The sequence below is a fragment of the Citrobacter sp. Ce129 genome (assembly GCF_030334545.1).
In the GTDB taxonomy this organism is placed as follows: domain Bacteria; phylum Pseudomonadota; class Gammaproteobacteria; order Enterobacterales; family Enterobacteriaceae; genus Citrobacter; species Citrobacter europaeus.
The window spans coordinates 1-57,509 of record NZ_JAOWDS010000069.1 but is presented as its reverse complement, the minus strand read 5'-3'; the positions used below and the strand labels follow the sequence as shown (position 1 = coordinate 57,509).

53 protein-coding genes, 1 tRNA gene, 4 pseudogenes and 1 riboswitch are annotated in these 57,509 nt (G+C 50.0%); of the genes and pseudogenes, 21 read left to right on the top strand and 37 right to left on the bottom strand.

What is annotated here, in order from left to right; genetic code table 11:
• The first annotated feature begins 77 nt into the window (after window positions 1-77).
• A complete protein-coding gene (gene matP, locus OGV77_RS17965) occupies window positions 78-530 on the top strand; it encodes a macrodomain Ter protein MatP (protein ID WP_043015789.1) in 453 nt (150 codons plus the stop codon).
• A gap of 95 nt (window positions 531-625) precedes the next feature.
• Here the strand turns inward: matP and ompA are convergent, their stop codons facing one another.
• Entirely contained in the window at window positions 626-1,684 is a 1,059-nt protein-coding gene (gene ompA, locus OGV77_RS17960) for a porin OmpA (protein WP_016156137.1), read from the bottom strand.
• 357 nt (window positions 1,685-2,041) lie between these two features.
• On the bottom strand, window positions 2,042-2,551 hold the full coding sequence (gene sulA / locus OGV77_RS17955; RefSeq protein ID WP_043015790.1) for an SOS-induced cell division inhibitor SulA: 510 nt from the start codon (window positions 2,549-2,551) through the stop codon (window positions 2,042-2,044).
• Between the two features lie 216 nt (window positions 2,552-2,767).
• Between sulA and OGV77_RS17950 the strand changes: the two genes are divergently transcribed.
• The gene (locus OGV77_RS17950) at window positions 2,768-3,382 is read left to right on the top strand and encodes a TfoX/Sxy family DNA transformation protein (protein WP_087050454.1); all 615 of its coding nucleotides are present in this window, start codon (window positions 2,768-2,770) and stop codon (window positions 3,380-3,382) included.
• Here the strand turns inward: OGV77_RS17950 and yccS are convergent.
• The gene (gene yccS / locus OGV77_RS17945; RefSeq protein WP_043017873.1) at window positions 3,360-5,513 is read right to left on the bottom strand and encodes a YccS family putative transporter; all 2,154 of its coding nucleotides are present in this window, start codon (window positions 5,511-5,513) and stop codon (window positions 3,360-3,362) included. The two genes, OGV77_RS17950 and yccS, sit on opposite strands and share 23 nt — an antisense overlap.
• An 18-nt stretch (window positions 5,514-5,531) precedes the next feature.
• Window positions 5,532-5,978 (bottom strand): YccF domain-containing protein, encoded by a 447-nt coding sequence (locus tag OGV77_RS17940; protein WP_016152485.1) that lies wholly within the window; start codon window positions 5,976-5,978, stop codon window positions 5,532-5,534.
• Window positions 5,979-6,103: 125 nt separating this feature from the next.
• Here OGV77_RS17940 and helD point away from each other — a divergent pair, with 125 nt between their 5' ends.
• A complete protein-coding gene (gene helD, locus OGV77_RS17935) occupies window positions 6,104-8,158 on the top strand; it encodes a DNA helicase IV (protein WP_047412274.1) in 2,055 nt (684 codons plus the stop codon).
• A gap of 32 nt (window positions 8,159-8,190) precedes the next feature.
• Here helD and mgsA read toward each other — a convergent pair whose 3' ends face one another.
• Window positions 8,191-8,649 carry a methylglyoxal synthase gene (mgsA, locus tag OGV77_RS17930; protein WP_016152487.1) on the bottom strand — a complete coding sequence of 153 codons (459 nt, stop codon included), beginning with the start codon at window positions 8,647-8,649 and terminating at the stop codon, window positions 8,191-8,193.
• 93 nt (window positions 8,650-8,742) lie between these two features.
• Window positions 8,743-9,405, bottom strand: a complete 663-nt coding sequence (csgI, locus tag OGV77_RS17925) for a curli synthesis inhibitor (protein WP_043015793.1) — start codon at window positions 9,403-9,405, stop codon at window positions 8,743-8,745.
• 171 nt (window positions 9,406-9,576) lie between these two features.
• Between csgI and OGV77_RS17920 the strand changes: the two genes are divergently transcribed.
• A complete protein-coding gene (locus tag OGV77_RS17920; protein WP_006685217.1) occupies window positions 9,577-9,990 on the top strand; it encodes a CoA-binding protein in 414 nt (137 codons plus the stop codon).
• A gap of 67 nt (window positions 9,991-10,057) precedes the next feature.
• Here the strand turns inward: OGV77_RS17920 and hspQ are convergent, their stop codons facing one another.
• Together hspQ and rlmI are read right to left on the bottom strand one after the other, a co-directional pair.
• On the bottom strand, window positions 10,058-10,375 hold the full coding sequence (gene hspQ / locus OGV77_RS17915) for a heat shock protein HspQ (RefSeq protein WP_043015794.1): 318 nt from the start codon (window positions 10,373-10,375) through the stop codon (window positions 10,058-10,060).
• Window positions 10,376-10,432: 57 nt separating this feature from the next.
• Window positions 10,433-11,644, bottom strand: coding sequence for a 23S rRNA (cytosine(1962)-C(5))-methyltransferase RlmI (gene rlmI / locus OGV77_RS17910; protein WP_075144916.1), 1,212 nt, complete (start codon window positions 11,642-11,644; stop codon window positions 10,433-10,435).
• A gap of 214 nt (window positions 11,645-11,858) precedes the next feature.
• On the opposite strand from rlmI, the gene OGV77_RS17905 reads away from it, so the two are divergent.
• The 3 genes from OGV77_RS17905 to yccX are packed head-to-tail and all read left to right on the top strand — an operon-like array spanning window position 11,859 to window position 13,540.
• Window positions 11,859-12,410 carry a YbhB/YbcL family Raf kinase inhibitor-like protein gene (locus OGV77_RS17905; RefSeq protein ID WP_087050455.1) on the top strand — a complete coding sequence of 184 codons (552 nt, stop codon included), beginning with the start codon at window positions 11,859-11,861 and terminating at the stop codon, window positions 12,408-12,410.
• 13 nt (window positions 12,411-12,423) lie between these two features.
• Window positions 12,424-13,212, top strand: a complete 789-nt coding sequence (locus OGV77_RS17900) for an AraC family transcriptional regulator (RefSeq protein WP_043015797.1) — start codon at window positions 12,424-12,426, stop codon at window positions 13,210-13,212.
• Between the two features lie 46 nt (window positions 13,213-13,258).
• Complete coding sequence (gene yccX / locus OGV77_RS17895) at window positions 13,259-13,540, top strand: acylphosphatase (protein ID WP_020996508.1); 282 nt, start codon at window positions 13,259-13,261, stop codon at window positions 13,538-13,540.
• On the opposite strand, the gene tusE is transcribed toward yccX, so the two are convergent.
• The 6 genes from tusE to OGV77_RS17865 all read right to left on the bottom strand — a co-directional run bounded on the left by tusE (window position 13,537) and on the right by OGV77_RS17865 (window position 19,772).
• A complete protein-coding gene (gene tusE / locus OGV77_RS17890; protein ID WP_043015798.1) occupies window positions 13,537-13,866 on the bottom strand; it encodes a sulfurtransferase TusE in 330 nt (109 codons plus the stop codon). The genes yccX and tusE overlap by 4 nt on opposite strands.
• A gap of 69 nt (window positions 13,867-13,935) precedes the next feature.
• A complete protein-coding gene (locus OGV77_RS17885; protein ID WP_087050456.1) occupies window positions 13,936-14,487 on the bottom strand; it encodes a LuxR C-terminal-related transcriptional regulator in 552 nt (183 codons plus the stop codon).
• A gap of 10 nt (window positions 14,488-14,497) precedes the next feature.
• Window positions 14,498-15,655 (bottom strand): CblD like pilus biogenesis initiator family protein, encoded by a 1,158-nt coding sequence (locus OGV77_RS17880; protein WP_170927995.1) that lies wholly within the window; start codon window positions 15,653-15,655, stop codon window positions 14,498-14,500.
• Between the two features lies 1 nt (window position 15,656).
• Window positions 15,657-18,374 (bottom strand): TcfC E-set like domain-containing protein, encoded by a 2,718-nt coding sequence (locus tag OGV77_RS17875; protein WP_087050457.1) that lies wholly within the window; start codon window positions 18,372-18,374, stop codon window positions 15,657-15,659.
• 72 nt (window positions 18,375-18,446) lie between these two features.
• Window positions 18,447-18,953 carry a CS1 type fimbrial major subunit gene (locus OGV77_RS17870; protein ID WP_043015802.1) on the bottom strand — a complete coding sequence of 169 codons (507 nt, stop codon included), beginning with the start codon at window positions 18,951-18,953 and terminating at the stop codon, window positions 18,447-18,449.
• A 75-nt stretch (window positions 18,954-19,028) separates the two neighbouring features.
• A complete protein-coding gene (locus OGV77_RS17865) occupies window positions 19,029-19,772 on the bottom strand; it encodes a fimbrial protein (RefSeq protein WP_170927996.1) in 744 nt (247 codons plus the stop codon).
• 308 nt (window positions 19,773-20,080) lie between these two features.
• Here OGV77_RS17865 and OGV77_RS17860 point away from each other — a divergent pair, with 308 nt between their 5' ends.
• Both OGV77_RS17860 and OGV77_RS17855 read left to right on the top strand, forming a co-directional pair.
• A complete protein-coding gene (locus OGV77_RS17860; protein WP_087050459.1) occupies window positions 20,081-20,836 on the top strand; it encodes a winged helix-turn-helix domain-containing protein in 756 nt (251 codons plus the stop codon).
• Window positions 20,833-21,309, top strand: coding sequence for a hypothetical protein (locus OGV77_RS17855; protein WP_043015805.1), 477 nt, complete (start codon window positions 20,833-20,835; stop codon window positions 21,307-21,309). The genes OGV77_RS17860 and OGV77_RS17855 overlap by 4 nt, the downstream gene beginning before the upstream one ends.
• A 57-nt stretch (window positions 21,310-21,366) precedes the next feature.
• Here OGV77_RS17855 and yccA read toward each other — a convergent pair whose 3' ends face one another.
• Entirely contained in the window at window positions 21,367-22,026 is a 660-nt protein-coding gene (yccA, locus tag OGV77_RS17850) for an FtsH protease modulator YccA (protein ID WP_043015806.1), read from the bottom strand.
• Window positions 22,027-22,296: 270 nt separating this feature from the next.
• On the opposite strand from yccA, the gene OGV77_RS17845 reads away from it, so the two are divergent.
• Window positions 22,297-23,925, top strand: coding sequence for an ABC transporter substrate-binding protein (locus OGV77_RS17845; RefSeq protein ID WP_087050460.1), 1,629 nt, complete (start codon window positions 22,297-22,299; stop codon window positions 23,923-23,925).
• 143 nt (window positions 23,926-24,068) lie between these two features.
• Window positions 24,069-24,156 (top strand) — tRNA-Ser (locus OGV77_RS17840).
• A gap of 95 nt (window positions 24,157-24,251) precedes the next feature.
• On the opposite strand, the pseudogene OGV77_RS17835 reads toward OGV77_RS17840, so the two are convergent.
• The 3 genes and pseudogenes from OGV77_RS17835 to ybtA all read right to left on the bottom strand — a co-directional run.
• Window positions 24,252-24,526, bottom strand: a pseudogene (locus OGV77_RS17835) (DUF4942 domain-containing protein); the annotation flags it as partial.
• A 101-nt stretch (window positions 24,527-24,627) separates the two neighbouring features.
• Complete coding sequence (fyuA, locus tag OGV77_RS17830; protein ID WP_087050461.1) at window positions 24,628-26,649, bottom strand: siderophore yersiniabactin receptor FyuA; 2,022 nt, start codon at window positions 26,647-26,649, stop codon at window positions 24,628-24,630.
• A gap of 201 nt (window positions 26,650-26,850) precedes the next feature.
• Window positions 26,851-27,810 carry a yersiniabactin transcriptional regulator YbtA gene (ybtA, locus tag OGV77_RS17825; protein ID WP_047412253.1) on the bottom strand — a complete coding sequence of 320 codons (960 nt, stop codon included), beginning with the start codon at window positions 27,808-27,810 and terminating at the stop codon, window positions 26,851-26,853.
• A gap of 256 nt (window positions 27,811-28,066) precedes the next feature.
• Here ybtA and ybtP point away from each other — a divergent pair, with 256 nt between their 5' ends.
• The 4 genes and pseudogenes from ybtP to OGV77_RS17805 form a co-directional block, all read left to right on the top strand.
• Window positions 28,067-29,779 carry a yersiniabactin ABC transporter ATP-binding/permease protein YbtP gene (ybtP, locus tag OGV77_RS17820; RefSeq protein WP_286502939.1) on the top strand — a complete coding sequence of 571 codons (1,713 nt, stop codon included), beginning with the start codon at window positions 28,067-28,069 and terminating at the stop codon, window positions 29,777-29,779.
• The gene (gene ybtQ, locus OGV77_RS17815) at window positions 29,766-31,568 is read left to right on the top strand and encodes a yersiniabactin ABC transporter ATP-binding/permease protein YbtQ (RefSeq protein WP_087050463.1); all 1,803 of its coding nucleotides are present in this window, start codon (window positions 29,766-29,768) and stop codon (window positions 31,566-31,568) included. The genes ybtP and ybtQ overlap by 14 nt, the downstream gene beginning before the upstream one ends.
• Window positions 31,561-32,841 carry a yersiniabactin-associated zinc MFS transporter YbtX gene (gene ybtX / locus OGV77_RS17810; protein ID WP_087050464.1) on the top strand — a complete coding sequence of 427 codons (1,281 nt, stop codon included), beginning with the start codon at window positions 31,561-31,563 and terminating at the stop codon, window positions 32,839-32,841. The genes ybtQ and ybtX overlap by 8 nt, the downstream gene beginning before the upstream one ends.
• Window positions 32,842-32,874: 33 nt before the next feature.
• Window positions 32,875-33,055, top strand: a pseudogene (locus tag OGV77_RS17805) (salicylate synthetase); the annotation flags it as partial.
• Here OGV77_RS17805 and OGV77_RS17800 read toward each other — a convergent pair.
• The 6 genes and pseudogenes from OGV77_RS17800 to OGV77_RS17780 form a co-directional block, all read right to left on the bottom strand.
• Window positions 33,050-33,223 (bottom strand): annotated as a pseudogene (locus tag OGV77_RS17800) (IS66 family transposase); the annotation flags it as partial. The pseudogenes OGV77_RS17805 and OGV77_RS17800 overlap by 6 nt on opposite strands.
• A gap of 48 nt (window positions 33,224-33,271) precedes the next feature.
• On the bottom strand, window positions 33,272-34,204 hold the full coding sequence (locus OGV77_RS17795) for a VirK/YbjX family protein (protein ID WP_075144880.1): 933 nt from the start codon (window positions 34,202-34,204) through the stop codon (window positions 33,272-33,274).
• Window positions 34,205-34,910: 706 nt separating this feature from the next.
• Window positions 34,911-35,153 carry a DUF2442 domain-containing protein gene (locus OGV77_RS24755; protein WP_043015815.1) on the bottom strand — a complete coding sequence of 81 codons (243 nt, stop codon included), beginning with the start codon at window positions 35,151-35,153 and terminating at the stop codon, window positions 34,911-34,913.
• 64 nt (window positions 35,154-35,217) lie between these two features.
• Window positions 35,218-35,517, bottom strand: a complete 300-nt coding sequence (locus OGV77_RS17790; protein WP_087050465.1) for a hypothetical protein — start codon at window positions 35,515-35,517, stop codon at window positions 35,218-35,220.
• Between the two features lie 223 nt (window positions 35,518-35,740).
• The gene (cfa, locus tag OGV77_RS17785) at window positions 35,741-36,901 is read right to left on the bottom strand and encodes a cyclopropane fatty acyl phospholipid synthase (protein ID WP_080625433.1); all 1,161 of its coding nucleotides are present in this window, start codon (window positions 36,899-36,901) and stop codon (window positions 35,741-35,743) included.
• Window positions 36,902-36,904: 3 nt separating this feature from the next.
• A complete protein-coding gene (locus tag OGV77_RS17780; protein WP_043015817.1) occupies window positions 36,905-37,243 on the bottom strand; it encodes a hypothetical protein in 339 nt (112 codons plus the stop codon).
• Window positions 37,244-37,731: 488 nt separating this feature from the next.
• Here OGV77_RS17780 and OGV77_RS17775 point away from each other — a divergent pair, with 488 nt between their 5' ends.
• The gene (locus OGV77_RS17775) at window positions 37,732-38,139 is read left to right on the top strand and encodes a hypothetical protein (RefSeq protein WP_047412240.1); all 408 of its coding nucleotides are present in this window, start codon (window positions 37,732-37,734) and stop codon (window positions 38,137-38,139) included.
• Between the two features lie 114 nt (window positions 38,140-38,253).
• On the opposite strand, the gene OGV77_RS17770 is transcribed toward OGV77_RS17775, so the two are convergent.
• Window positions 38,254-38,481 (bottom strand): cation diffusion facilitator family transporter, encoded by a 228-nt coding sequence (locus OGV77_RS17770; protein ID WP_231130593.1) that lies wholly within the window; start codon window positions 38,479-38,481, stop codon window positions 38,254-38,256.
• Window positions 38,482-38,602: 121 nt separating this feature from the next.
• On the opposite strand from OGV77_RS17770, the gene OGV77_RS17765 reads away from it, so the two are divergent.
• Complete coding sequence (locus OGV77_RS17765; protein ID WP_231130592.1) at window positions 38,603-38,887, top strand: hypothetical protein; 285 nt, start codon at window positions 38,603-38,605, stop codon at window positions 38,885-38,887.
• Window positions 38,888-39,108: 221 nt separating this feature from the next.
• Here OGV77_RS17765 and OGV77_RS17760 read toward each other — a convergent pair whose 3' ends face one another.
• The 3 genes from OGV77_RS17760 to OGV77_RS17750 form a co-directional block, all read right to left on the bottom strand.
• Complete coding sequence (locus tag OGV77_RS17760; protein ID WP_043015819.1) at window positions 39,109-39,891, bottom strand: ABC transporter ATP-binding protein; 783 nt, start codon at window positions 39,889-39,891, stop codon at window positions 39,109-39,111.
• Window positions 39,892-39,920: 29 nt separating this feature from the next.
• Window positions 39,921-41,639, bottom strand: coding sequence for an ABC transporter permease subunit (locus tag OGV77_RS17755; protein ID WP_043015820.1), 1,719 nt, complete (start codon window positions 41,637-41,639; stop codon window positions 39,921-39,923).
• A gap of 141 nt (window positions 41,640-41,780) precedes the next feature.
• Entirely contained in the window at window positions 41,781-42,002 is a 222-nt protein-coding gene (locus tag OGV77_RS17750; protein ID WP_043015821.1) for a hypothetical protein, read from the bottom strand.
• Between the two features lie 1,253 nt (window positions 42,003-43,255).
• Here OGV77_RS17750 and OGV77_RS17745 point away from each other — a divergent pair.
• Window positions 43,256-43,681, top strand: a complete 426-nt coding sequence (locus OGV77_RS17745; RefSeq protein ID WP_087050466.1) for a YuaE family lipoprotein — start codon at window positions 43,256-43,258, stop codon at window positions 43,679-43,681.
• Window positions 43,682-43,953: 272 nt separating this feature from the next.
• Window positions 43,954-47,370 carry an inverse autotransporter beta domain-containing protein gene (locus OGV77_RS17740; RefSeq protein ID WP_286502937.1) on the top strand — a complete coding sequence of 1,139 codons (3,417 nt, stop codon included), beginning with the start codon at window positions 43,954-43,956 and terminating at the stop codon, window positions 47,368-47,370.
• A 298-nt stretch (window positions 47,371-47,668) separates the two neighbouring features.
• On the opposite strand, the gene OGV77_RS17735 is transcribed toward OGV77_RS17740, so the two are convergent.
• The 9 genes from OGV77_RS17735 to OGV77_RS17695 form a co-directional block, all read right to left on the bottom strand.
• Window positions 47,669-48,472 (bottom strand): cytochrome c1, encoded by an 804-nt coding sequence (locus OGV77_RS17735; RefSeq protein ID WP_075144873.1) that lies wholly within the window; start codon window positions 48,470-48,472, stop codon window positions 47,669-47,671.
• 2 nt (window positions 48,473-48,474) lie between these two features.
• Complete coding sequence (locus OGV77_RS17730; protein WP_080625427.1) at window positions 48,475-49,635, bottom strand: cytochrome b; 1,161 nt, start codon at window positions 49,633-49,635, stop codon at window positions 48,475-48,477.
• Window position 49,636: 1 nt separating this feature from the next.
• On the bottom strand, window positions 49,637-50,188 hold the full coding sequence (gene petA / locus OGV77_RS17725; protein ID WP_051642642.1) for a ubiquinol-cytochrome c reductase iron-sulfur subunit: 552 nt from the start codon (window positions 50,186-50,188) through the stop codon (window positions 49,637-49,639).
• 27 nt (window positions 50,189-50,215) lie between these two features.
• A complete protein-coding gene (locus OGV77_RS17720; RefSeq protein WP_043015827.1) occupies window positions 50,216-50,656 on the bottom strand; it encodes a pseudoazurin in 441 nt (146 codons plus the stop codon).
• Between the two features lie 10 nt (window positions 50,657-50,666).
• Window positions 50,667-51,482 (bottom strand): ABC transporter ATP-binding protein, encoded by an 816-nt coding sequence (locus OGV77_RS17715; protein ID WP_043015828.1) that lies wholly within the window; start codon window positions 51,480-51,482, stop codon window positions 50,667-50,669.
• Window positions 51,479-52,546: a FecCD family ABC transporter permease gene (locus OGV77_RS17710; protein WP_080625426.1), complete on the bottom strand. Its 1,068-nt coding sequence runs from the start codon at window positions 52,544-52,546 to the stop codon at window positions 51,479-51,481. The genes OGV77_RS17715 and OGV77_RS17710 overlap by 4 nt, the downstream gene beginning before the upstream one ends.
• A gap of 66 nt (window positions 52,547-52,612) precedes the next feature.
• The gene (locus OGV77_RS17705) at window positions 52,613-53,668 is read right to left on the bottom strand and encodes an ABC transporter substrate-binding protein (protein WP_080626329.1); all 1,056 of its coding nucleotides are present in this window, start codon (window positions 53,666-53,668) and stop codon (window positions 52,613-52,615) included.
• Window positions 53,669-53,889: 221 nt separating this feature from the next.
• Window positions 53,890-54,113: riboswitch (cobalamin riboswitch) on the bottom strand.
• Window positions 54,114-54,323: 210 nt separating this feature from the next.
• Window positions 54,324-54,863: a GNAT family N-acetyltransferase gene (locus OGV77_RS17700; protein ID WP_170927997.1), complete on the bottom strand. Its 540-nt coding sequence runs from the start codon at window positions 54,861-54,863 to the stop codon at window positions 54,324-54,326.
• Window positions 54,864-55,060: 197 nt separating this feature from the next.
• Window positions 55,061-55,945, bottom strand: coding sequence for a LysR family transcriptional regulator (locus tag OGV77_RS17695; protein ID WP_043015831.1), 885 nt, complete (start codon window positions 55,943-55,945; stop codon window positions 55,061-55,063).
• Between the two features lie 263 nt (window positions 55,946-56,208).
• Between OGV77_RS17695 and OGV77_RS17690 the strand changes: the two genes are divergently transcribed.
• Window positions 56,209-57,267 carry an alpha/beta hydrolase gene (locus tag OGV77_RS17690; protein ID WP_286502938.1) on the top strand — a complete coding sequence of 353 codons (1,059 nt, stop codon included), beginning with the start codon at window positions 56,209-56,211 and terminating at the stop codon, window positions 57,265-57,267.
• Window positions 57,268-57,342: 75 nt separating this feature from the next.
• A pseudogene (locus tag OGV77_RS17685) lies at window positions 57,343-57,509 on the top strand (MFS transporter); the annotation flags it as partial.

The window sequence follows — 57,509 nt, the reverse complement described above, 5'->3', positions numbered from 1 at the left end:
AGGCTGGATATTCTTTTCTTCAGATGCCGAAAAAGCTGATATTCTGATAAGAGTTACACGGTAACATTGAGATCGCAATGAAATATCAACAACTTGAAAACCTTGAAAGCGGCTGGAAATGGAAGTATCTGGTGAAGAAGCATCGTGAGGGGGAATTAATCACCCGTTACGTAGAGGCCAGCGCTGCCGAAGAAGCCGTTGATTTGTTGCTAACCCTCGAAAATGAACCGGTTCGGGTTAACTCCTGGATTGAAGAACACATGAACTCTGCGCTGCTAAATCGTATGAAACAAACCATACGAGCGCGGCGTAAGCGGCACTTTAACGCTGAGCATCAGCATACGCGAAAGAAATCAATCGATCTGGAATTTATGGTCTGGCAGCGCTTAGCAGGACTTGCGCAGCGGCGTGGAAAAACGCTTTCTGAAACCATTGTGCAATTGATTGAAGATGCGGAGCATAAAGAAAAGTACGCGAACAAAATGTCGACATTGAAGCAGGATTTGCAGGCGCTGCTGGGAAAAGAATAACGACAGAATGGCAATATGTTTGTTTACAGTGATGCTTTGACTGATAAAAGGTGAAAAAAAACCCCGCAAAGCGGGGTTTTTTATAAGACGATAACTTAAGCCTGAGGCTGAGTTACAACGTCTTTGATACCTTTAACTTCGATCTCAACACGACGATCCGGAGCCAGGCAGTCGATCAGTGCAGCGCGAGCTTTCACGTTGTCACAGGTGTTGCCAGTAACCGGGTTGGATTCGCCCATGCCACGTGCAGAGATTTTGTCAGAAGGAATACCTTTAGAGATCAGGTAATCAACAACGGACTGAGCACGTTTCTCGGACAGACCCTGGTTGTAAGCGTCAGAACCGATGCGGTCAGTGAAGCCCAGAACAACTACGGAACCGTCTTTCGGATCCAGGTTGCTCAGCTGGCTGTACATCTGATCCAGAGCCTGCTGGCCTTCTGGTTTCAGAGTAGCTTTGTTGAAGTTGAACAGAACGTCAGACTTCAGAGTGAAGTGCTTGGTCTGTACTTCTGGAGCCGGAGCCGGAGCAACAACTACTGGAGCTGCTTCTTCCTGCTGACCGAAACGGTAAGAAACACCAACGCTCAACAGACCGTTATCCGGACGACCACCAACGGTGTTCGCGTCACCGATGTTGTTGGTCCACTGGTATTCCAGACGGGTAGCGATTTCAGGAGTAATTGCATACTCTACGCCACCAGCGAATACTGGGGATACACCAGTGTCGTGGTCTTTGAAGCCTTCGTTGTTTTTAGCGTCTGCACGCCAAACCATACCACCCAGACGGGTATAAACGTCCAGATCGTCAGTGATTGGGTAACCCAGTTTAGCGGTCAGCTGAACGCCCTGAGCTTTGAAAGCGCCGTTATTGTGGGTAGCATCAGTAGCGCCTTTGTACGGCATACGACCTAACCAGTCGTAACCCATTTCGAAACCAACATACGGGTTAACCTGGTAACCACCGAACGCACCAGCACCAAGTTGACTTTCGTGGGTAGGACCGGAGTTGTTGATCTGGTTGTTGCCAATATCATGGTACTGAGACCAGCCCAGTTTAGCACCAGTGTACCAGGTGTTATCTTTCGGAGCGGCCTGCGCCACGGTAGCGAAACCAGCCAGTGCCACTGCAATTGCGATAGCTGTCTTTTTCATTTTTTGCGCCTCGTTATCATCCAAAATTCGCCATGAATATCTCCGAAGAGAGATAACACGGTTAAATCCTTCACCCGGGGACCAGTTCAATAGTTACTCTACCGATATCTGCGGCTTACGCCGAGCACCCCTGGCGATGTAAAGTCTACAACGTAGTTGAAAACTTACAAGTGTGAAGTCCGTCAGGCATATGAAAAAAAAAGGCTTGTATACACAATATTTAACATTTATAGATGAATAAATGTACTGAGGATTTCCTGAAAACCGCTTCAGACAGGCCTTCAGCCGGAAAACACGTTATAGCTCAACGGCAATTTAAAACATGAAAAAAAATTCCAGGATAAATCCTAATTTTACTCAATGATACAAATTCGAGTGAATTTTTAGCCCGGAATGCTGTCTCCCCGCAAGTGTCTGAGCGCGAACAGGACGCATGATAAACCCCATCGCATTACCTTCATCTGCCGCTTTTACCAGCTCGGCATGTTCATCTTCGGTTAATTCTTCCGTCAGCCAGCCGATGACAACGCTGTAGTTACCTGTGCGCAGCGCTCGAACCATCGATTCCAGCGTATTGCAGGGGGAGAGCTGGCTGATTTGCATGACTTTGGTCAATGGAAGCCCAGCCGACTGTACCCACTCACGGCTTAATTTTTGCTGAGGGGTCAGCCACAGCTGCCAGCGTGATTGCTGCCCTAACTGTTGCAGCAGGGGCAGCAGCAGAAGCTGCGTCATCATGGGCTGGTCTTCGCGATAGACCACTTCACTGATAAGCCCAGCGGTAGCATTCTCTGATGAAACGCGCGCAATACTGCTTGATGCGGAAGAGAACGACGAAGAACGATTTGCATAGCCTGAAGTGTACATAATCAATCCAGCCCTGTGAGTTACTGTATGGATATACAGTAACCCTGCCATCAATAAAGATCAACCTTATTTTCGGAAACAGGTTCGCAATTTTTAGTCGTCGTCACGGGAAACATTAAATTCATCTTGCCCCATACGCATAAGTTGCCTATTTTCGTCATTAACGGATCAGTTACTGCAAATTATTTGCTTACGTTATGATTTAAAAGGATTTTTATGAAAGAGCTTTCTTATGCAAGGATCTATAAATCACAAGAATATCTGGCTTCTCTGGGAACAATTCACTATCGCTCACTGTTTGGTGGCTACAGTCTGACGGTTGGCGATACGGTCTTTGCCATGGTCGCCAGCGGTGAGTTATATCTGCGCGCCTGTGAGCAGAGCGCACAGTACTGTGTGAAAAATTCTCCTGTCTGGCTGACATTTATTAAGCGCGGACGTCCGGTTGTGCTCAATTATTACCAGGTGAACGATGCCCTGTGGCAAAACCAGCAGCAGTTGGTATCGCTATCACGATATTCACTGGATGCAGCCGTTAAGGAAAAACAGAGCCGCTTTGCACAACATCGTCTGCGGGAATTACCGAATATGACGTTTCATCTGGAGACCTTGCTAAACGAAGCAGGTATTAAGGACGAGGGGACATTGCGATCGCTGGGAGCCCAGATGTGCTGGTTGAAACTGCGGCAGAATAACCCGGCGTTGACGGTAAAAATTCTCTATGCCCTTGAAGGGGCGGTCGGCGGAGTGCATGAAGCCGCGCTCCCGGCGACGCGTCGCCAGGAGCTGACTGAGTGGGTGAGTTCTCTTACGCCGGAACCGGGGTATTAGATGGCAGCACGGCAATTTGTTGCTGTAAACGCCGAATTTCCGGGAGCAGGGCAATCAGTAACCCAACTTGCTGTACGACCAGTGGCTCCTTACTGTCCGGACGTGGCTCGAGATGCTGAATTCGCTGCTTCAGACCGTCCAACGCCTGGTATACGCGCTGTTCGTCGGCAGGTTGATGGTGAAGCGCATCATCTACATAACAGACGGCATCATCCAGCAACGCCAGAACGTCCGGATTAGTTAACTGCTCACGGTGTGCGCCCAAAGCGGAAATGTAGCTGGTAAACGTATGGTTAAGACACAGCAAGCGAAACGCCGTTTCGCGCGTCTGGGCCGTGACATCCGGTTCACTCGACATATTCGACACCACCGAAGCAAGTTCCGCATCACGATTGTGCGCGTCACGACGGGCGATACGGTATGCCAGACGATTGTCACGCCCCTGATGGTATTGCTCGAGAATAGCATCAAGATAACGACAGTTAGCGTCGGTAGCCCGTTCAATCACCCGCGGCAGATTACGAAAACGCCAGTCTGGCCAGATAAAACTAACAGCAGCCCACGCGATGGCACAGCCGATCAGCGTATCTATCACGCGCGGTAGCGCAACCTCGAAACCTTCACCGAGCAGGTTAAAACACAGCAGTACCAGCAGCGTGATAAACATGGTGGCATGCGCGTACTGAACGTTACGAAAGGCAAAAAACAACACGCCGGTGATCACCAGGAGTATCAGTTGCCCTTCGAGAGAAGGTACAAACCACAGGATCGGTAAACCAATGGCGATCCCGACTAATGTGCCGATAATCCTGAGTGCCAGGCGATGCCGGGTGGCGTTGTAGTTTGGCTGGCAGACAAACAGGCTGGTTAACAGGATCCAGTACCCGTGGTTCATGCCGGTTATCTGGATAATGGCATAGCCGACGCAAAGTACCAGCGACATGCGGACAGCATGGCGAAACAGGGCCGACTCAGGCGTGAAATTACGGCTCAGCCGTAACCAGATATCGCTGAATCCATGCGGACTGTCATCGGCAAGCTGGTTTTCAGACTCATTACGAGAAAGGACCTGGGCCTGTTCGGACTCAATGGTTGCCAACTGGGCATCGATGGCCCGTAGGTTTGACAGCAAAAATCCCAACGTGTTGAGCAGGTCGGCAGGCTCACCACTCGCGCGCATGCGCTCAAGCGCAGCATCTATATGGGTGAAGACGCGCTCAAAGTGTGGATCGTGCTGATAAGGCGTACGTAATAAAATACAACGAGACAGTTGTGCACACGCCTGTCCCTGCATCGACATCAGGCGCTGGAAGCGAAACATCACGTCGCTGTGGCGGAAATGGTCGCGCAGCGTTTGATACTGAATATGCGAGGAACTTGCGCGTTCGTGAATATCCTGCGCCACAAAATAGTAATGTAGCGTGCGACGTGTTCCGCGCTGTCCGCGATCGCCACGCAGGCGAGTCAGCAAAGATACCTTCGTCTGGTTTAACGTCGCCATCAGTTGCCCATTCGCAAGGGCCAAATCATACAACGGCGCCTGGCTTTCATCTTCTATATCGGGATCAAATAGACGCGATTTCAGTTCCAGGTAGTGCGCTAACTGTTCGTAGCTACGCGCCAGATTGTCCTGCAAGGGGCGGATGGGAAACAGAAGATGGCCGGTCAGTGTTAACAGGTTGTACCAAATGGCGCCAGCCAGCAGCAGGATCGGCTGCTGATACCACTGATCGTAAAGCGAGGTGCCCAGCATCGTGTAAATGGCAATCAGCAACGCGCCAAAGGCGATGGTTGCATAGCGCTGGCCTAAACCCCCGAGCAGTATAAAGCCGCTGGTGGAAAGCGTTAACCCAATCGCAAACAGCCATGGCCATGGGAAGAGCAGTTCGACCGAGGCCGAGGCAATGAAAAAGCACACCAGCGTGATGATTAAATTGCGCAGGCGGCCTGCAAGACGATCGTCCAGGTCGGTAAGCGCGGCAGCGACCATGCCCAGCGTGAGCGGAATGGTCAGCTTAACGTCGCCCAGCCACCAGGGCAGCGCCGTTGTGCCGCAAAGTGCGATAAAAATTCGCACGTAGTAAAGCCAGGTGCTGTTCCAGGTATAGCGTTTGAGCAGAGGACTTAACATAAAGGCCATCGGTCCTGATTATTCGAAGCGACGACGCGCATTAGCTTCACGCGCTGCGCGAGCTACTTCTACGGATACCACCCGGCGACCAACTGGCCACAGTGCAATCGCCGCGATTTTGAAATTCGCAATGCCTACCGGGATACCAATAATCGTAATGCACTGGGCAATACCGGAGACTATGTGCATCAGGCACAACCACCAGCCGAAAAAAATCAGCCAGAAAATATTGAGCACCGTGCCGCCAGTATTCAACAGGACGTTTTTGCCCGCTGGATTAAGCTCATCGACATGAATCGCTTCGTTGCCATAAGGAAACAGCGAGAGCCGGGTTATTTCCCAGCAGGAGCGGGTCAGGGGGAGAGTAAAAATAAGCACGATACTGACCAGCGTAGCCAGTAGCCAGGCTAAGGTGGTGGCGAATCCACCGAGCACAAAATTTAAAATATTCAGAACAGTACGCATAAACCCTCGGTTAACTCTGGTTTTCTGTGAATTCGGCAATTGTAACGTTTTTTTGGGCTGGAGCACGTTTTCTCTGGCGGTTACACTGATAAGCAAATCTCTTCGTGTGGATCCGCTTGAGTCTTATGGAACTGAAAGCAACTTCTCTTGGAAAACGTCTGGCACAACACCCTTACGATCGGGCCGTTATTCTTAATGCCGGGATTAAGGTTTCCGGCGATCGTCACGAGTATCTTATTCCCTTCAATCAGTTACTGGCTATCCATTGTAAACGCGGTCTGGTATGGGGCGAGCTGGAGTTTGTACTCCCGGACGATAAAGTGGTACGTCTTCACGGTACGGAATGGGCGGAAACCCAGCGCTTTCATCACCATTTGAATTCGCTCTGGCAGCAGTGGAGCCAGGAAATGAGCGACGTCGCTGCGGGAGTTTTACACCAACAACTCGAGGCGATTGCGGCGCGTACCAGTGAAAATAAATGGCTGACACGCGAGCAGACGTCAGGACTACAGCAGCAGATCCGTCGTGCTTTTGCCGCACTGCCGCTCCCGCTCAATCGGTTGGAAGAATTTGAAAATTGCCGTGAAGCGTTACGCCAATGCCAGGCATGGTTGAAGGACATTGAAGCTTGTCGCTTACAGCACAACCAGGCGTACACCGATGCCATGCTGGAAGAGCATGGCGAATTTTTCCAGCAAATTGAATCCTCGCCGTTGAATCCGGCCCAGGCGCGGGCGGTGGTGAATGGTGAACAATCATTATTGGTTCTTGCGGGTGCCGGAAGCGGAAAAACATCCGTCCTGGTCGCCCGTGCGGGCTGGTTACTTGCGCGAGGGGAAGCGGCAGCTGAACAAATCCTGCTGTTAGCGTTCGGACGTAAAGCGGCCCAGGAGATGGACGATCGCATCCGTGAACGTCTGCATACGGAAGAGATAACCGCACGGACGTTTCATTCACTGGCGCTACACATCATTTCGCAGGGGAGCAAAAAAGTCCCGACGGTCAGCAAGCTGGAAAATGATGCCTCTGCTCGCAGCAAACTTTTTATAACGACATGGCGTCAACAGTGTAGTGAGAAAAAGGCGCAGGCCAAGGGCTGGCGGCAATGGTTAGAAGAAGAGATGCAGTGGTCTGTACCTGAAGGTAACTTCTGGGATGACGAAAAATTGCAACGCCGGCTGGCTTCCAGGCTGGATCGCTGGGTCAGCCTGATGCGTATGCATGGCGGAGCGCAGGCGGAGATGATCGCCAATGCTCCGGAGGAGATCCGCGATCTGTTCAGTAAACGCATAAAACTGATGTCACCACTGCTCAAGGCCTGGAAGGGCGCACTGAAAGATGAGAATGCCGTCGATTTTTCCGGATTGATCCATCAGGCAATTGTCATTCTGGAAAAAGGCCGATTTATCAGTCCGTGGAAGCACATTCTGGTTGATGAATTTCAGGATATTTCTCCTCAGCGTGCCGCTTTGTTAGCCGCACTGCGCAAACAAAACTCACAGACTACGCTGTTTGCCGTAGGTGATGACTGGCAGGCAATATATCGATTCAGTGGGGCTCAGCTTTCGTTGACCACCGCATTCCAGCAAAACTTCGGCGAGGGTGATCGTTGTAATCTGGATACCACTTACCGTTTTAATAGCCGTATTGGCGAAGTTGCAAACCAGTTTATCCAGCAAAACCCCCATCAGCTTACGAAACCGCTCAACAGTCTGGTGACTGGCGATAAAAAAGCCGTCACGTTGCTCGATGAAAGCCAACTGGATCTGCTGCTGGATAAGCTGTCGGGATTTGTAAAGGCAGACGAGAGAATTCTGGTGCTGGCGCGATACCATCATCTCAAACCGGCCAGTCTGGAGAAAGCAGCCACTCGTTGGCCCAAGCTACAGCTGGAATTTATGACTATCCATGCCAGTAAAGGACAGCAGGCGGATTATGTTATTGTTGTGGGGCTTCATGAAGGGAATGACGGTTTTCCAGCCCCGGCCCGCGAGTCGATTATGGAAGAGGCATTGCTCCCGGCGGTGGAAGATTTCCCGGATGCCGAAGAGAGACGCTTGCTGTATGTGGCGCTAACGCGCGCGCGTCATCGGGTATGGCTACTGTTTAACAAAGACGCGCCATCATGCTTTGTTGATGAGCTTAAGCAATTAGACGTTCCGGTGATCCGGAAACCCTGAAAAGCAGGCGGTAATTACCGCCTGCTTAGCGTTTATTTGAGGCGTTCTGCCAGATAACGGGCGTAATCCGGGATCAGGATGTCCGTTGCATCGTTGAAGTTTGGCGACTGGATAATAAAATCAGCAGTCGACACGTTGGTGGCAACGGGAATGTTCCATACCGTCGCCAGACGCAGCAGGGCTTTGACATCAGGATCGTGGGGTACGGCGTTAAGCGGGTCCCAGAAGAAGATCAGCACATCAATTTTCCCTTCTGAAATCAGCGCACCTACCTGCTGGTCACCGCCCATCGGGCCGCTCAGCATGGCGTTGACGTCCATTCCTGTCGCGCGTTGGATCAAGTTTCCTGTTGTTCCTGTGGCGTACAGAACGTGCTTTTCCAGCAACGGCTGGTGGCGTTCTACCCAGCTCATCAGCATCTTTTTACAGTGATCGTGTGCAACCAACGCAATGTGTTTACGCGCTGGCAATGTGCGAGTCGTTAATTCCATAGTACAGCTCCCAAGTTAACCTGGTTACAGAGTACTGGAAGCTCTTGACGCTGCAAGAGAAAGACCAAAAAAATGCGTATGCGAACATAAATGTCATGAAGGCGGCTGTTTCTGAGCCCATTGCAAAAAGTTACTTCGCGTTTGTGCGTCGGCCTGCTGGAACCAATATTTTAAACGCTGCTCGGTCAGCGTTTGCGACTGGGGCGGCACGCGATCCAGTTCAGATACCCCGGAAAGTAGCGAACTGTCATCGGCCATCATCGTAGCAAACTGCGGTAATGAAGCATGTTTAGCCGCTTTGTTATAGCGTTCAGTCTCCATTTCATAATCCACGATTTTTGCCGTGGAGGTGATAGACAAAATATCCAGCTTGACGGGGATAGGCATGGCATCCCCATCCAGCAGTTCCACGCGTGGAGCGTCATCGAAATGCGTTGCGTCCCGCTCATTGTTCAGCCGCGGAAGGTGGAAATTAACCTGGCTGACGAGTTGGGTATCAAAGCTGATGACCAGCGGAGGCGAAATGTACAGACGTTCTTCGTGACTCGATAAACGAATGGTTTTTTCTACACGAAATACAAGCTGGTGCCGACCATTTTCCAGCTCAATACTTTCGGCACCACGCAGTAATGAGCTGGAGACTTTTTTTCCGTCCAGCACCAGAAGGTCAATATCATTAGACAGGCGTAAAGAGGTAGCAAAAACGGTTACCGGCAAACACAGGGCAATTAAGGCTGTCACAATGCCGGCTTTCATAGGTTTCTCCTGTCCAGAAAATATCTGCAAACATGTATCTAAATTTTTCGATAATCATGTTTACTAACATATAGACATATTTTTGAGTTTAGCTCTCATGCGCCAGTATGGGATGAATGGTTGCAGGGGCAGGTTTGTCGTACACTTTGCTAAACAGCCTGGAGGAAAATGATGAAAGAGACCGATATTGCTGGCATTTTGACATCTACTCGTACGATTGCACTGGTTGGCGCAAGCGATAAACCCGATCGCCCAAGCTATCGCGTGATGAAATATTTACTCGATCAGGGCTATCACGTTATTCCCGTTTCACCGAAGGTTGCCGGGAAAACGCTGCTGGGGCAGCAGGGCTATGCAACGCTGGCGGATGTGCCAGAGAAAGTGGATATGGTCGATGTCTTCCGTAATTCTGAAGCGGCCTGGGGCGTTGCTCAGGAGGCTATCGCCATTGGTGCTAAGACGCTGTGGATGCAGCTTGGCGTCATTAACGAGCAGGCGGCCGTGCTGGCGCGTGATGCGGGGCTGGCGGTAGTGATGGACCGCTGCCCGGCGATCGAGATCCCGCGACTGGGGCTGGCGAAGTAGGATTGGGCTGTAGCCGTATGAAATGCACAGGCCCGATAAGCAAAGCGCCATCGGGCCTGTGTTAGGATCAATTACGCAGGCGCGGAGCCTGAAGCTGTTTACGGATTGTTCGCGCCAGTTCATCCATCGACGGTTGCTCCGGATGTTCTTCCTGCAGTTCGCTACTCAACTGTGCTTCGGCCAGATACGTATGCACTGGCAGACCATTATCGTCTTCCATCACCACGTGATACCAGGGAGCGGCGCGAAGTTCGTCGTTAACCGCCAACTCATCGGCTGACGGCTCATCAAGCGAATATTCCGGGTCGATATCCACGACCACTCCGAGGTAACCTAACAGGGAATGGCGGACCTGCTGGCCGATACCGAATTTGCTGGCAATCATAGTCACCTCCCGGGAAATAGATACCCTCTATGTAAGGGTAATATTCCACTTTTCAAGTTACATGATGCGACAGGCAAACCCTTTCAGATACAGCCCTTCCGGGTAGGTAGCGATCACCGGATGATCGGCGGCCTGACGGAACTGCTCTATAAATTGTACATCACGACCAGCATCTATTGCGGCATCGGCGATGATTTTCTGAAATAAATCGGTGGTCATCAGTCCAGAGCAGGAAAATGTCAGCAGTACGCCGCCAGGGTTGAGCAACTGAATTGCCAGCATATTGATGTCTTTATAACCGCGGCAAGCGCCCATCAACTGGCTTTTGTTTTCGACAAATTTCGGCGGATCCATCACGATGACATCAAATTTCTCACCGCGATCGCGATAGGCGCGCAGCAGTTTGAACACATCATCACGCACAAATTCGGCTTTACTCAGATCCAGCTTATTGAGTTCAACGTTCTGGCGAGCAATATCGAGCGCTTCCTGAGAGGTGTCCACGCTGACCACCTGACGGCATCCGCCCATTAATGCTGAGACCGCAAAACCGCCGGTATAAGAGAAACAGTTCAGCACACGCTGGTTCTCCACATAACGGCGCGTGGCCAGGCGGCTGTCGCGTTGATCGAGGTAATAGCCGGTTTTGTGACCATGCTGAATATCAACCAGCAGCTTCATTCCGTGCTCTTCGATAGGCAGCAGGGCAGGCGGCAGTTCGCCCGTTACTGGCCCTTGGGTCAGCTCCATACCTTCTTTTTTACGCACGGCCACATCGCTACGGTCATAAATGGCACAGTCAGGGAAAACAATTTGCAGGGCGCTAATTAGCGCGGCGCGTTGATATTCAGCACCGGCACTGAGCAACTGCAACACCAGGAAGTTGCCGAAGCGGTCAATAGTGACACCCGGCAGACCATCGGATTCTCCGGCGATCAGACGATAGCTGTCCAGACCGTCTTTTTTCGCCAGCCAGTCACGCCATGTCTGAGCCTGCTGCAGACGACGGGTAAAGAAATCAATATCGATGGATTCAGACTTGTCGAAGGTCCAGACGCGTGCACGGATCTGTGACGCCGGTGAGAAGGCACCGCGTGCTAGCCATTTACCCTGGTGGTCAACAATATCAACGGTTTCACCAAGGTTGGCTTTACCTTCCATACGGGCGACAGCACCGGAAAATACCCACGGATGGCGGCGAAGTAATGATTTTTCGCGCCCCTTGGCTAACACTAAACGAGGATAATGTGGAATTGTAGATTCAGTCATGCGGAGCAACCTCTCACAAACAGTGACGCGGGCTGGAGTAAAGTACCAACCTGAAACCATTAAAATAAAATGGCGCGTAGAGTAGCACAGATGGTGAGGTCAATCATCAGCGTATGGCGTTGAGCGTTTCGGCACAAAACGCTATCACAGAGGCACAGTTTCTTTTATGCCCACCGTTTACATTGCTATTTCTTAATCAGAAAAAGGAAACGCAATGAAAGCTGTCTACTCATTGGCTACCGCTGCCATTGTCGCGTTGAGTTTTAATGCCTCTGCCGCCTCGACGTTTCGCCTCAACAGCACCGACATACCCGCTAACCTGCAGTTAACGCAAAAACAGGTGTTTAAGGGATTTGGCTGCAGTGGCGACAATATCTCCCCGCAACTGAGCTGGCAAAATCCCCCAGCTGATGCCAAAAGTTTTGCCATTACGCTGTTTGATCCTGATGCGCCAACGGGAAGCGGCTGGTGGCACTGGACCGTCGTAAATATTCCTGCTCAGATCCACACTCTTCCTGGCGGGGCCAGCATGGATAAGTTACCCGCAGGAGCAGTTCAGGGACGCAATGATTTCGGTTATGCTGGATTCGGTGGTGCCTGTCCACCGCCGGGCGATAAACCTCATCGCTATCAGTTTACCGTGTGGGCGTTAAATACAGACGCGTTGCCGATTGACAGTAACGCCAGCGGTGCCCTGGTCGGTTTTATGCTGAACAGCCACGTGATTGCCAAAGCTGAATTAACCGCCACTTACGCAAGAAAATAAAGAGGATAATCTGGTGCAGGATGTACATTTTCGCCATAACAACCTTACCACCGCTGAGGTGCGTTCCGGCCATCTGCACCGCTTGCATCGGGTTAAACTGTTTTCTGCTGCTATTTGCCATATTACGCAGGGAAGTAAGGTCATTATTCAGGATGAAAATCGTCTGGTTGCAGGACCGGGTGAGCTCATTATCATCCCGGCGAATACGCCTCTGGAGATTATTAATCAGCCGGAACAGGGAGCATTTCGATCGGATTTGCTGTTGCTATCGACGAGCATCATTACCGCGTTTAAAAATAACTGGGTCGAGGATTTCCCTCCGGCAAAATTGACGTCGCTATGTACGCCAATGAGCAACGGACTGGCATTTATGTGGGAAAGCCTGCTGGATGCAGTACGCCAGGACTTACCTGCAAAATTGCAGGAGCATCAGGCGATGGGATTATTGCTGGCGCTACTGCATGATGGTGTGGCAGGGCCTCTGCTTATCGAGCGACGGTTTAATCTTACTGAACAGGTGCGACAACTTATTATGTTATCCCCTGCTAAGCTATGGACAGCTCAGGAGATTGCCGGTCACCTGTCTATCGGTACCTCGACGTTACGCAGACGATTACAGATGGAATCGCAGAGTTACCGGCAGATAGTCGAGGAGGTGCGCATGTCCTGTGCGCTCTCTCAACTACAGTCGACCACGCTGCCGATTGGCGAAATTGCGTTACGCTGTGGCTATCTGTCAGGTTCACGATTTACTGCAAGATTTCGCCAGCATTACGGATGTCTGCCGAAACAGGTGCGATGAGGCCTCGGTACCTGTTCCTTCATTTACGTTGATAAGGAGAACCGCAATGTCGAAAGTTTGCATCATCGCCTGGGTCTATGGCCGGGTTCAGGGAGTAGGATTTCGCTACACCACCCAGCATGAAGCGCAACGGCTGGGGTTGACCGGTTACGCGAAGAATATGGATGACGGCAGCGTAGAGGTTGTCGCCTGCGGTGAAAGCGACCGAGTGGAACAACTGATGAAGTGGTTGAAAGCTGGGGGACCGAGCAGCGCCAGGGTTGATCGGGTTCTCAGTGAACCGCACCGCCCTGGCGACGAGCTAAAGGGATTTAGTATCCGCTATTAAATGCATTTCACCGGTTTCGGCAGGCCGGCAATTTTAGTCGCCTGCTTAGCCGGACCTTTCGGAAACAGGCGGTAGAGATAACGACTGTTGCCTTTCTCTTCGCCAAACTTGTTGGCCATCGCCTTTACCAGCATGCGGATAGCAGGGGAGGTATTAAACTCGAGATAAAACTCGCGTACGAAACGCACCACTTCCCAGTGCTCGGGGGAGAGGACGATACCTTCGTTTTCAGCGATTTTCTCCGCCAGCGGCTCGTTCCACAGCGTGGTATCTTTCAGATAGCCTTCGCTATCGGTTTCAATTTCATGGCCTGCAAAAATGAACATAGTGCTCTGTCGATAAAGTAAAATCCGCGCCTAGTTTAGCAAATAAGGGGCGGCGTGAGAAACCTCGACCTATAGAAGAAGCTGTAGCAGATTGTTGGCATTAAGCTTTTTCAGTGCGTTGCATTTATACGTGGATACCTGTTTTTCGCTAATCTGCGTCATATGCGCAACATGCTTTACCGATTGACCGTTAACCAGCCTGTCGAGAACATTGAACTCCATGCCAGTCAGGCAGCAATTCAGGCTGCGTACCCGACGGGGCTCTTTAGCAAACAGATACGCTGCATCCACGACGGCAATTCGGTCATCAATGATATATAAGGTCAGCGTAGAAAAACGCTTACGTAAATGCGTGGCCAGTGCCCACCCTTTTTCATTGCACACCAGATAAATTGTCCCCTCCCAGCGCCTGGCCTCCAGTTGAAGAAGAATGTCGACCAGCGCCAGATGTGTCCTCGCGACGGAAAAACGGCAGCGCACAACGAGGGTGTCACAGGCCAACAGAGAACGGCGCCACTTTAACGCGCCGTTCTCCACCTGAGTTTGAGCGTTACGGCGCAGAAGGGCGTAGCGCAACCCTTCCGCATAAAAACGATTATTATCAAGAATGACGTAATTCACTGCGGCCTCTTTATAACGTACTGGGTGTGTAGATAATGCGTAGCGTGCCGGTGTAATCCCCGGCATTTTTACTGCTGGCAGCAAACGCTGGGGTTTTCAGGACTATCGGGGCCGGTACGCACAGTACGCTCTCACGTCCACCGGGCAGGACGACCTGACGCAGATGCAGCGGATCGTTGGTGCCCTGCCAGACCAGCGTTTTTCCGTTAGCGACGGTTTCGGTTACGCCGGTGACGGGATTGGTGACGTAGACCTGATAGTCGAGACGATCCCGCGTACCGATCTGACTTCCGCCGCGTCGCCGGATCGAAAATGCGCCTTCTGTACGATCTGTTGAAGAGAGTCCATCGTCCTCAAACCGTAAATAGGTGCGAGTACTGGTACTGTTCTTGCCGTCGTACAGACACATATCCAGCGTGTTTTCCCCCTGGATTTCACTGCCACCCGGCCGCCCAGGGAAGTTGGTCAAGTTGAGGTTAACGATAGGCGTTGAGTGCGGAAATGCCGGCAGATAAATCTGCTGATTACCCGGATCGACCACCTCAATGCGTATTGTGGCCTGCCAGTTAGCGATGCTGAGATAGCCAGGACATCCGACATTGACGTCATTGAAGTTCCCGCCGCAATCAGCGCTCCCCCATTGGCGCAAGTTTTGCTTCAGTGTGGCGGTCCAGATACCAGGCAGAGCGAGCCTTTCCAGTTCGCTTTTCACGATATAGAAATCAAAGTAGGGTTCTCTGTTCCAGGCTGTAACATCGGCAGACCCTCCTGAGACAAAACTGGCAAAGGTAAAGACTTTATTATTGATAAACATGTAGTGGTCGCCATAGACCTTAATGTCCACCGTTTTGCTGGTAAGGGCATGTTTGAAACGTAAATTGATAGCATAAGGCGCAGCCGGGTTCGCTGAGAACCAGACCGGTGCGTTCATGCAGGCGCCATTGGTTGTGTCGGTACGAGACAGACAAGTCAGGGTATTGCGCCCCCACTTTTGCGGATCGGCGGCATCGTAGCCGCCGGTTTCATGAAGCCAGATATCGAAACGTGCAGGCGGTGCCATGCGATCGAAGCTGATCCCAACGCTGGAGTTTCGTCCCGCAGGGGCGCCAGCCTGGGTCTGGCCAGCCCACAGGCTGAAGAAAAGCATAATAATAAAGCACTTGTTCACATCATTTCCCTATTGTGAAATTGTCTGCATTCATGGCCGTTGGACTCGTTGCTACCGATCGTCCGGCGAGCATCAACTGGGCCTGCTGCCGGACCGCATCCGGCAGGGCAGAGAAGGTTAATTCCCGGCAAGGGATCGACCCGACGTAACGCACGACGTCGCGCATACTTTTTACGTTCAGCTCGCACTGATAAAACTGCTGCTGACGTACCAGGTAGAGGTTATGCAGCAGAGCGTCGCTCTGAGCGCTAAACCCACCGTTGCCTAAGTCGCTCCAGCCATTAACGTTCAGTGGCACACCGCCGATAAACGGCGAATGTTGTTCGTCAGTTAACTGGCCGAGCCATGTGTAGCTTGCCGTGGTTTGCACGTCCCGACGGAGCAGTTTGCCCGGCACCATAAACAGCGTTCTGCTGCCTGAGCCTTGTGTTATTTCACTGCTGACACCCCTTGAGACATCCAGAGATTCGTTAATCGTCAACGTAGTCTGCTGATAACCCGGCACTGCGAAGAGCGCGCGGCTATTGCCTGGAATGTCTGCACTGCCGCCGTTATCCAGTGACACGGTGACGTTCGGATCCTGGGAATCTCCAGGTGTGGCAACGTTAACTGCGATGGCTGAGGCAGGACGTCCGTCACTCCAACGGCCTAGCCACAGGCCGGAGCGCGACAGTGCAAGCGTTGAACTGTAATTGCCGCTGCTGCTCAGAGTATGGCGCCTATCCTGACGATCCCAGGCATCGCTGACTGTCAGGCTCCCGTTGCCATATCGTCCACCCTGGCGCGTATAAGCAGAGGAATTGAGCGAATCGCTGTTAATGCCTGACGCGCTCAGTCCATACTCATTTTCACCACGTGCATCGGCATACCAGTTGTGCGCCACGTTGTAGCTCAACTGGTTTTTTTCATGCTGTTGGTGCTGCCATGTCGCGCCCAGAGAGGTATAACTTGTCGCATCGCCCTGACGGTTATGCGCCATTGACAGGCTCACGCTCAGGTAACCGCCTTTATCCTTGCCTTCGCGGGAGTCATCGTTACGCATGAAAAGGTTAATGCTGCTGTTGATGTTCAGGCCGCGCGTGCTGAAGGTCGTACTCAAGCCACTCTGCCAGGCCCGCGTTCGTGAGCGTGTCATATAAACTGGCTCCCACGGCAAGCCAACATCGTGGCGATCGTCGCTTTCCGGGAGTTCCCGACGTGAAACGTACCGGCCTTCGTTGCGGTTATCCGAATACCCCAGGCTGGCATACCAGGCGCTAACAGGGACGGAAAACATTACCGACATGCTTCGGTAACAGCCATTCACGGCGTCATATCCTGCGCTTTGGGTATTGCAGTTTTCCGCCGATAACGCGTTGCGATAGAAGCTCAGCGAAAAACCGTCGTTATAGCTAATTTGCTGAATATTGCCGCGTTGTCCTTCGCTGCCGTACAGATAGCTAAAGCGGGTGCTTAGCACGCCATCGATTGGACCCGTATTAAAACCCCGACTCCAGTCGACAGCATTTTCCAGAAAATGCTGGTTTTTCTTAATCGTTACGCCGCTGGTCAGTGCCAGGGTTGGGGTAACAGGCAGGCGGACTCCCGCCTGCGCGACCGCGCTGCGTTGATCGTTTTGATCGTTATTGTCGGTTTCGCCCGCCTGCAGGAACCACTCGACGCGGTCGAACGGTGTAATGCCGGTTCGGATGAACGGTACCTGCTCGGTGCGCGTCAGTCGGTTATTTTCATAGACGGACAGCGTCACGGTATAGCTTCCGTCCGGGAACGATCGCGTGTCCAGGGTCTGAGCCCCGGCATTCAAATAAAAACTGGCCAGCAACTGATTGCCCCGGCGGGCGTCAATACGCGCGTCGTGGGAAAGCAGCACGGTGATGGGGGTACCCTTTGACTGCTGAACCGGATTAATCCATGCTCTTGTCGAGCCTGTACGCAGGCCGCGAATTTTGCCCAGCGGTAGTTGGCTGAGGTTAATATTCCCGCCGGCATTACTGAACAGATCGCGGGTATCCATCTCGCCTAACTGAATATAGTACTGACGCCAGATATCCTGGCGAAACCAGGCATTATTGACGGTTATCTCTTGCTGCTGCTGGCGCTTTGAACGCTGCCCCTGCCAGATCCAGTCGAGGTTAAAGTAACCGTCCTGCGTCATGGCCAGTGCGCCATTGCCCTGAACGGTGGCTGACTGATAATCCCTGTCAGCAACAAAATTGATATTCTGTTGATGAATCAACGCATTCTCGCTGCCCTGTGTGGGCTGATACCACTGGTTGTCTGTGGTCTGTTTAGGCAGAAATTTCTTGTCCAAAAACAGGCTAATGCGCGCGTTATTCTCGTCATAGATAATGGCCGTGCGATGGGTATCAATGTAATCACATCCCGTTGCGGAGCCATTGCTGCTGCACGCCAGGTTGCCGTTACGAGCAAGTGGAACGGCCAGCGCAGCAGACACGGTGGCAACAAGGGTAGGATCGTCATTAAACTGACGTTTGATGGTCGCTACCAGGGTTTCTGGCGCGACAAAACTTACCGTTTCAAGCGTGATATCCGTTTCAAAAAGGCCAAGCGATTCGCCATAGAGGTTTACCTCTGTCCACAGACGCTGCGTTTTTACCAGATCTTCAAAACCTGCCGGCACGGCCATCTCGGCGCAGGCGAGTTGGATGGATGCAGGTAATAAAGCAACTAAGAGGAGAGTATTTGTGTGAAACGCCATGACCGAGCCTCGACATCATCCTGACATCAGAGGGCGAGCACCCTCTGACGTTATTCCTTAGATACTGCGGTGTTACGCCCCGCCTTCCGTGGTCGTCGCCTGAGTCAGCATCAGACTGACAACTCCGCTGTATTGACCGGTTTTCAGAATGCCTTTGGTGGTCTGAGAAATGGTCAGTGGCAGTACCGCTGAACCGTTTTCAATGCTGCCCGGGAACAGTTCAGTTCCGGTAAACTCGGCATCGGCGGTGGTCAGGGTTTTATCACCCAGCTTCACGGTCATCGGGACGGACTGATCGCCTTCCGTATTGCTCAGTTGCGCTGCGCTTACCAAACGCACTTTCACGTTGTTGGTGGCCGAGTTTGACCAGACTTTGGTATTTACACGATAACTTTCCAGCCCGCGGCCCGGCAGGTACTGCATATCGATGCTGGCTGGCAGCGGCGTATTGTCGGCCTGAGTCAGATCGAGCTGTGAATCGACGCTGGCGTTGACGGTAATATCTTTTTGGACCGCCAGAACGCTAACGGACGTGGTCATCGCGGCAGCAATCATCAGAGGCTTAATTAATTTACGCATTGATATCTCCATTTTATAAATGAGCACCTGGGCTCTTTAAACAAACCACACGTGGTTTTTTACAGTGATGCCGTGTTATTGCACGACGGGTAAATCAGCTTCTTCAGTGTTTTTATTCATCCAGTTGAAGTAGCGAAATTTATATTTCTGACCGTGGTTCATTGTGAGCATTTTTAATTTCCGTTCAGTGTCCGGATAAATCGTTGCATCTTCTTTTATCCATTTACATGATGAATTTGCATCACAAATACCAATCTCTCTGAGCGGCACACGAAGCGTGCCGCTGTTTTTTAACGTCCCCCGGCGAGGGTCGACCGACAGTGAAACTACGCTTTCTTCTGGCGCAATATGGACCAGTGCGCCCCAAATCACATTGACGCCCAATGTCGCCATCGCCGCAGGTGTATCTGCTTTGCCCGGAATAATACTGTCAGGTTGTTTTACTCCTTCAAAATAGATGCGCCAGGTGGTCTCTTTTTTCGGCGGAATAAGCGATACCAGACGAACAACGCGCATTGCGCCTGCAGCAAGAGCAAATTTTTCTGGCGTAACCACCACGCCACCTTCTTTCCACGAAGCGACGTCGATTTCTTTTTCCTGAAGCGTTCCGGGATTAAGAATTTTCTTTTGCCTCACCCGAATGAACTGAATATCATCCGTTTTGGAAGCCACCTTAATTTGCGCCGCACCGGATCTGTCTACATTCAGTTCCATGGGATATACGCTCATATTGGCCATTGTCATTTCTGAGAAAAATGGCAATGACAGCGCGGCGACATAAAAGGCGGTTGTCATGCTCACTCTTTTTTTCTGTTTCACAATCAGTCTGCCTGCTCTGAGTTTAAAGGCGGCGCGTTAACACCAGGACACCGTCTGCTTTCGTATGGCTTCAGGGCAGGGAAACTTTAACCAGAACAGCGGTTTGTGAAAATTTGTATTAGTTAACTCTTTATATACAGTTTTTTATCCTGCTTTTCTGGCTTTAAGGTTGTATAGTTAAGCGAAAATACCGTGACCAGGGATGTAATGAAAATTCCTTCTGATGAAAAAACAAGCAGTTCAGGGGGCGGTTTTCATGTCGATGTACCAGGGAATAAAAAGCATGCGGTAACAGCCGAGAATAAAAGATGTTTTTTATATGCAATAATTCGTTGTTATTTGATCCTGAAGCACATGTAATAAGTCTTGTTGGACAACCCGAGTCTGTATTAACACTTTCGGCGCCAGCCGTTCGTCTTTTGCAGGAATTTATTAAACACAGAGGACGCGACCTGAGCCGGGAGGAATTGATCGCTCGCGTGTGGGAAGAGTTTGGCTTTACGCCATCGGGGAATAATCTCAATAAGGCGGTAAGCGAACTGCGTAAAAGCTTCCAGTCTCTGGGAGAGGGGCACGAATTTATCGTCACTGTCCCGCGTTATGGCTTCCGTTTTGATGCCGATGTAATTTTTCAGCCTGGAGAGAACATTCAGGCTGCTGATCCGCAACCCCCTTCCGGGCAACAAGCCGTACTGCCCTGGCGCATGTTCCTGAAAAGGTGGTTGATTATAGCGGCATTGATCGTTGCGGCGTTGGGGGCGAGCATCTATTTTAGCCGCCCGCTGGAGATAACCGTTCCGGCGAAATTAAAGCCGGTCGAGGAAAAAATCGCGCGTTGCAGTATCTGGATTATCAACGATCATGGACGACCGTTAGTGCTATCGAAATTAGCGGAGCGACTGGAAGCCAATAACGTGGCTTGCGAGCGCGAGGAGTACGATATTTATTATTTCAGTGCCCGTTTTTCGCTTGCCGCTGCTGATGAAGTATTCATTGGCGCTTGTCCGGTCAGTGAAACCAGCCTGTGTAAAACCATTCGCTACAAAAACGGGGCGGAAGAATGAAAATCAAACTTTTGTTTGGGCTGGGTGGTGCATTAATTGGAGGAGCGGTTGCGCTCTTTATCTACACGGGCGGAGCCTATAAACGCGATGCGTTGGCCTGCAGCACTGAGTTTAATTTTACGCGCTATGAAGGAAAGGTGAATGAAGTGAAGGTCAATGCCGTTGCTCAGTTCTATTTTCATCGTAATGGTACCGGCCTGACCACGTACAAAGGTGCTGCAAAGGCTGAAGGTCGGAGCCTTATCGTTGACAGGGACGTAGATTTTACGTGGGAGCGACGGGAAGATGATAAGGTTATTGTCTTGAGCTACGCCAAAACCTGGCGTCGACACAATGACAACACCCCCGATGCTCAATGGGGCAGCTTTGCCTCGCCGGGCTCCCGCTATTATCTCACCATCTCTGAGCTATCGCCCTCGGTGTGGCTGATTCAGGACCGGCGTTATCCTACTTATATCTGCAAGGGTGAATAAGGTATAAAAAAAAGAGAATGCCACTGGCATTCTCTTTTTTCGTATCAGTGATGCTGCTTAATCGCGGCTCGCAAAGCCCAGAATGCTCAGCAGGCTGACGAAGATGTTGTACAGCGAAACGTACAGGCTGACGGTGGCACGGATGTAGTTGGTTTCACCGCCACGGATGATATTGCTGGTTTCAAACAGGATTGCGCCTGAAGAAATCAGAATAAATACCGCGCTGATCGCCAAATGTAACGCCGGCAGTTGCAGGAAAATATTTGCAACCATACCAATCAGCACCACCACGATACCTGCCATCAGCATACCGCCGAGGAAGGACATATCCTTACGTGTGGTCAGTACATAGGCCGAGCAACTGAAGAAGACCAGCGCCGTACCGCCCAAAGCCATGGCGATAACATCACCCATGCCCGCAGACAGGTATGTGTTCAGTATCGGTCCCAGAATGTAGCCCAGGAAGCCGGTGAAAGCGAAAGCTGACAGAATACCAACCGGTTTATCAGCCGTTTTATAAGTCAGGAACATCAGACCATACATACCCACCAGCGTCAGGATAAGTCCCGGAGAAGGCAACATCAGTACGGTACTGGCAGTCGCAGTGATCGCCGAAAACGCCAGCGTCAGGCTGAGCAGGAAATAGGTATTGCGCAGCACCTTATGCGTGCTGAGTAGCGATGTACGATCGCGCGAAGAACTAATAATACGATCCATGAGTCACTCTCTTATGACAGATGTAATTAATGATGGAGGATAATGAAATCAAGGGGAATGACACAGCGGTTTTACCCATCTTTACGCATTTTAACCCGCCGGGCTTAAGCATATTATTTCAACAAAAGCTCCCGAATCAGATGTTAGCACTGTATGTGCAAAAATGTCAGATCCACATCTGCCAGGTAACTGAAAAATATTGCGTTATTCCCGAATCTCTCTGACAGTGACAACGGTGTCTACCTAAAACAGAGCAATAAGGTAAAGGGAATGATTCAACATAAATCGAAGATATTGACGTTTACGCTGTTAGCTGTCTGTTTGATGTCTATTAACGGCGCGGCGAGAGCGGCTAATGTTCCCGCAGGAACACTACTTGCAGAAAAACAGGAACTGGTCAGAAATAACGGCAGCGAGCCAGCGTCGCTGGATCCGCATAAAGTTGAAAGCAACGTTGAGTTTAATTTAATCAGCGATATGTTCGACGGACTGGTGGCAGTTAAGTCCGATGGGTCTATTGAACCCCGTCTTGCCGCGTCCTGGGAGAACAAAGACAATACCGTCTGGACCTTTCATTTACGCCCGGGCATAACCTGGTCAGATGGTTCTGCTATTACCGCGCAGGATGTTGTCTGGAGCTGGCAGCGCCTGGTCTCGCCGCAAACGGCTTCACCTTATTCTTCGTATTTGGGCAATATGCATGTTGCAAACGCCCTCGATATTGCTCAAGGGAAAAAAGATCCCGCCACGCTGGGGGTAAAAGCCCTCGATGACAACACGCTGGAGATTATCCTGACGCAGCCGACGGCGGCGTTTCTGGCGATGCTGGCGCACCCGTCGCTGGTCCCGCTGGATAAAGTGCTAATAGGCCGCTTTGGCGATAAGTGGACCCGACCAGAACATTTTGTCAGTAGCGGACCGTACAAATTATCGCAGTGGGTGGTCAATGAGCGCATTGTTGCCGAGCGTAACCCACATTATTGGGACGATCGGCACACGATTATTAATAAGGTCACCTATTTGCCCATCAGTTCCGAGTCCGCTGACGTTAACCGCTATAAGGCTGGTGAAATCGACATTGTGTATAGCGTACCGGTCAATCAGTTCGCGCAGTTGAAGAAGACGATGGGCGATGAACTCCATGTTTCACCTCAGCTTTCGACTTATTACTATCAGTTCAATACGACCCGAGCGCCATTTAATGACCCGCGCGTGCGTCGGGCGCTAAATATGGCGTTAGATAAAGACATCATTGCACAAAAGGTGATGGGGCAGGGGCAACGCGCGGCGTGGGTTATCAGCCAGCCGGAAATAGGGGGAGTTCAACTGCATGCGCCGGAATATGCGTCGTGGCCGCTCGAAAAACGTATTGCCGAAGCGAAGAAACTGCTGGCTGAAGCCGGTTTTGGCCCTGAACATCCGCTTAACGTAAATCTGCTCTACAACACCTTCGAAACGCACCAGCGTATTGCCATTGCCGCATCGTCAATGTGGAAGAAAAATCTTGGCGTAGAGGCGAAGCTGCAAAATCAGGAATGGAAAACCATGCTGGATACTATGCATACCGGTAATTTTGACGTCGTTCGCTATGCGTGGATAGCCGATTATGATGATGCCTCAAGCTTCCTCAATATTTTCCGTACCGGTGATAGTGAAAATACAACGAAGTACAGTAATCCCGCCTTTGACGAAGCGATGCGAAATGCAGCGAAAGCAACTTCGCTCCAGGAGCGAGGCAAATACTACCAGCAGGCTGAAGACCTTTTAGGCGAGGATGTACCAGCGATTCCGGTTTACCACTATGTCCGTACGCATCTCGTGAAGCCGTGGGTGGGGGGATTTGCGCCGGATAACCGGGGAAACTACTACACCAAAGATATGTTCATCAAAAAACATTGAGTGCTGCAGCCCTGCATTTGTGCTGAATAAACGGTCAATTTGTTGTTATTTCAGTCGATTAATAACATTTTGGCTGTTTTTCAGGCAAACGAACACATTGGTGCTTTACAGGTCCGTTCGGGATGTTTATAGTGCGCCTCATTGGAAGCGTGGCCGAGCGGTTGAAGGCACCGGTCTTGAAAACCGGCGACCCGAAAGGGTTCTAGAGTTCGAATCTCTACGCTTCCGCCAAACATGAAACCCAAGTCGTTATGCGACTTGGGTTTTTTCTTTTTTATTGGTTTCCAGTATGCCATTGCCGTCTGGTTCGCACTGCCGATCATGACCCGCCATATACCGCGATCGAGGTTGCGGGTGATGACTTTCATAGCAGTTTCAGTTTTTTCCAGTAACCAGCCGCCGCAGCGAAAATCCTGCTTCATAGCCCAGTCCAGAGCCGTTTTGCCACCGATACTTCGGTGATATCGTTAAGCTGGCGTATCTGTGTCTCAATCTGTGTCAGTGCAGCATTACGCCCTGTCACAATGGGCTCAACGCTGGTGGAGTAAATGACATCAGTATGATCGGTTAAGATTTCGGCGTCAGTAGGGGCTTGTTCAATATGGGGCAGCAGTACTGTAGAGTCGGTCGTATCTTCGTCGTTGTTGAATATACCAATTCAGTTGTAATAGGGATGCGGTTGCTGCATCCCTTTATAAACTACTAGAAGAAATCAATACGCGTATTGATTCCGATGGTGCGCCCCATATTGACCTGCGCGACGGCGCTGCTGCCGTTCATGTAACCATAGGTACGGTAACGACGGTCGAACAGATTATCGACATAGACGGAAATGTTCAGCCGTTCAGTCGCCTGCCAGCCCAGGCTGCTGTCCAGGGTGGCATAGGTGCCCTGCCGCAACTGGTTATCGCCATCGAAATAATGCGGCCCGACCAGATTAACCGCCAGTCGGGGCATCAGTGCGCCATAGCGCGTATCAATTACGCCGTTCACACTGCTACCTGCGCCATAACGTGGTACGAACGGTACCCGGTTGCCGTGATACAACTCACTGTCATTGGTGAATTCGGAACGGATCACGTTGCCATTGATATCCCACGACCAGCCTGGCGCAAACCGCCATTTCGCTTCAAGCTCAACGCCGGTAGCGTCGGCTTTCCCCGCATTGCTTAATGTCTGCATCCCAACCGGGCCAGAGTAGAGCTGCATGTCTTTGGTGTGGGTATAAAACGTCGCGGCTTGCAGCGTGACGTCAGCGGTTTCGTAGCGAGTGCCAAGTTCATAGTTGATGGATTTTTCTGCGACGAACGGTTTGGCATCAAGACCGGCAGTAGGCACGATGTTGTACCCGGAAGGTTTATATCCCTGGGCTACACGGGTATACACTCTCCAGTCGTCGGTCAGCATATAGCCTGCGGATAGCTGTCCGAGCACCTGATCGTCATTGCTCTTACCCTGGTCGCCAAACGGGTTGCCGAGCATGCTGCCGTGATATTGTGTACTGGCCTTATCATGCGAGAAGCGCACGCCACCGCCGATATCAAATCGCTCGGTCAAATGCCAGGTCAGGTCACTGTATGCGGCCAGGGTTTCAGCGGTGGTATAGCCGGTACTGCTTAAATAAGGCATTGTCGGCATATCGTAGGCTGAATTTAACTTCTCGCGGGTGTTCTGCCGGTACAGCCCAAACACCATATCAACGGTACGCGCATCGCCCAGGGTAGCGGCGCGTAGCTCCTGTACATCCTGATTCCAGCGCTGAGGCATATTGACGATTAACGAACCGGAAGGGAAGGTGCGCGAATAATGCTGCTGCTGCCAGGCGCTGATCAGATTGAAAACCCACTCATCGGTGGTGTATTTTCCACTCAGGGTCTGGCTGTCAGTGCAGCGCCGCATGTACGGGTCTGGTGAACCATCGCTAAGTGAGAGCTTACGGCCCTTAATATCATTCCATCCCACATAGGCGTCCTGGGTAGCGCGGGTACATTCGCGTGAGGTGGCAAAGCCCATTTCCCAGGGCTGGTCGTCTGGGGCGAGACGCAGTTTCACATTCCCTATGCTGGCGCGGGTGCCGCCTAAGTCATCGCTTCCCGTCGCGGGGTTAATCATGTTGCCGTCATCAACCTGGCGTAACAGGGTGACGCTGCCGTACAGCAGGCCATCCTGAATAGGGCCACTCAGATTGAACTTACTTCGATAACTGTCGCGGCTGCTGACGCCGCCTTCAATATAGCCGCGCGGCGTGCTGTCCGGCTGCTGGGTGACGATGTTGATGATTCCGCCCTGAGCGCTTTTGCCATATAACGTTCCCTGTGGGCCACGCAGCAACTCCACGCTTTGTACATCGGTAAGCGCCTGGATGGTGTTGGTGGAAAGCTGAGGAACGCCATCGACATACAGGGTGACGGCGGGGTTATAGAAGTCCTGCGCCGAAGAGATGCCGCGTAGCGAGATCGTCGAAAAAAGCATGTTGCCGCTGTTTTCTATATTAAGCCCAGGCAAAACTCTGGGGAGTTTGTCGCTGGCGGTAACGCCGGCGTCGCTTAACTGCGGCGCGCTGACAACGGTAGACGAGACATTGTTGGCTGATGCCGAGCGGGAAGATTGTTTACTGGCGGTAACCACCAGCGTGCTTTCATCTTGCTGTGAAGTCTGGGCATTAGCAATGGCGGGGAGCAATAATCCCCCCAAGGCCAGAGGATAAAGCCGTGTCATTTTCATTGTTGTGAGTCCCTGTAAGACGGCGAAACGCCAAAAATACCGACAATAGTGAATTGAAAATGATAACTATTTCTAATAGAGGTGCTACCCGAAACGGGTTTATTTATGCCCGTTTCGGGTTGGTGACTAGTGGAAAGAGCAGAGGCCAGGATGGGGTATCCAGGCCTCCGTCAGGGAGCAATTTATGGGGCGGGACCCCGGTTAAATCAAGCGTTTAAAGGTCGAGGGGGTTACGCCGAACTGTTTCTGGAAGGCGGCAGAGAAATGGCTGGCGTTGGCATAGCCCAGATCGGCCGCCACCGTCATGACTGAGGTATTGCCGTTAGCCAGTCGTTTTCTGGCTTCCTGCATTCGTTCAGCCTGAAACAGGCCATAGACGCTGTTGTTGAACAAAACGCGGAAGCCTCGCTTAATTTTGAGAACGCTCAGACCGGATTCTCTGGCCAGTTCCGCGACGCCCGGCGCTTGCGTTAGATCAGCCAGCAGCAGATCCTTCGCCCGCAGTAGTTTCTGGCGTTCCATCGGGTTGAAGTGGCAGGAGAGGCAACTGGCGTCTTCACGATGTTCATCCAGCACCAGACTGAGCATGACCAGACTTTGCCCCTGCAACCATAGCGTCGACGGCTTTTGTTCATGGCTGAAGCCGTCGTGCATGCGCATCAGCGCGTGACGCAAGGCCTGAGCCGTTAAGTGGGTTTCAGCATTACAACGCTGCTGCTGGCAACAGCAGTGGGAATCGATCTTATTCTTAATGGGCGCGCTAATATCCGGTACCCACAGCGCGAGAGTTTCAGGACTGAAGGAGAGGGTAATGCTCTCGAATCGGCCACAATAGGAGGCGCTGCCGCGGCAGTCTGGCGTATGGGTAATGTAATGGCGATTGCGCGTAAGCTCCCATTCGGTGCGGCGCCTGAGTCCCTGAATCGCAAATCGCGATGTGCCTTCCAGGATGCACGAGAAGTTAATCCTGCCCAGATCATCGTGTAGCTGCAACGTCTCAGGCCGCGCAAAATGGCCCCTCCAGAGCAAAATATCCATACCTTCCTGCAACGAATAGCGCAGCAGTTCACACTGAGCAGGAATATTGCCATCGTTTGCAGGTTTCCCGACCACCAACTGGTGAATAGAGATTTCAGATTGCGTTTGCGGTGACTCCGTCATGACCGGGTTATCTCCCTGTGGCTTAGACCAATGCGGGTAAAAAAAGAACTGAATGGGGTAGATGAGTTATTGATAATGGTTATTATTCACATTAATTATCAGAACGCCACCATGAATTGCCGTTTTTGGTGTCTGTAAAAATTCATCAGGAAATTCAGTTACTCCCATGTCATCTCAATCATCCAATACTGAATCACCGTCCCGATTTCCTCTCTGGCAGGTGATTACCCCTGTTCGCAGGAAGGTTATTTTAGCTATGGCGCTGGCAGGACTGGCGGCATTAACCAGCCTGGGGGCTCTTCTTTTTCTGGCGTGGAGTTTACGCGATATTCGTGCGACGCCAGACGATCTTCCGGTCTGGACGCTGGGCGGCTTGATCGGCTGCGTGGTCTTAACTTTTGTTCTGCGCCTACTGGCGTTTAACACTTCTCATTATGCGGCTTTTCATCTGGAGAATATTCTGCGCAGCAGGCTAGCCCGTAAAGCATTGCAGCTTCCGCCTGGTGTGTTACAGCAAATGGGTAGCGGGGCAGTGGCGAAAGTGATGCTGGATGACGTGAAGTCGTTACATATCTTTGTGGCCGACAGTACGCCGCTCTATGCCCGCGCGATCATCATGCCGCTGGCGACAATCGTTATCTTGTTCTGGCTGGACTGGCGGCTTGCAATCGCGACGCTGGGGGTACTGGCGTTTGGCTTAATTGTTCTCGTGCTCACCCGCCAGCGTTCGGAAGATATGGCTCAGCGTTATCATAAGGCGCGTGAGCAAGTCAGCGCGGCGGTTATTGAGTTCGTACAGGCCATGCCCGTAGTGAGAATGTTTGATAGCGGCAGCACCAGTTTTTTGCGTTATCAACGCGCTCTTGAAGAGTGGGTCGATGTGCTCAAAACCTGGTATCGCAAAGCCGGTTTTTCAGCGCGTTTCTCATTCTCAATTCTGAATCCTCTCCCGACCCTGTTTGTCCTGATTTGGTCGGGATACGGCCTGTTGCATTATGGCAGTCTCGATTTTATCGCGTGGGTAGCCGTTTTACTGCTGGGCAGCGGAATGGCCGAAGCTGTGATGCCAATGATGATGCTCAATAATCTGGTCGCGCAAACACGTTTAAGCATTCAACGTATTTATCAGGTTCTCGCGATGCCGGAGTTATCGCTGCCGCTGTTTGACCAGCAACCGAAAGAGGCGAGCATTACCTTCGAGCAGGTGAGCTTTCATTATCCGCAAGCGCGTACTGGCGCCGCGTTGCAGAAGGTAAGCTTTCATGTGCCCGCCGGGAAAATTGTGGCGCTGGTTGGGCCTAGCGGTGCCGGAAAAAGCACAGTGGCGCGCTTGCTGCTGCGTTACGCCGATCCGGACAAAGGCCATATCCGTATTGGCGGCGTGGATCTGCGCGATATGCAGACGGACACCTTAATGAAGCAACTCTCGTTTGTGTTTCAGGACAACTTCCTTTTTGCCGACACGATAGCCAATAACATTCGTCTGGGTGCACCGGATACGCCGCTGGAGGCGGTAATCGCCGCGGCCAGAGTGGCGCAGGCCCATGATTTTATTAGCGCGCTGCCAGAAAGTTACAACACGCGAGTTGGGGAACGCGGCGTATTTCTCTCCGGTGGCCAGCGGCAGCGCATCACCATCGCCCGGGCGCTTTTACAAGATCGCCCCATTCTGGTACTCGATGAGGCGACGGCGTTTGCTGACTCGGAAAACGAGGCGGCGCTTATCAAGGCGCTCGCGGCAGCCATGCGCGGCAGGACGGTCATCATGGTCGCGCATCGACTCTCAATGGTGACTCAGGCCGATGTGATATTGCTGTTTTCCGACGGACAGCTCAGGGAAATGGGGAGCCATACGCAACTGTTGGCGCAGGGGGGGCTGTATCAACGGCTCTGGCAACACTATCAGCAGGCGCAGCATTGGCTGCCGGGTGGAACACAGGAAGAGGTGGCGGAAAATGAAAGACAATAATCCTGCGGATAACCTCGCCTGGCGCGTCATCTGGCGCCAGCTTATCTCCAGCGTTGGCAGCCAGGCCAGGATGCTGCGACGCTGTATGCTAGCCTTGTTGCTGGCGGCATTTATGCAGGGGATCGCCTTTGCCTGTCTTTATCCGATCATTGATGCGCTGTTACGGGGAGACGCGCCGCAACTTCTCAACTGGGCTGTGGCCTTCAGCGTTGCTGCATTTGTGACGCTGGCGCTACGCTGGTATGGCCTGGGCTTTGAATACCGTGGTCATCTGGCGCAGGCCACCCATGAGTTACGCCTGCGAATAGGGGAGCAGTTACGTCGCGTGCCGCTGGAAAAGCTCCAGCGCGGCAGGGCGGGCGAAATGAACGCCTTACTGCTGGGCAGCGTGGATGAAAACCTCAATTATGTTATTGCGATAGCCAATATTTTGCTGCTCACCATCGTCACGCCGCTGACGGCGTCACTGGCGACTTTGTGGATAGACTGGCGGCTGGGGCTGGTGATGTTGCTAATTTTCCCTCTGCTGGTGCCGTTTTATTACTGGCGCCGCCCGGCGATGCGGCGACAAATGCAGACGCTGGGGGAAGCGCACCAGCAGCTGAGCGGAGATATCGTTGAGTTTGCTCAGGGGATGATGGTATTGCGTACCTGCGGCAGCGATGCTGAAAAAAGCCGGGCGCTGCTGGCGCATTTCAATGCGTTGGAAAACTTACAGACCCGCACCCATCGTCAGGGCGCAGGCGCGACGATGCTGATCGCCAGCGTCGTGGAGTTGGGCCTGCAGGTGGTGGTGTTATCCGGGATCGTCTGGGTGGGGACGGGTACTTTGAACCTCGCCTTTCTGATTGCCGCCGTCGCGATGATTATGCGCTTTTCAGAACCGATGGCGATGTTTATCAGCTACACCTCAGTTGTGGAACTGATCGCCAGCGCCCTGCAACGGATTGAGCAGTTTATGGCGGTAGCGCCGCTTCCCGTTGCAGAGCAAAGCGAGATGCCGGAACGTTACGATATCCGCTTTGACAACGTCAGCTATCGCTACGAAGAAGGCGACGGCCACGCGCTTAATCATGTTTCTTTGACGTTCCCGGCAGCCAGTATGAGCGCGCTGGTGGGTGCCTCCGGCGCAGGCAAAACCACAGTCACTAAATTGTTAATGCGCTATGCCGATCCACAGCAAGGGCAGATTTCTATTGGCGGCGTCGATATTCGTCGCCTGACTCCGGAACAGCTCAATAGTCTGATTTCTGTTGTTTTCCAGGATGTCTGGCTGTTCGATGACACACTGCTGGCGAATATCCGTATCGCGCGCCCGCAGGCGACGCAACAGGAGGTGGAAGAGGCCGCCCGCGCGGCACAGTGCCTTGAGTTTATTTCCCGTCTTCCGCAAGGCTGGCTGACACCAATGGGGGAGATGGGCGGTCAGCTTTCGGGCGGCGAACGCCAGCGAATTTCTATTGCCAGGGCGTTATTGAAAAACGCGCCGGTCGTCATTCTCGATGAACCGACCGCAGCGCTGGATATTGAAAGTGAGCTGGCGGTGCAAAAAGCGATCGATAATTTGGTTCACAACCGAACGGTGATTATCATTGCTCACCGTTTATCCACCATCGCCGGGGCCGGAAACATTCTGGTGATGAAAGAAGGGCAGGTGGTTGAGCAGGGTACCCATGCGCAATTGCTCTCTCAACATGGACGTTATCAGGCAATGTGGCAGGCGCAATTGGCCGCGCGCGCGTGGCGCGACGTAGGGGTTTCCGCGCCTGGAGTATGGGAACATGAGTGATGTTCAGTCGAATGTGAAACCACTGACGTTGACGGCCGGACGGGTGATTTTTGCTATTGCCGGCGTCTATGTGACACAAAGCCTGGTATCGGCGCTGTCTATGCAGTCATTACCCGCGCTGGTGCGAGCTGCAGGCGGTTCGCTGGCGCTGGCCGGTGCGACAACCCTGTTCATGCTGCCCTGGGCGCTGAAGTTTATTTGGGCGCCGTGGATCGAACGCTGGCGGCTTCCGCCCGGCAGCCAGGAACGCCGTTCCCGCATGTTAATTCTGCGTGGTCAGGTTGTGTTAGCGGCGATCCTGACGATTGCCGCAGCGATTGGCTGGTTCGGGCGAGAAGGGGGATTTCCCGATACGCAAATCGTCGCGTTATTTGTTCTGTTTATGGTGGCAGGCACGGTTGCCTCCACCATTGATATCGCCAGCGACGGCTTTTGCGTCGATCAACTTACCCGTGCGGGTTACGGCTGGGGAAACAGCGTGCAGGTCGGCGGTAGCTATCTGGGAATGATGTGCGGAGGCGGGGTGTTCCTGATGCTGTCGGCATCATCCGGCTGGCCTGTCGCCATGCTAATGATGGCGGTGTTGATTATGGCGCTGTCATTCCCGTTGTGGCGTATTAAAGAGCCGAAGCGAACAGCGACTATCCCGCATGTTCCGGCCTTAGGTTATGCGCTAAGCAGGGAACAGACGCGCCTGGGCTTACTGCTGGTATTAATGCTGAATTCAGGCATGCGATTTGTGCTGCCCCTTCTGGCTCCGCTGTTGTTGGATCATGGGTTAAGCATGTCAGCGTTGGGCGCGCTGTTCAGCGGCGGCAATATTGCAGCGGGAATAGCAGGAACGCTGGCCGGCGGATTACTGATGCAATACACCTCACCCGGCAGAGCGCTGTTGACGGCTTATGGCATCCAGGGGATCGCGCTGCTGGCGGTGGTGATGACGCTCCTGATAACGCCGGGTCATCTGCTGCTGTCGATTCTCCAGTGTCTGGTTATTGTCCAGTCCATTTCGCTGGCCTGCGCGCTGGTCTGTCTTTACGCCACGCTGATGTCGCTTTCATCGCCTTTGCAGGCCGGGGTCGACTTCACCCTCTTTCAATGTACTGACGCGGCAATCGCCATTCTGGCAGGCGTTATCGGCGGCGTTGTTGCTCAACATTTTGGCTATGTTGTCTGCTTCCTGTTTGCCGGGGGATTAACGTTGCTGGCGGCGTGGATTGCTTATATCCGGCTGCATTCGGCAAAAGAATTGATGACAAGCGCAATTGATTGATCCGGGAATAACACAGAGAGTTAAGGGTTAAAAATCAGTGAATTTTTACACCTGACGTTACCAGAGGAACAATGGCTGCCGACGAATTTCTGGTGTCTTACGCCAGTTTGCAGAAGAAGAGTGTTATGTCTATGAGAGTCAGCCTTGTGGGTATTTAGGCAAAGGCTGCCAGGCTCGGTTGCACATAAATGCCGACGGAACGCAGCTATTTTTCGGGTTCCACATTGTTCTGAGGGTAGGTGTCGACCGGCGAGCACAACCCCGCCGCGTTTCCACAACCACTGTCGGAATCCGGGAACAGCCAGTTTATTTAGCCCACAACCACGCACCTTAAAGCGTTTTCGGCGATGTTATTGATTTCCATCTAGCCAGTACTGCAGTATGCGTACATGACATTAATGTTGAAGATGATTAATCTGCCCGGATAGCTTTAGCCAGCGCTCTGGACTTTTGGCCTGCCTTGTAGGCGATCCCTAATTTCCTCATGAATATAATCCAGCAAAGCATATCTTTTCCTGTATTCTGAGCGTTTTTTACTGGGAAGCGCATTAAATGACTTACGCTCGACATTCACCGGTAACTGATACCAGTTACTATATGGACGGCCAGCAATCGATTCCCAAAAATCACTGTATGTGGCAACAAAGGACTTACGTTTCTTATACCGGTATCTCAGTTGCCTGAAAACATGACTTTGTTCGCTGACTGCTAAAACATCAGAAATATCACAGCAACTCATTAATGAGCACAGAGCCTCATAAACGATCCGCTTAGGGAATAGTCCATAGCAGGCCTTAGTTGCATCCCTAATAACGTCAGGTCCAATATTTTTTGGAGCACCCTGTAAACCACCAATAAACGCACAATGCCCTTTTGGCGTTGGGATAATAGAGAATGACAAACGAGCGACTGGGATCGTGTTATAATAGAGCGACAACATCAGTTCTCCCTCGCGATCAAAACCGCCAGAAGAGCAATAAATATTAAGCTCCTCACCATTTTTCCCATTAAACTGAGTCAATAATACATCACTGTCCGGAAATAAAAATTCCTGATATTTTACTGGCAGACTCTGGATAAAACGGTAATGTCCAATGATATTTTTACGTCGAGTCTTGGTTAGTCCACCTTTATGTAAATAAGGGCGATGAATTTTGGCCGGCAACGTAGGTTGTATTTCCAGGATCTTATTCGCTTCACTAAGTGAACATAACTCATAAAAATAAAGAATACTGGAGGCAGGATTGATTATGCACCGTAAAAGATACATGAATCGAAATTTCTTGTTCTTCCATTTGCCATGCAGAGAACCACGAGCCAGTACGATGTTTGTCAGAAATTTTAAAAATGATACATTTTTCATAAATATCGCGTGTTAATCTGTTATTTAGTGTTAAAATTTGTTCGCTCGTAAATCATAACCCTTGATTGGCACATTCAGAATGAATAATAGCTTCATTTCTGGGCGCAACACTTTTCCATTTGGACAGGAGAGAGTTATAAAACCCAAATCTCTGACGGAAATGGACAGGCATTAACTAATTTTTAATTATACAGGGTGAAACCTATATATTTATTAAACAAAGTGCTTTTACAGGCATTGCTATATTCTATGAGATGATGAGTGTATTCTTAAGATAGAGATGGGGACATTAAACTTCTGTTTAAACAAGGTATTACAGCCTCTACCGTAAGCTGCTTAACAGAACCGTATAGATATTTATTTTTCATTTAGATCAACTGCTTAGTTTGGAATGTTTGGCGATCCATGATGGAAAGTCGCTGAAAGGCGAGGATGTGGTCGGTGTGATGGAGGGGGGGTGGGTGCTGGGCAAGCGCCTGCCGGTATGTATTCATTCTCAAATGACATGGCTCCGGCTAAATTCATCCAAAGTCTCTGGAAAGACAAAGATCTCTGATTTAGCACTGCAATGATTTAGGTCAGGGTCAATTTGGCCAAGATCTCAAAAAATGCTTGGAACTAAAACGGGTCTATTAACAGAATCAACAAGTCAACTAAGATTAGCTTAACTGACTTGTTACTCGTCCCATCCTTTTTTAAAATGGTTCTAGCTATCCATACTCTCCGGATACGGATAGCCAGCACTATTTAAAATTTCGGTAAGAGTGAATGCTTCACCAATGTTAGGCCACTCAATACTGTTTTTTGTTATTCTATAGTTTTTTAAATCTTTTATATTTGCCTGCTTAAGCAATGGGAACCAAATGAAAGGGACCGATATAATGAGTCCATTTTGTAACTCAAGACAAATATGATGGGCGGAATACCGTATTTTTTTAACTTGTAACATAAGAGACCTTAAGGTAAGTTAATGTATGGAACACGCTTCATTGAATTGTTTTCAGATAATTTGATTATTTTCCATAAATATCTTTCGATAGTATCCAGTATTGGTAACGTCGATTCCCTTGGGCGGTGATACGTATCGACTGAAGATTAACATGCCATCCTCCGTCACTGTCAGGAGATTCATCAAAGATAACAGTACCAGTGAGAAAACCTTCATCGATTAAAAGAGCCATATACGCATAGGTTTCTTTTGTACTACCAATCGATTTAATTAATTGATTCCACTCGTGATGATTTATTCTTGAGGGAAGTGCTGTTTTGAAAGCATTTAAAACATGCATTTGTTTATTTTCATCTATAATCATTATGGCTACTCCTGTTGATTATTAATGTAATTACTTATTGAGTCTTAGATGGATTTTACCAAAACCAATAAAAATCAAAACAATAAAAAATAAATGCTGCAATTAATATCACCCAGCATAATGCTAACATGATATTTTGTGTTTTTTTATTTCTCTCTAGCGGTTGCATATTTCTTGCCTTTTCATTGATAAGTGTACTTACACCTTGTAGTATCTAGCCTTCCTAAATACCCTTAGTAAAAATGAACTGCAAAAGTTGAATTTTCCTTGCACGAACAGCACCTGCACAAGAGTTAAGGTAGTAATCGAACGTTCTTCTAAATATAGGGGGATAATCATCTTCCAAAAGATGCCATGAAGAGTTAAATCGTTGCTCCCATGCTATTAAAGTCTTGTCATAATCTGTACCGAAATTGTGTAAGTCTTCTGTAACAAACCAAGTTTCACTCGCACTCGATATTTGAGAAATTGACGATAAACTGTCATGTTGGAAAATATACTTGTTTATCCATGGATCTACATTATGGTCAGTTTTGTTGGAACAGATAGTATGGAGTAAAAATAAGCCACTTTTTTTTAAAAGCTGATTAATAATATTAAAATAAGTCAGATGGTTTTTAGCTCCAACATGTTCAAACATACCTATCGAGACAATGCGATCAAAGGTTTGTGTAAGTGTTGGGAGATCTTGATAATCAATTAACTTAAAATCTATATCTAATGAGCTACAACGGATACTGGCCATTCTTATTTGCTCGGCTGAGACAGTTACTCCCGTTACTCTAACTCCATAATTTTCAGCCGCATACGCAGCAAGCCCCCCCCAGCCACAACCGATATCTAATAACGTCATTCCTTTTTTAAGCTGCAATTTTTCACAAATAAGTTTTAACTTATTCTGTTGCGCTGTATGTAAATTTTCCGCATTACGCCAATAACCACAAGAGTATTGCATATAAGGATCGAGTATTAAACAGAACAGGCGATTACCAAGATCATAATGATCTGTACCTGCTATCCAGGCCCACTTATTTGATTGCATGTTGAGCAATTTTTCTCCAGCAAGCCTGACCATGTTCTTCATGTTCCTTTTTATTATCCCGTCCAGGTCAGCGCGGAGAGTTTTGGTAACCATTTCATCCAGCTTTTCACAATCCCACCAGCCATCCATATAGCTTTCACCGAGGCCAAGAGCGCCTTGCTGTAAAACTCGCTTGAAAAAACGGTTATCATGTACCTGAATGTCGAATGGTCGAGAACCATTAATTTTGATATCAGCTTCATAAAACAGTCGCTGAGCCAGATCATACCATTGATCATGTTGGCCTTTTCGTACTGTGTTCAATGGATATTTATTCCTGGAATAATAATTATTATTATTCATGAACTAACTCTCTTGTAACTTTTTTTTACAGCTGTAAATAAAAGAAGTCGACCTCCACGTTAACATCTCAATTTCTCGCGGAGTCTTACCATTTTTAAGATGTTGAAGGATTGTTTCACGGTCTTCGTTGATGTTTTTACGACAGTTATACTGGTTTCTTTCTGCATCTTTCAGTCGACTACTAAGGAGTGTGGTCAGTTTTCTTTGTTTCATTATAGCAGTTGACTTCATATCCCCATCACTAATTGACTGAATTTCTCGCCAGACCGATATCGCACGGCGTAACAATCCCATGGATTCAAGTTCATTGGCTTTATTCATCAGTTCCAACGTTTTCTTCATAGTAGGAAGATACCTTTTTATATTCTGTCATTTGTAATACAAATCTGCTTGATGTTTATTTGAAAATATAATGAATTATACGAATAATGATCATTGATGAATGGAATGAGTTTTTTAAGTAGTTGTTTTATAATTGATTGTCGTTGTTTTTTATATGGTGTGATTGCTATGATTTATCAATTTTGAAGACGGCAAATATGTTTCAATATATTAATCTGAACTACGCCTGAGAAAATTTTTATTACTTGTTGTTCGTATATGTTTTGTTTAGTTTTTCAATGCTAATTTTGGATTGTGAATCACTGCGTTAATGTAATAACTAACGTTATATTTTCCAGGTTGTATTGTTCATGCCAGCAGTGGATTGCTTTTTTTTACGATAACCAATCGCAACCTGTAAGGTTTGCCTTTGATATGTCAGAAGTATATGCTTCTTCATAGATATATAGACATCAAGATAATTATTTTTTAAATATAGGTTTGTTAAAATGAAATCAAAAGAAATTCTGGCTGGAATAATGATGGCCTCAACGATGCTGATGTCAGGTTGTTCAACTTATGATTCGGTGCAGGTGAAACCGAAAAAGCTTGAGAATAATTACTCTTATTACCTTCTCAATCCGCCACTGTACGAAGGTGATGTTGTACAGTACAAATTAAAAGATGGTAGCCATGATACTGTTACTGTTCAGACAACCACACCGCGGGCGCTGCTTACAAGTACCGGGCAGGCGGTTTCCTTTGATGATATGGTTTCGCTTGATAAAAAAGACATATCGAAAGGAAAAACAGCAGCAGCAATAGGGGCTGGCGCTGGAGTAACCGCAGTTGTCATCGTTGCTGTATTTGCTGTAGCACTCGGTGCGGGCTTTGCAGCAATAGCTGCCGGAGGTTAAAACTATTCAAGTCACGTCGTGACTCAGCCGCTCCCATTTAACAATATGTATGTAACCTATGGCCTGAGCTCACATTGCTATCGAATTCATGAAGCCTAAGCACACAGTTGGTTGTCAGCAGGCAATTTTGTGTAGCGAGTCCGTCTGAGCATCGACAGAGCGACCCATCAAGTCATGCAGGGCATCTGAGGCGAACTGATATCCCATTCGGGTAATGAATTTAGCGACAATAAATACGACCAGTAAATCCATAAAGTGCAGCCCCAGCAAATTCCCGGTGATACCGAACGCCACCACTACGGATGATGCAGCATCGGAGCGCGCGTGCCAGGCATTCGCAATAAGTAGTGAAGAGTTATGCCTCGGCCGGTCGCAAGCATATATCTAAAGAGAGTCTCCTTAATCGCTAGAGCCAGTAAAGCAATCCATAATGCGATCGTTTTACTTCCTGATGAGACTGTCCGTGAAAGAGCTTATTACCGGCAGACCACAGCATCCCTGGACCAACAAAAAACAGAATGTCCCCGATAATAAATTTCGCACCATTCTCGAAACGCAGATTTCCGTAATGGTGGTCATCATCAGAGTCTCGCTGGATTTATTATTTTCTACCATGAAAACAAAGTCAGAAATAAGTCTAAAAATGAGCGAAGGCCATCAGAAATCAACCCTTGAGAACCAAGGGGCATGCCAGCAACGAATTGAACAATTTAAAGAAAATGCTCTAATCATTACACTTGTACGATAGTGAGGTAGCAGAGGCTCTGGTCAGTGTTTTGGGTTGAACAGAATGACTGAGGCAGGCATGTCAGAAAACATGCTTATTGCCTGAAAATGGACTTTCTTTTGCCAGCAGGCTTGAACTGAACCCGATGTATTCAACAAAGCCCATTGTTATTAACAGGAATGAATATGCATAACAACTGTAATGATTAGCTCGTCCATGAGGTAATCATTATCCCCCTTAAATTACGCGCTGGCGGCAATCAACCCATTGAGAGTGTCGCTTATCTTCTCAACCATCGTAGAAATACTTTCCTTGGTTCTCTGATTGCGTTCGATGTTAATGCTGAAAATATCTGTTATTGTGCTGGGATGCCCGCCAAGAAGACATACCCGGTCTGAAAGCATTACCGCTTCTTCAACGCTGTGGGTTACCAGGAGCATCGAGCGTGTTTTAATAACCCTATTTTCCCACATTTCGATGAGATCCTGGCGTAGCTTGTTGCCGGTGAATATATCCAACGCGGAGAAAGGTTCATCCATCAGTAAAAGATCCGGCTCAACCGCCAGTGCCCGGGCAAACCCGACACGCTGGCGCATCCCCCCCGAGAGCTCCCGTGGATAAGATTTTTCATAGCCGATGAGGCCAATCAAATCCAACATGTCCATCGTCCTTTTACCGACTTCATCAGACGAAAGTCCCAGTGCTTGCAGCCCAAGAGCCACACTATCGAACACATTTAACCATGGGAATAGCGCAAATGATTGAAAGACCATACTGGTATTTTTTCCCGGCCCATTAACTGGCTGATCGCAGCACACGATGGAACCAAAATCAGGTTCGACAAGACCGGCCACCATTCGCAGCAGCGTGGATTTACCCGAACCAGAACGCCCAAGTAATGCAACAATCTCATTCTCCTTAACCTCAAGATTAATATGTTCTAGCACAACAACTTTTTGTTCCCGGTCTTTTTTGAAAGATTTAGAGATGTTTTTAACTTCTAATACAGCTTTTGAATGCTTCATAACATGTCCTGATGGCTGATTATTAATCATTAGTCGAATTTGAAACGGTTTTCTGCATAGCGATACATGGGTTGCCAGATGAAAATAATGCACAGTAGAACCATGAAACACATTGCCAGGCATCCCAGTGCTTCTTGCTGATTTAGGCCGGCATCGCTGGCGAGAGAGATAAAGGCACCGAGCCCATGAGTTTGTAATGTAATTTTTCCCCAGTTCAGTACTTCAGCGGCAATTGCGGTATTCCATGCCCCCCCAGCTGCTGAAATAACTCCAGTGACGATATATGGGAAAATTGCCGGAAGTGTGAATTTACTCCACCACAGCCATCCACGAAGATGACAAACTTTACTCGCTTCAACCATTTGGCTGGGGATCATCGATGTGCCCGCGATGACGTTAAAAAGCACATACCATTGTGTACCCAGCATAATCATCGGGATGGTCCAGCTCCCCAGGTCCTGGTGCCATACCACAATCATAAAAGCAATCAACGGGTAAAAGACGTTGGCAGGAACCGCGGCTAAAACCTGGATAATCGGCTGGAAAAAACGTACCAGTTTAGGCCGTAGACCGATCCAGACGCCAAGCGGCGTAAAAATAATGACGCTGAGCACCATGGCCGCAATGACCCTCGCAGCAGTCAACCCCATCCAGCCGGGAAGTGAAGCCAGATATTCCTTAGGAATGAATAACCACAGCTGGTGGCCGTAATAAATGCATCCAACAACGATAGCCAGATACCATAGATTTGACCAAAGCCAGTTCATTTGTCCCAGGAAAGCAAACAAGCGATGAAGTCGTAACCCGTACCATGCTTTTGGTAATACAAATAACCAGAATAGGGAGAACCGTTTGCAGGCGAGCCCCAGTCCTCGCCCTGTCATTGAATTGCTCAGGCATTGATAGAACCATGAACTTGGTACCTTTCTGTCACTCACATCCTCGTACTTAAACTGATGGGCATAGCGGACCAGCGGACGGAACAGTAATTGGTCAAAGATGATGATATTAACGATTAGCGCTAATACTCCCCGGACGACGCCAGAAGGACTACCTTCCTGAAGCGCAATACCAATATAAGAGCCAACACCCGGTAAATTTGTACTGCCTCCTCCTACTGTCAGCATCTCTGAGGCAATCAACGCAAACCAGGCGGCAGACTGCGATACCATCGTATTCCACAGTAACCCCGGGAACGAATAGATGAATCCCAGACGCCAGAATTTCTGCCAAGGGTTATAGCGGAATACTTCCGTCGCTTCTGCCAGCTCGTTGGGTACCACTCTGAGTGTCTGGTACAGCGTCAGCATCATATTCCATGCTTGTGCGGTAAAGACTGCGAATATCGCTAAACCTTCAAGCCCCATAACGCTGTGCGGATAAAGACCGAGGAAAAAGGCGGTGGTGAAAGTCAGGAATCCAACTAACGGGACAGATTCCATAAAGTTGACTAAGGGCAAAATGACGCGTCTCATAGGCGCAAATTTTGCTGCCAGCACCGCAAAGACGATTGAAAATAGCATTGAATAAAATAGCCCGATTACCAGGCGCATGGTGGTACGAAGCGTGTAATAAGGAAGAACATGATAATCGAGGCTTAGTGCGGGTAAGTCGTGCCCATTGAATGCGCTATGCATCCCCCGCCAACCGTAGATAAAGAGGACAATACTTGCCACAAGAATAAAACAGACAACCATATCGTTAAGCACAGAAGTCGTCTTGCTTCTATGTTTTGTCAAAGCATGCATAATAAGAATCTCCGCTCATTATTCACGCTCAGGGGATGACCTTCACTGAACATGAGTGAATAATGCAGGATGAAATTTATAAACCCAAAATGGCCATAGAGGCGCGTCAGCTTAACTCAAGCCTCTATGGTACATTACGAATTAAGGCAGTAACGTGTTGATATAATCCTCAACAGCACGCTGTCTTTTATTTGCAAGTTTTTGCAGGAACCCACTGACGAAAGACTTTCCGCTAGCGAGCTTTTTATTGATGGCGAGTGGTGATGAATTCCGGACGGGCAGACAGGCATCCGCCAGAGTTGAAAAATGAATGGTGCTATTAGCATCAACATAAAAAATATAACGTTTGGTTGTGAGCAACATGCTACACCTCACCTAAGTGCATTAAATGAAAGGCCATTAACCGACAGTTTCAAGGCAACTGTCATGACCACCTCCATTGCATACACCTGATTTCAATGCAGATAGTCAGCCTGAGCTTAGCCCTCTCGATGGAGGTTCATCAGAAATGTTATGCGTCATAACGCTTCTCCTCTTGAAGATACGGGGTTAATTTAGTTATGGCGGGATGATTTTCGATAAGAACATCACGCTAATTAGTAGTTATTTTGAGGCGCAATCACATGTTAGGTGAAATTACTGCCCACCGGGACCGGCAAGCAGCGACAGGAGCATTTTCGCTAGCTTGCCTTGTTATTTAATTTAGGGTAACTGTCCAACGAATAACTCCTGTTTGAAAGATGCCTTATTATAGCTATGTGGCTTGAACGGTAAATTAAAAAATCACTTCTGGTTATGAATTGTTTAGCTATGACAAGGTAAGAGTTAATGTTTCAAAATAATACGGATTGAATCGCTATGGATAATCCAGACACTCCCTGCCGTTAATGGACTGACCCCACCATCACAGCCGGGTAAACGAGGATACAACAAACCCATACATTGTCGAAAATATCGTTACATCGATGATCTGCAACAGTCATGATTCGTTTCATTGTGATTAGAGGGGCCATCATTAATGATTTTTAGACTATTGAAGTGTCTATCTGGTTCTGTTGACTTAAAAACTGAAGTTCAGGATAAACTGTGATGCCGGTTTTTCAGATAGCCAGCAGGAATATGCACCGGTCTAATAAACTCAGACCGTGTTGATTGCGCGTTACAAATAATCCTTAGTCAGCAAATGATTAGAATTGTATATTGATTTTGATCAATTTTACGGCGATTTAGTTCAATGTAAATATCGATCGATTACGCCTTTCGTGATAGTTAATGACTATCAATAATAATTAATTGATCGTTTTTGTTGATCAATATGTCTGCGCATACTATCCTCGGCTTGTTTTCTGCACAAGTTTGGTTCTTTTTTTGTTCAATTGGGCCGAGGTCTTTATGAAGTAACTTGAGCTCCGTGAATCGACGCAGAAACAGCGGCCGATGATGCGTGCTCTTATCGAACAGGGTAGGAGCATCTACCGCCTCAGGTTAAGTTGGCTGAATAAGCTGGGTCTGCGAATACGGATACGACTCGATGGAACGCTGATCCCGGCATTTCCTTGAGGATGGTGAACCTGCATGTTGGATAATTCATTCTCTTAATTAAACGAGGTTTTTACATGATATTAAAACTGATTCCGATTGCTTCGCTAGTTTTTCTGGCGGCCTGTTCATCCTCTGGCGCGGCTCATTCCCCGGACAATAAGGCAGTCAGTAAAAATATGACTCCGTCAGTAAAGTACGCCAGCGGAAGAAACTCCCTGACTCCGGTTTATGCTATTACTTCCAGTAACAACAGTTGTGTGGATAACTTTAATTTTCTGCGGCGGGCCGGAAGTGATCAGTATCAAAAATATTCACAGGACTATATAAAAATTGGCAACGGGTATACGTTTCTGAACACCAATAAAAATATTATGGGGGACGATGCGAAAGCAGTATATACCATGAAGCTTGATATGAAGCTGGATACCTTATGTAACCGCGTTAATTATGCTGGATATCAGGTTGTTAAAGCAAAAATAAAAGAACTATACGGAATTTAAGCTATTTCCTTGGCTGTCTTTCCGGAAATAAATGGTGCCGGGTGCATACTACATGAGGCACTAATACCGGGTTGTGGAGATAATCATAAAAATACTGAAAGGGTAAGAGAGGCTTGTGATGGAAATGGCACTGACTCTTTTTCTTACGCTGTTATGCATCCTGTTTTATATTGGATGCCTGACCGGTTTTTTTTTGTAATCTGCAGAATGATATTATATATCTCCTGTCCGTTTTTTAATCTGTGTTTATTATTCTAATGATGGAATAGTCCATGTCCCCTGACATCAGACGTAATGCTTTTATTGCATGGCTGCTTATTATTATACAGTTTATTACACCCGTACTGACGCTGCTTCCGGCACCGGTTCGTGCGGATGTGGATATGTCTGCAGATATGCAGGGGACAATTCATGGACTGAACTCACTTATATTTGGAGAACCGGCGGGGCATCACGACTCCCCGCCAGTAGTTTCTGGCGAAGGGCAAACTGTAGCGCCTGTGGTCCCACTCTCTGCCGGCCCGCAAGGTCAGCGGGCAGTCCCCGATGCCAGACTGATTCCGGAGCCCAGGGTATCACCCGGTCTGCCAGATCTGACCCGGCCGGTACTGGGGCAGGGGAGGCCGCTGAAGGTTCCGTCAGAAAACATGTTGGAGAGGCATGTTGCGGAACTGTCGTCTGAACCTGAAGGGACGCTGGCCTCCGGTGCCATGCAGATGGGGTCCATGTTCTCCAGCGAGAACAGAACGGATGCTGCCATTAATTATGCCCGGGGAGTTGGCGAAGGACTGATTAACCAGAGAGTAAACGACTGGCTCAATCAGTTCGGTAACGCTAAGGTCTCGCTGGGGAGCGGCGGGCAGTTTTCCGGTGATATGCTCATTCCTCTTCACGACACCGACCAGAATCTTATTTTTACCCAACTGGGCGTTCGCCGGGGCCAGGAGAGAAATACAGTTAACCTCGGTGCCGGCTACCGGACGTATATGGACGACTGGATGCTGGGTGGAAACGTTTTCTATGACTATGACTATACGGGTAAAAACCGGCGTCTTGGTGGCGGTGCAGAGCTGTGGCGCGATTACCTGAAGCTGGGGGTTAACGGTTATATTCGGCTGACGAACTGGCACCAGTCGGTACTTTCAGAGATGGAGGACTACGATGAGCGCCCGGCAAATGGTTTCGACATACGTGCTGAGGGATATCTGCCCGCCTGGCCCTATCTCGGCGGTAGCCTGAAATACGAGCAGTATTTCGGCAGGGGCGTCTCCGTCAGTGACAGCACCAGTCCTGACACCCTGAAGGACAATCCTGCCGTGCTGACTGCGGGCCTGAGTTACACCCCTTTCCCCCTGATGACCCTTTCTGCCAGCCGCTCGGTTGGTGACTCAAATGATACCCTAATGGCCCTGGATATTAACTATCGGCTGGGAGTGCCGTGGTATCAGCAGGTCAGCCCCGATAACGTGGATTTAATGCGCAGTCTGGCCGGTAACAAATACGATTTTGTTGACCGCAATTACAACATTGTTATGCAGTACCGTAAGCAGGAGTTGCTGCGCATAGGGCTGCCGGAGCGGCGTAGGGCACAGGCGATGGAAACCATCACCATTCCGCTGACGATCGCAAAGGTCAAGTACGGCCTGAAGGGGGTTGACTGGTCGGTTTCTCCGGAGCTGATGGCCCGCGGTGGACGCTACAGAATACTGACTCCCACGGAAATTGAGGTGATGCTGCCGGCCTATATATTCAGCGGTGATCAGAAAACGCCGCAGACGTATCAGATCAGCGCGATGGCGACGGACAACCATGACAACCAGTCCAATACGGCAACGATGCAGATTGACGTTGTGCCATCCGATAACGGGGTGACTATCAAGTCAGACAAGAATAATGCGAAGGCGGACGGTCAGGGGACGGACAGCGTGCTGGTGCAGGTGACGGACAAAAAGGCGGGTCAGGTGGTGGCGCTGACGGCGGACAACGGGGCGGTCATCGCGAAGACGGTGACCACGGACGAGAAAGGCCAGGCGACGGCATCACTGACCAGTATGGTGGCAGGCGCCAGCACGGTGACGGCGACGATGCTTAACGGTAACTACGATACAACTGAGGTTCACTTCGTAGCAGACAGCGCGACGGCGCAGGTGAAGTCGGTTCTGCTGCAGGGGGATGAGGTCAGCAGGGTTGCCGACGGCAGCAGCAGCTTCCGCTACGCGGTGACGGTGACGGACGCGAACGGCAACCCGGTGGCGGACCAGACGGTGACGGCGCAGGCGGACAAGCCTGACCATGTGACGGTGGCGGCGGACGGCGCCACCAACGCCGCTGGTCAGACAACGGTGACGCTGACGAGCACCACGACGGCGGTGTCGGACATTCAGGTGAGCGTGAGGGCAGGCAGCACCGGCAGGATGGTGGACGCGGATAAAAAGGTCAGCTTCGTGGCAGGGGCCGTGTCGCCGGACAAGTCGGACTTTGTTGCCGCCCCCGATCACATTGTGGCGGACGGTCAGGCGGTCTCGACGCTGACGCTGACGCTGCGGGACAGCAACGGCAATGCGGTGTCGGGCCAGGCCGCGACGCTGAGCGCGAAGGTGGCGGGCGCGGGTGACACGCAGGTGACGGGGTTCACGGAGGGGACGGCGGGAAGCTATACGGCCGGGCTGACGGGGACGGAAGCGGGGCAGGCGACGGTGCAGGCGATGCAGGGGGCGAGTCCGGCGAGCAACGATAAGCCGGCGGTGACCCTGACGGCGGACGCGGGCACGGCGCAGGTGAAGTCGGTTCTGCTGCAGGGGGATGAGGTCAGCAGGGTTGCCGACGGCAACAGCAGCTTCCGCTACGCGGTGACGGTGACGGACGCGAACGGCAACCCGGTGGCGGACCAGACGGTGACGGCGCAGGCGGACAAGCCTGACCATGTGACGGTGGCGGCGGACGGCGCCACCAACGCCGCTGGTCAGACAACGGTGACGCTGACGAGCACCACGACGGCGGTGTCGGACATTCAGGTGAGCGTGAGGGCAGGCAGCACCGGCACGATGGTGGACGCGGATAAAAAGGTCAGCTTCGTGGCGGATGTTTCAATAAAAGACATTGCAGTCAATGGTTATATCTTTGGAAAGGATGAAGGCTTCCCAACGACAGGTTTTAAAGGGGCGATGTTCACCATTGAGCTGAAAAACGGTAACGCTTCAGACTTTAACTGGAAAGCCGATGCTCCTTGGGTGACAGTAAAGGATGGAGTGGTTTCATTTAACGATACAGGAACCGGAAGTAAAGTTACTATTACCGGCACACCAATTAGTGGTGAGGGTAAAATTATCAGTTGGGATTTTACGCTGAAAAATTGGTTCATCAATAATGGTACAACTACCGGGACCGACATGGATGAAGCTAGTTTTTGCGGTTCGAGTTTTTCTAAAGTGCCGACAATACAACAACTTAATGGGAGTGAAAGAAGTGATGGTAAGCGTGGAACTCTCGGTGGGCTTTGGAGTGAGTGGGGTAATCTGACTGCTTTCAACGGATCAGGTTTTGTGTCGACGAATCCAATCACAGATTATACTGGTTACTGGACATCTCAATATGCCGCTGCCACATACATTGTCAGTCTAAGTAATGGAAAACTCGGTACTATTATTGGTAACTTTAGTGAATTTATGGTGTGTCGAAAGTCGATGTAGTGATAGAAACCGGTAAGTTATTCTGTGTAACTGCCACTACGCCGAAGGCGATCGTGTAAGTATTCTGCATAATCGTGCCATTCATCTTTAGAGATCCTCCGGCATAATCAAATTAGTTTTAGCGGAAGCGGGCTACGCTTCCGCTAAATATGGACTCCAGGCTATTTAATAGCTTGGTTTTTTTTGTTTAGCTCGGTTTATATTTTGTCTTCCTTTACTTGTCTTAGTCGTGCAAGGCAACAGCGCGGCTGCCCGGTTGAATGCTGGTGAACTGAGTAATCGCCCCACCTCGCGAGACCTACATTAGCGAACGCCTCTTCATTCGTCGTAATAGCCATAGCAAGCCCAACATAATAGCCAGATAGCCCATAACGTAATTTCCCTGTTGCTTTCGTTCAGAGAGCGCCGGGTCGGCAGCCCATGCCAGAAAGGCGGTAACATCCCTGGCGTATTGCTCCTCAGTTTCAGCTTTTTTCGATGCCGGGCTCCATTGGATCTCTCCACTCGTCAGTGGTTTTGGCATGTTAATCACGCCGCCTGGAAAATAACGATTAGCCTTCAGTTCAGGATCGGCAGGCAGATAGCCGGTTAGCAGTGCGTAAACGTAATCTGCCCCCTGGTCCGTGTAGGGCAGAAAAGCATCTAACAAAAATTGTGGGAAACCGCGATCGTATGAGCGGGCACGGACGATATAGCTCAGGTCAACGGGTTCAGCGCCATTGTTAAGGTATCGTGCTTCACGTTCATTAAGATATGGCGATATAAAGCTGTCATTTAGCGTACCGTCCCGCTCACCAATCTGGCCGTCATCCTGAATCTCAGGAAACTGATAGCCGCTGGCGATACTTCTTGCTTCTTCAGCCGTGAGTTCTGGACCGCCGGGTCTGGTCAGCGTCCGAAAGGTTAGGTGTTTCATGCCGTGACAAGCGCGACACTTCTCTTCATAAACCTGCAGGCCACGTCTAAGCTGCTCTTTATCATATTGGCCAGTAATGCCGCTAAAGCTCCATTCCTGGCGTTCAGGCCTGGCTTCCTGCGCATATGAGGAACTCAGCCCCAACAGAGAAAAGGACAAGACGCTGAATTTCAATAGTTGTTTCATCATCAGTCCTGTTTTTCAAGAAAACGACGGCAAGGTAAGACGATTAAAAACCAGGCAAACCAAATCAGCGTCGAAAGCTGGGATGCGGCACGGATCCAGCCCTCATCATTACGAAAACCGTCAAGAAGATCCGGGCCAACCAGCGCTTTCGACCCTAACCAGCCTAAAAAACAGGCATTAATAACCCATAGCCAGAATCCGCACTTAACCAGTTTGCTGTAATGGCGAAAACGAGCCCGGGAAGTATCAAGCCAGGGTAGAAAATAGAAAATCAGTATTGAGCCGCACATCGCGGCTAGCCCCACGAATTCATTCGGGAAGCAGCGCAAGATGGAGAAAAAGGGAAGGAAATACCATTCTGGCGCAACAATCGCGGGTGTAATCGTTGGGTCAGCAGCAATAAAGTTGTCGGCGCTGCTCAGATAGTGCGGCGCGAAGAATAAAAACCAGGCGAAAACCATCAAAAAAAGAGTGATTTTTATAGCATCGAGATCGGTGATTTTGTAATCGAACAACAGGCTCCTGGACTCTTTCTCGCTAAACCTCTTTTTCATCGCCTGGGCAAAAGCCGACTGTACTGTACGTATATGGAAAACCGTGGCGACGACAATCACGAAGGGAAGAATAAAGTGGATAACAAAAAAGCGGCCCAGCATCGGTGTCCCCGGAGTATGGCTGCCGACTAAATATGCGTAAATTGAATCACCCACCAGCGGGATGGCCTGGGCAAATCGGGTAATCACCGTTGCCGCCCAGTAGCTTTTTTGCCCCCAGATCAGGCTATAACCAAGAAACGCGGTCATCATCAGCAGGATATACAGCGTGACGCTAACCATCCACATTGTCGTCCAGGGCTTACGGTAAACGTTGTAGTACATGCCACGAAAAATATGCATGTAGCAGGCAAAGAAAAAGAGCGACGCGCCAATAGCATGCATGTTACGTAACAGCTCTCCATGGCGAACCGCGCGCATAATATGAATAATGGAGTCAAATGCCAGCTCAGCCGTCGGTACGTAAAACATCGCCAGCACGATACCCGTAAAGATCTGCACGCCGAGCATAACCAGCAGGATAGCGCCGATCGCAAATACCCAGAGTCCGGCAATTGAGCGAGGGAAAGGAATACGCCAGCGAAGCGAATAGACGCTTTCATTCTTCATTTCAGACTTCCTTCGCGCCGATACGCACGACCTGACCATCGGAATGAATAACGTAGTCTGGGATTGCCAGGTTGGTCGTTGCGGGCCCGCGCGTCACGCGCCCGGAGGTATCAAACTCTGAGCCGTGGCACGGGCAAATCCAACCCAGCCCACCCGGTCGGGCGTTAGGTACACACCCGGCATGTGGGCAATAACCTTGAACCACCAGCCATTGAGGATGGGCTGCAGAGACCCTGGCGCTGTCTGGCTGTGGGTCGATAAGCGTATCCAGGTCGGCACTTCTGGCAGTAATAATTTCATCCGGGGTGCGATGGTGAATAAGAATCAGCTTTCCCTGCCATACACGTCTGACGGTTTGTCCAGCAGCAACCGCTGCAAGAGAGACATCAATCGGTTCATTTTCCCCAAGCGTTTTTTCATCCGGGCCCAAGGCCGAAACCAGCGGCCAGACAGCAGCAGCGACGCCTGCCGCACCGACAAATTTTGTCAGTTTACACAGGCATTCCCGACGCTGTTCCTGGATTTCGCCATCTGGACGTTTATTATCTGCCACCTCGTATACCTCCTTAAGTGTCGCGGATTAATGTTTGTCGATACGCGCGTAAATTTCCTGAAAGCGCTTGTCAGCAATACCCGGCGCTTTGAACGCACGGTAGCTTTCTGGTAACGAGGCATCTCCAACCTTAATCAGCATCACCATGCCCTGAGCGTAATGCGGTGTACATTTGATGCCGTAAAACCCGGCATTGTCATAAGTAACTTCGATCTCTTCATCTATTTTGCCCATAAATCCAGGATAGCCAGCCGGAGACAACTCAGCGATTGAGGCCGCGTTGTGGCTTTTATGTTTACGGATAAACTTCACCGTATCCCCAGGCTGGATCTCCAGATAATCCGGCTCATAGACCATTGGCCCCGCAGACCCACGATTCTTCATCAACACTTCGTGAGTTTGTGCGAAGGCTGAAGAGGCGAAAGCGAGTAAACACAAAATTTGCAGACTCTGTTTGAGGTATTTCATTGATTCTTCCTTAAAATTCATCAGGCCGTTGATAACGAATAAAACAGTTTGCACCACTTGCATCCCTTTCAATGATGGCGTCGATTCCAAACCAGGTGTGGAGGTTTTCGCGGGTAAAAACAGCGCATGGTTTCCCTTGCATCGCCATATGTCCGGACGTCATTACGATGATGCGATCGCAGAACATCGCGGCATGATTGAGGTCGTGCAGAGCAGCAATCACCGTGAGCTTTTCACGTTTCACGAGACTTAGCAGGCCAATCTGATGTTGAATGTCGAGATGGTTGGTGGGTTCATCCATCAGCAACAACTGTGGCTGCTGTGCCAGCGCCCGGGCGATATGCAGGCGCTGTTTTTCTCCACCAGAAAAGGTATGCCAGCAGCGGTGCTGTAATTCACTGAGATCAACCTTTTCCAGCATAGTCTGCACGATAACGTCATCTTTGGCGGACCAGGGGGAGAGCAGGCTAAGCCAGGGGGTCCGCCCCAGAGAAACGGCTTGTAAAGCAGTAAGACGCTCGCTGGTTTCAGCCTGTTGTTCGACCAGCGCCACCTGTTGAGCAAGATGACGCCGCGAATAATGCTGGAGCGCTTTTTGCTGCAGAGTGATTCGTCCTGAAGTCGGCTTCAGCAAACCAGCCAGGAGTGAAATCAGTGACGTTTTGCCCGAGCCATTGGGGCCGATGATGCCGACAAACTCGCCAGGCGTTACGCTGAGTGAAATATCATCAACAATCGTCTTACCTTTTACCTTCCAGCGCAGATTACAGGCTTCAATAACGGCTTGTGCAGAGGTAATAAAAGGGTTTACGAGGTTCACCGTCATTTGTTCTGGTTTCCTCTAATCAGAATGATTGAAAACGCAGGGGCGCCAACCAGAGCGGTGATCACGCCTATTGGTAGAACCTGGCCGGGGAGTAACGTGCGGGAAATAACATCAGCGATAATGAGGAAGATCGCGCCGGTAAGCGCACTCACTGGCAGCAGTCGATGATGCTGGTTGCCGACCAGTAGACGAGCGGCATGCGGGATAACCAGACCGACAAAGCCGATCGCACCAACAATGGAGACCATAATTGCCGTCATGCCGGTGACGGCGGCAATCAGTACTGCACGGGTACGTTTTACCGGAATACCCAACGATGCCGCAGACTCAGCGCCAAAGGAGAACGCGTCGAGATGGCGGGCATAACAGAAGCACAGCACGATACCGACCAGAGCGGTTGGAATGGCTAAGACAACATCGGGCCAGCGTACACCGCTCAAATTGCCTAACAACCAGAACATAATACCGCGCGCTTGCTCGGCGTTTGCTGAGCGGGTAATGATAAGCGACGTAATCGCATTGAAAAGCTGTGAGCTGGCGATCCCGGCAAGGATGATCTGGGTTGTTACACCTCCGCCTTGTCTACCGCCAGCAGCCATTGCTAATAGTGCAACGAACATAAATGCTGTCAGCGCACCAATAAAAGCTCCCAATGACATACTGATGATCCCTGCCCCAAGCCCGGTGAGAGCAATCAGCACCGCTCCGGTGGATGCTCCGGCAGAAATCCCCAATAGATAAGGTTCAGCGAGCGCATTGCGTAGCAACGACTGCAGCACTACGCCGGAAACAGCCAGGCAGGCACCGCAGCAGGCGGAGACCAGCGCTCGGGTCAGGCGATAGTTCCAGACGATCCCTGCATCCAGCGCATCGACAGGGTAGTGTGCATCAAAAAGATGATTTGCCAGCGTGCTGAGTACGTGCTGCCAGGGAATCAGCGTTTCGCCGATGGAAATACCCGCCAGCAGTACGCAGCACATCAGCGCACTGACCCAAACGGCATGTCCACCTATTCTCATCGCAAGTTGACCAACGGCACGACGCATCCTGCGTGAATCACTCATGATTATCTGCGTTCCTGAGTAACGGAGATGCGCTATACCGTCCGAGGATATAGCGCAAAACGTAGATTAATGAGCAGACTGCGGATGCGCTAAGCCATATTCAACAAGGGCATCCGCCAGTTTTTCCACCCCATCAATAGTTCTGATCCCGGCATTCATTGTCTGTACGTCAATGACCGGCAGATGGTTTTCCTTGACGGCAGGAACCAGTTTGGTGACAGGGTCGGACTTGAGGTATTCCATCTTGACCTTCCAGTCATCTGCCGGGAAGCGCCGACGGCTCATCTCTCCGAGCACAATGACCGAAGGATTAGCTTTAGCGATGGTTTCCCAGCCCACTGTTGGCCATTCTTCGGCAGAATCAATCACATTCTTCACACCCAGCGTTTGGGCTATCCATGCAGCTGGGCCAAACTTTCCGGCAACGTAAGGATCGAGCTGCAAATCGGCGCTTGAGAACCAGAACACCGCGGAAACATTCTTATCCATTCCGGTAATTTTATTTTTCGCTGCGGCTTCACGTGCTTTAAGGCTGGCAATCAACGCTTCGCCTTTATCCTGAACATCGAAGATTTTCGCCAAATCGGCGACTTCCTGATACACCATGGCAATATCAAACATACCCTTACGGACACCATCACCACCATCTTCGTTATCTTTCGCACAGTCAGCCGGCGCGGTATAAACGGGAACCTTCAGTTCACTAAACTGTTCATAAGAGGCAACCGTGCCTGCTGGGCCGATTTGCCATTCAAACTGGCTGGCGACCAGATCCGGTTTTTTAGCCACAATCCCTTCAAAGCTGGGAATATTTTGCGCAATAACGGCAACTTTTTCATTAGCTGTTTTATAAGTATCCAGTACCGGGCCAAACCACAGTGAAGTGCCCACGACGCGATCGGCCAGCCCTAATGAATAAAGAATCTCGGTACTATTCTGTCCCACCGTTGCCACGCGCGTTGGTGCCTGGTTGAAGGTAATATCGCGGCCACAGTTTTTAATCGTCAGAGGATATTCGGTTTTTGCCGCGGCAGAAAAACCGGAAGTAAGCAGCAGAGCAGTCGTGCCCAAAATAGCCAGAAGCGTTTTTTTAGAGGAGTAAAAGGTAGAATTAGCGTGCATTATCATCGTCCCGTTGATGCCAGAATCTGAAGATCTGGTCATGGCTCATTTCATTCCATATATCGGGAGGAGACATGAAGATAGATGACATTCAATCGTGAAATTTAAGAATGAAGATATGCAAAAAATGCAAATAAGCGTTACTTAGCCGAAATCTTATTCATAAATACACTACTGCATTTGTCAAATAATTCATCCCATGGACCATCCCGTCCACTCAATGGTATACACCTTTGACAGCAGGTCTCCTGACTCACGGTAACCAGAATATCAGCCTTCCCATAAAGATAAACTTTACAGTGACCTGTGGCTTATTAACCACACAAGGATATTCTGCATCCGCCTACAGTTGCGGGGGCAGTTATGGAATTGAATTAAATAATTCTTACCATATTCCTATTCATATACAAAAATGTAATGAAATGCTGTCGAAAGCGACTCTAACGGCAATTGTTAACAAGGTCAACCATAGGGGGTAAGAGGCAAAAGAGAGTGGGCAACTAAAAATAATCAATAAATACAAATGGTTGTGTGTTTGTTTCTTTGCGTGATGCTGTAAATGAAAATAACAACGGGAAGCTAAATGATAATTGGTTGATGTTGATCAAATTACGAACATAATTCAATCTCCGCGTATGAAACATATTGATCACCATCAAAAATGCTGCATATTAGCAGTTGAATCTTTTTTTTGTGAACTCTCCATGTGTACCAACTGCCATTCATCCTGCATATCCATAATCACGTTAAAATTGTTACGCAACCAGAAATGATAACCGCCGGGTAAAAAATGATGTGTGTGAAGATACAAAACTTTATATTGATGTTGCTGACAAAATACCTCAGCTAAGGAAAACAATTGACTGCCGATCCCCTGTCTGCGATAGCGTTCATCCACGTAGCAACGACAAATTTCCGCTGTTTCAGACAAGTTATAGCGTCCGCGCAGTTCAGCAATCCGATCATTATATTGACATACCGCCAGTGTAGCGATTAATTCTCGTTTTTCGCTCCATGCGCAAAGTAATGAATTCCTCTCCTGTAACAGATACTGTCGTTCGAGATCAAAGAGATCTTCTTCGCCAGAAGGCATGGATCTACCAGCATTGAAGAACAGATTAAGATGTTCAATAAGGAACGACTGAACAGCAGGAATATCGGCGTGAGTCATCTCACTAAACCTAAATGGGATCATGGCATGCGTAACTCAATCTTAGAATGGAAAACGATAATAACAATAAGACTACTTTAAAAACAATATTGAGCGACCTGAGACAGACATGCAATTGTCAATGTTGCTATTCTGCACACAGATTATAAATGGGAAATATTGAGTTCAGGCAGGAATACTTCCTACCATTCTGCACAATGAAGACCCGCCATGGCGTACGCTTAAATTTTCAGCGTCTCAATGACCATTCGCAGGGCAGGGGAGACGTTGCGATGAGGATAATAAAGAAATAATCCTTCCATTCGCAGGCTGTAACGCTGCAACACCCTGATAAGGTTACCGTGTTCTAAATCATCCGCGACCAGTTCGACAGGGACATAGGCCAGCCCAAGACCCAGCCGGGCGGCTTCTGCTTCCATATAGCTGTCGGATAAAGCCCATTGCCCTTCAGGCTGATGGGTGATTTTTTTATCATTCTGAATGAGTTCCCACTGATATACGCTGCCGTCGGCAAACTGATAGGCGATGCAGGGATGCGCCTTTAAATCCGCCGGGGTTTGTGGAAAACCAAAGCGGTGAAAATGTTCAGGTGTACCCACAACGGCCATCTCCATATCCGGCGTAATGCGCACCGCGACCATGCCCTGGCCGACTTCAGGCCCCAGACGAACGCCGGCATCGAATCTTTCCTCGATGATATCGACGAACCGGCTCTCATTCATCAGTTCTAGCCTGATATCAGGGTAGCGCTGTTTAAATACCGCCAGCTTAGGCAGCAGGCATTTATCAATGGCGTGCTGGCTGGCATTGATACGCACCGTACCGGAGGGCGTCTCTCGATAATGCGCCAGCGTGGCAAGCCCACGATCTAACGTATCAAATCCAGATGCCGTCTTCTGATAGAGCTGCTCGCCTGCTTGCGTCAGCGACAGTTTACGCGTGGTACGCACCAGCAGCTGGACGCCCAGCCTTTCTTCAAGCTCACGAACAGAACGACTGACTCCTGATTGAGCAAGCCCCAGCCGCTGAGCAGCCGCGGTGAAACTGCCTTCCCGTACAACCTGCATAAACAAGTACAGCTCGTTGTAATTCTCCCTTTTCGCCATTGAATAATCCCTCTGAATGACAGCAGTCTTAATATTAATTTATAACATTATGGTATTAATCTTAGCACTAATCGCCCTCTAATCAGCACTAATTCTGCTCACTATAATGAGCCCATCAAAACAAAGCACCGCAGCGTTGTCCGTCGGAAACCTGTATTTCTCAGTTGTTTTTCATGGGGATTTTTATGAAAGCCTTCACCCGAACGCTAAAAACCGCGATGCCGGCCATGCTGTTATTCGCATCATTAAGTGGAGCCTCAACAATGAGTTTTGCTGATTCAACCAATCCGAATGCCCCTGTTTCCATGACAGATAAGTGGGACAAGACCTTCGCTGAGAGCCTGAAAGTCGAACATCGTAAAGTCTCGTTCCAGAATCGATATGGCATCACCTTAGTGGGCGATCTTTACCTGCCCAAAGATCGTGGCGATCGCAAGCTGGCAGCGATTGCGGTCAGTGGGCCTTTTGGCGCGGTGAAAGAGCAATCCAGCGGCCTGTATGCGCAGACGCTGGCGGAACAAGGATTTGTTACCCTGGCATTCGATCCCTCTTACACGGGGGAAAGCGGCGGCTATCCGCGAAACGTCGCCTCACCGGATATCAACACTGAAGATTACAGCGCGGCGGTGGATTTCTTAGGGCTGCAAAAAGAGGTGGATCGCAATCGTATCGGGCTGCTCGGTATTTGCGGCTGGGGTGGCATGGCGTTGAACGACGCTGCGATGGATACCCGCGTCAAAGCGGTGGCTACCAGCGTGATGTACGACATGAGCCGGGCGATGGGCCATGGCGTGGGTGTGGGCAAAGACCGTTATTCCATCGCCGACCGTCGTGCCGTTCTGCAATATCTGAACGAACAACGCTGGAAGGATGCGCAGAGCGGCACCTTCGCACACGGCGGCCATGATATTAACGTCGACAGCAACGGCAAGGCCAGCGCGGGCGAGCGCGTTCTGCCAGAAACGCTGCCGGCAAATCCGCATCCGATACTGAAAGAGTTCTTCGATTACTATCGCATGCCGCGCGGCTTCCACGAGCGTTCCGTTAACTCGACCGGGGCGTGGACGGCAACGATGCCACTGTCGTTTATGAATATGCCGCTGCTGAGCTACGCCAGTGAAATCACCATCCCAACGCTTATTGTGACCGGTGAGAAAGCGCATTCACGCTATTTTGCTGAAGATGCTTTCAAGGCGATTGGCAGTAAAGACAAAGAACTGGTAGTGGTGCCAGGGGCAAATCATGTGGACCTCTACGATAACGTGGCCGGAAAAATACCTTTCGCGAAGTTCGAACAATTTTTCCAGACCAAACTGAAATAAACCCTCTCCTGAATTGATGCAAAGCCACCGGCCTCTGGCGGGTGGCTTTTATCCTGATCTTCGTGAAATTTCACTATGTCGACGCTAAACCAAACACCATCATCTCATCATCAGCGCGCATACTGGGGCGGTATTTTTGCCATGACCCTGTGCGTGTTTGTGCTGATTGCTTCTGAATTTATGCCCGTCAGCCTGCTCACGCCGATTGCCCGCGATTTAGGCGTGACGGAGGGGCTGGCAGG

What these genes read in the sequence shown, in the direction of transcription:
- matP (WP_043015789.1), top strand. Translation starts at nt 78, where the DNA reads ATGAAATATCAACAACTTGAAAACCTTGAAAGCGGCTGGAAATGGAAG.
- ompA (WP_016156137.1), bottom strand. Translation starts at nt 1,684, where the DNA reads ATGAAAAAGACAGCTATCGCAATTGCAGTGGCACTGGCTGGTTTCGCT.
- sulA (WP_043015790.1), bottom strand. Translation starts at nt 2,551, where the DNA reads ATGTACACTTCAGGCTATGCAAATCGTTCTTCGTCGTTCTCTTCCGCA.
- OGV77_RS17950 (WP_087050454.1), top strand. Translation starts at nt 2,768, where the DNA reads ATGAAAGAGCTTTCTTATGCAAGGATCTATAAATCACAAGAATATCTG.
- yccS (WP_043017873.1), bottom strand. Translation starts at nt 5,513, where the DNA reads ATGTTAAGTCCTCTGCTCAAACGCTATACCTGGAACAGCACCTGGCTT.
- OGV77_RS17940 (WP_016152485.1), bottom strand. Translation starts at nt 5,978, where the DNA reads ATGCGTACTGTTCTGAATATTTTAAATTTTGTGCTCGGTGGATTCGCC.
- helD (WP_047412274.1), top strand. Translation starts at nt 6,104, where the DNA reads ATGGAACTGAAAGCAACTTCTCTTGGAAAACGTCTGGCACAACACCCT.
- mgsA (WP_016152487.1), bottom strand. Translation starts at nt 8,649, where the DNA reads ATGGAATTAACGACTCGCACATTGCCAGCGCGTAAACACATTGCGTTG.
- csgI (WP_043015793.1), bottom strand. Translation starts at nt 9,405, where the DNA reads ATGAAAGCCGGCATTGTGACAGCCTTAATTGCCCTGTGTTTGCCGGTA.
- OGV77_RS17920 (WP_006685217.1), top strand. Translation starts at nt 9,577, where the DNA reads ATGAAAGAGACCGATATTGCTGGCATTTTGACATCTACTCGTACGATT.
- hspQ (WP_043015794.1), bottom strand. Translation starts at nt 10,375, where the DNA reads ATGATTGCCAGCAAATTCGGTATCGGCCAGCAGGTCCGCCATTCCCTG.
- rlmI (WP_075144916.1), bottom strand. Translation starts at nt 11,644, where the DNA reads ATGACTGAATCTACAATTCCACATTATCCTCGTTTAGTGTTAGCCAAG.
- OGV77_RS17905 (WP_087050455.1), top strand. Translation starts at nt 11,859, where the DNA reads ATGAAAGCTGTCTACTCATTGGCTACCGCTGCCATTGTCGCGTTGAGT.
- yccX (WP_020996508.1), top strand. Translation starts at nt 13,259, where the DNA reads ATGTCGAAAGTTTGCATCATCGCCTGGGTCTATGGCCGGGTTCAGGGA.
- tusE (WP_043015798.1), bottom strand. Translation starts at nt 13,866, where the DNA reads ATGTTCATTTTTGCAGGCCATGAAATTGAAACCGATAGCGAAGGCTAT.
- OGV77_RS17875 (WP_087050457.1), bottom strand. Translation starts at nt 18,374, where the DNA reads ATGGCGTTTCACACAAATACTCTCCTCTTAGTTGCTTTATTACCTGCA.
- OGV77_RS17870 (WP_043015802.1), bottom strand. Translation starts at nt 18,953, where the DNA reads ATGCGTAAATTAATTAAGCCTCTGATGATTGCTGCCGCGATGACCACG.
- OGV77_RS17860 (WP_087050459.1), top strand. Translation starts at nt 20,081, where the DNA reads ATGTTTTTTATATGCAATAATTCGTTGTTATTTGATCCTGAAGCACAT.
- OGV77_RS17855 (WP_043015805.1), top strand. Translation starts at nt 20,833, where the DNA reads ATGAAAATCAAACTTTTGTTTGGGCTGGGTGGTGCATTAATTGGAGGA.
- yccA (WP_043015806.1), bottom strand. Translation starts at nt 22,026, where the DNA reads ATGGATCGTATTATTAGTTCTTCGCGCGATCGTACATCGCTACTCAGC.
- OGV77_RS17845 (WP_087050460.1), top strand. Translation starts at nt 22,297, where the DNA reads ATGATTCAACATAAATCGAAGATATTGACGTTTACGCTGTTAGCTGTC.
- fyuA (WP_087050461.1), bottom strand. Translation starts at nt 26,649, where the DNA reads ATGAAAATGACACGGCTTTATCCTCTGGCCTTGGGGGGATTATTGCTC.
- ybtA (WP_047412253.1), bottom strand. Translation starts at nt 27,810, where the DNA reads ATGACGGAGTCACCGCAAACGCAATCTGAAATCTCTATTCACCAGTTG.
- ybtP (WP_286502939.1), top strand. Translation starts at nt 28,067, where the DNA reads ATGGCGCTGGCAGGACTGGCGGCATTAACCAGCCTGGGGGCTCTTCTT.
- ybtQ (WP_087050463.1), top strand. Translation starts at nt 29,766, where the DNA reads ATGAAAGACAATAATCCTGCGGATAACCTCGCCTGGCGCGTCATCTGG.
- ybtX (WP_087050464.1), top strand. Translation starts at nt 31,561, where the DNA reads ATGAGTGATGTTCAGTCGAATGTGAAACCACTGACGTTGACGGCCGGA.
- OGV77_RS17795 (WP_075144880.1), bottom strand. Translation starts at nt 34,204, where the DNA reads ATGAAAAATGTATCATTTTTAAAATTTCTGACAAACATCGTACTGGCT.
- OGV77_RS24755 (WP_043015815.1), bottom strand. Translation starts at nt 35,153, where the DNA reads ATGTTACAAGTTAAAAAAATACGGTATTCCGCCCATCATATTTGTCTT.
- OGV77_RS17790 (WP_087050465.1), bottom strand. Translation starts at nt 35,517, where the DNA reads ATGATTATAGATGAAAATAAACAAATGCATGTTTTAAATGCTTTCAAA.
- cfa (WP_080625433.1), bottom strand. Translation starts at nt 36,901, where the DNA reads ATGAATAATAATAATTATTATTCCAGGAATAAATATCCATTGAACACA.
- OGV77_RS17780 (WP_043015817.1), bottom strand. Translation starts at nt 37,243, where the DNA reads ATGAAGAAAACGTTGGAACTGATGAATAAAGCCAATGAACTTGAATCC.
- OGV77_RS17775 (WP_047412240.1), top strand. Translation starts at nt 37,732, where the DNA reads ATGAAATCAAAAGAAATTCTGGCTGGAATAATGATGGCCTCAACGATG.
- OGV77_RS17760 (WP_043015819.1), bottom strand. Translation starts at nt 39,891, where the DNA reads ATGAAGCATTCAAAAGCTGTATTAGAAGTTAAAAACATCTCTAAATCT.
- OGV77_RS17755 (WP_043015820.1), bottom strand. Translation starts at nt 41,639, where the DNA reads ATGCATGCTTTGACAAAACATAGAAGCAAGACGACTTCTGTGCTTAAC.
- OGV77_RS17750 (WP_043015821.1), bottom strand. Translation starts at nt 42,002, where the DNA reads ATGTTGCTCACAACCAAACGTTATATTTTTTATGTTGATGCTAATAGC.
- OGV77_RS17745 (WP_087050466.1), top strand. Translation starts at nt 43,256, where the DNA reads ATGATATTAAAACTGATTCCGATTGCTTCGCTAGTTTTTCTGGCGGCC.
- OGV77_RS17740 (WP_286502937.1), top strand. Translation starts at nt 43,954, where the DNA reads ATGTCCCCTGACATCAGACGTAATGCTTTTATTGCATGGCTGCTTATT.
- OGV77_RS17735 (WP_075144873.1), bottom strand. Translation starts at nt 48,472, where the DNA reads ATGAAACAACTATTGAAATTCAGCGTCTTGTCCTTTTCTCTGTTGGGG.
- OGV77_RS17730 (WP_080625427.1), bottom strand. Translation starts at nt 49,635, where the DNA reads ATGAAGAATGAAAGCGTCTATTCGCTTCGCTGGCGTATTCCTTTCCCT.
- OGV77_RS17720 (WP_043015827.1), bottom strand. Translation starts at nt 50,656, where the DNA reads ATGAAATACCTCAAACAGAGTCTGCAAATTTTGTGTTTACTCGCTTTC.
- OGV77_RS17715 (WP_043015828.1), bottom strand. Translation starts at nt 51,482, where the DNA reads ATGACGGTGAACCTCGTAAACCCTTTTATTACCTCTGCACAAGCCGTT.
- OGV77_RS17710 (WP_080625426.1), bottom strand. Translation starts at nt 52,546, where the DNA reads ATGAGTGATTCACGCAGGATGCGTCGTGCCGTTGGTCAACTTGCGATG.
- OGV77_RS17705 (WP_080626329.1), bottom strand. Translation starts at nt 53,668, where the DNA reads ATGCACGCTAATTCTACCTTTTACTCCTCTAAAAAAACGCTTCTGGCT.
- OGV77_RS17700 (WP_170927997.1), bottom strand. Translation starts at nt 54,863, where the DNA reads ATGATCCCATTTAGGTTTAGTGAGATGACTCACGCCGATATTCCTGCT.
- OGV77_RS17695 (WP_043015831.1), bottom strand. Translation starts at nt 55,945, where the DNA reads ATGGCGAAAAGGGAGAATTACAACGAGCTGTACTTGTTTATGCAGGTT.
- OGV77_RS17690 (WP_286502938.1), top strand. Translation starts at nt 56,209, where the DNA reads ATGAGTTTTGCTGATTCAACCAATCCGAATGCCCCTGTTTCCATGACA.